Below are 57,198 nucleotides of genomic sequence, written 5' to 3'. Positions count from 1 at the left end.
TCCTTCTCGGAATAGGCAAGGCGCATACCCTTGCCGCCGCCGCCGGCCGAGGCCTTCATCATCACCGGGTAGCCGATCTCGTTCGAGATGCGCACCGCGTGCTCGGTATCGTCGATCTCGCCGACGTAGCCGGGCACGACGTTGACGCCGGCTTCCTTGGCGAGCTTCTTGGACTCGATCTTGTCCCCCATAGCGGCGATCGCGTTCACGGGTGGGCCGATGAACTCGATGCCCTCTGCCGCCAGCGCCTCGGCGAACGAGGTGCGCTCGGACAAGAAGCCGTAGCCCGGATGAACCGCTTCGGCGCCGGTCTGCTTGCAGGCGGCGATGATCTTGTCGGCGATCAGGTAGGACTGCGCGGCGGGCGCCGGGCCAATGTGGACGGCTTCATCGGCCATCTGCACGAAAGGCGCGCGCGCATCGGCATCCGAATAGACGGCCACCGTCTGGATGCCCATGCGGCGGGCAGTCTTGATCACGCGGCAGGCAATCTCGCCCCGGTTTGCGATGAGGATTTTTTTGAACATTCAACCTTACCCTAAGATGCTCTGCCACCAAGGCAGTCGATAGGTTTCAACGGTTATGCCCGTCGATTGTCCTTCGTTGCCTTGATCATTGACGTCCATGTGAAACTTCTTCGCCCCTGACTTCCACCACCATTCGGGTGCGGAGCCGGACGTTTGACCTGCGATATCTGACAGTGCAGACTTGATCACCGTAATCGGGGGAGCAAACTGCCGATGAATCATGACAGTGCACACGAAGACGTTATCTTCGACGACCTGCCCTCTCAACACATCAGCGACCGGCGACACCCACATGTCCAAGGACAATGGATCTGCGGGATCGGCGGTTTGCACCCTCTTGAACCCCCATCCGGTGGCGCTCAAACCTGCATCGAAACGAATTGGATCGTCCGAGCTTTCCAAACATTGCTGCTTCAACAGTGTTGCGATACTGGAAGCAGAAGCCTTCGGATCGCTCGAAGTCAATGCGGCGACCTTTCCAAAGTCCGATGGCTGCGACGGATTGCAGGCGCCCAACAGCATTAGCGCAAAGAGGCCCCCCGCAACTCGCATTACTCGGCCGCTTCCATCTTCACGCAGCCCTTGGGCATGCGCGAGGCGTCCATCTGAGCCTGCGTTTCGCTGATGGCCATGGCTTTCAGGCCGAGCCGTGCGAACATCGCCGCGTCGGTGTCGTCGCCGGCGTTGGGTGCGGTCAGCAGCTTGTCGCCGGTGAAGATCGAGTTCGCACCGGCCATGAAGCACATCGCCTGCGTCATCTCGGACATGGACTCGCGGCCCGCCGAGAGGCGCACCATCGAGTGCGGCATGGTGATGCGTGCGACCGCCACGGTGCGCACGAATTCCACGTCGTCGATCTTGGCGAGCGGCGTATCGGCCAGCATGTCGCCCAGCACCGTGCCCTTGACCGGGACCAGCGCGTTGACCGGAACCGACTGCGGGTGATCGGGCAGCGTCGCCAGCGTGTGAACGAAGCCCACGCGGTCCTCGCGCGTCTCGCCCATGCCGACGATCCCGCCCGAGCAGACGTTGATCCCGGCGCGGCGCACTTCGGAGAGCGTGTCGAGACGGTCTTCCATCGTGCGCGTCGTGGTGATCTCACCGTAGCGTTCGGGCGAGGTGTCGATGTTGTGGTTGTAGTAGTCGAGCCCGGCTTCCTTGAGCATGTCCGCCTGTTCGGGCGTCAGCATGCCCAGCGTCATGCAGGTTTCCATGCCCATGTCGCGCACGCCCTTCACCATCTCGATGATGGCGGGCATGTCGCGGTCCTTGGGATTGCGCCAGGCGGCGCCCATGCAGAAGCGGGTGGAACCCTGATCGGCCGCCTGCGCCGCGCGCTGCAGCACCGCCTGCACGTCCATCAGCTTGGTCGCCTTGACCCCCGAATTGGCCGAAGCCGACTGCGAGCAGTAGCCGCAGTCCTCCGCGCAGCCGCCGGTCTTGATCGACAGCAGCGTGGAGAGCTGCACTTCGTTGGCCGGATGGTTCGCGCGATGGACCTCGGCGGCGCGGAAGACCAGCTCGGTGAACGGCAGGTCGAACAGCGCCGCGATTTCCTCGCGCGTCCAGTCGGTACGGGTTTCGGTCTGGGGGGCGTCAGTCATCGGTTCAGATTTGCTCCAGGGCCTGGGCGAGATCGGCCACGATATCGTCGATATGCTCGATGCCGACCGAGACGCGGATCACGTCGGGACCGGCGCCCGCCTCGATCTGCGCGCCTTCCTCAAGCTGGCGGTGCGTGGTCGAGCTGGGGTGGATGATCAGCGAGCGGGTGTCGCCGATGTTGGCGAGGTGGCTGAACAGCTTCACTTCGGACACGAGCTTGACGCCCGCATCGTAGCCGCCCTTCACGCCGAAGGTGAACACCGCGCCGCCCTTGCCGCCAAGGTACTTGCCGGCAAGCTGGTGATAGGGGTTCTCGGGAAGGCCCGCGTAGTTGACCCAGGCCACCTTGGGGTGCGCCTGCAGCCACTGCGCAAGGTGCAGCGCGTTGGCGCAGTGACGCTCCATGCGCAGCGCCAGCGTTTCCATGCCGGTCAGCGCGAGGAAGGCATTCATCGGCGCCATGGCCGGGCCGAGGTCGCGCAGGCCGAGCGTGCGGCAGGCGATGATGAAGGCGATGTTGCCGAAGGCCTCGCCCAGCTTCATGCCGTGATAGCTCGGGTTCTCTTCGCTGATGGTCGGGAATTTGTCCGAAGCCATCCAGTCGAACTTGCCGGAATCGACGATCACGCCGCCCACGGCATTGCCGTGACCGTTGAGGAACTTGGTCGCCGAGTGGACGACGACGTCAGCGCCGTATTCGATCGGGCGGCACAGCGCCGGGGTCGCCAGCGTGTTGTCGACCACCAGCGGCACGCCCGCGTCATGCGCGACCTTGGCGATAGCCTCCAGATCGGTGACGACGCCGCCGGGATTGGCAAGGCTCTCGACGAAGACCGCGCGGGTCTTGTCGGTGATGGCGGCGGCAACGTTCGCGGCATCGTCGGCATCGACGAACTTCGTCTCCCACGACATCTTGCGGAACGAGTGGCCGAGCTGGTTGAGCGAGCCGCCGTAGAGCTTCTTGGCCGCGACGATCTCGCAGCCCGGTTCCATCAGCGTGTGGAACACCACGAGCTGCGCGGCATGGCCCGAGGCCACGCCCAGCGCCGCGACACCGCCTTCGAGCGCGGCAATCTTGCCTTCGAGCGCGCCGTTGGTGGGGTTCATGATGCGGGAATAGATGTTCCCGAATTCTTCCAGGTTGAACAGGCGCGCGGCATGATCGACATCGTCGAATACGTAGCTGGCGGTCTGATAGATCGGGGTGATCCGCGCCTTGGTGGTCGGATCGGGCTCACAGCCCGCATGGACCGACATGGTTTCAAGTTTGTGCGTCATGATCCCTCCTGTTCAGGCCGCTCGCCGGTTTCGGGCGCGCATGGTCGCATAGTCCTGCAAGGCAGCCCCATAGTGCGGTCCGGCCCGACGTTCCAGTTCTCCGCCTTCCAATCCTTCCACCGACTGCGCGATGCGCGCCACGGCTGCGTCGCTCAGAGAGCCGAGCGGCACCCGGTAGATGCCGATGGTAAAGACGATCGCCCGCGATTTCGGCAAGCGGCGCAGCGCCTCGCGCTCGCAGCGCACGAAAAGCGTTTCGCCTGCATTGTCGGCAGTAACATGGGCAAAGCGTTGTTCGGGCGGCAAGGCCGGCATGTAGCGCAGATCGTCCGAGGCGACGACGAAGGCATTCGTGCGCCCGAAGATGTTGAACGACTGCAACCCGTCCATGAACTTGTCGACGCCCGACGACAGGTTCTCGGCATAGCCGTGGATCGGCTCGTGCACCTGATGCACGGCCTTTCCGATCTTGTCGGCGATGCGCCAGTCGGTCGGGAAAGCCACCGCTCCCGCGCCGAGACGGAATGGCTGGCCGGGCGCGTCCTGCACCATCACGCACAGGTCTTCCCACACCGAGCGCGCGCAGGCTTCGAGGCCGCCTTCCACGCCGAGCAGGTCCGCCAGCTCGGCGATCCCGGCTTCCGCTTCGGGCAGCACCATCACGCTTTCGGGATGGGCATCGAAGGCCGCCTCGCGCGCGGCAAGGTCCGGCGCCGGATCGATCCACTCGCTCTCGGCGAGCTTGACCAGCCCCATGCGCAGCGGGCCGGAAACCCGTGCGCTTGGGAGCAGATCCTCCACCGAGAAGCCAAGTGACATCGTGCAGGCCGCCGGCTTACTCGGCGGCTTCCAGCTCGTCGCCGACCGGCGGCATGTTGTGGCCGAGCAGGCGCAGCATGTCGGCGGCGCATTCGACCACGTTCGAGCCCGGGCCGTAGATGCCCTGGACGCCCGCCTTCTTCAGGAAGTCATAGTCCTGCGGCGGGATGACGCCACCGGCGACGACCTTGATGTCGGCGCGGCCGGCATCCTTGAGGTGGCCGATCAGCTCGGGGATGAGCGTCTTGTGCCCGGCCGCCAGCGAGCTGGCGCCGACGGCATCGACGTTGTTGTCGAGCGCCATCTTGCAGGCCTCTTCCGGGGTCTGGAACAGCGGGCCGGACACGACATCGAAGCCCATGTCCGAGAAAGCCGAGGCGATCACGTTGGCGCCGCGGTCGTGGCCGTCCTGGCCCATCTTGGCGACGAAGAGCTTGGGCGCGCGGCCGAGGCGGTTGGTCACGGCTTCGACGCCGCTCACAACCTGCTGGTAGCGGCTGTCGCCGGCATAGGCGCCACCATAGACGCCCTTCACCGGGGTCGGCGTGGTGCCGTAGCGGCCGAACGCGGCTTCCATTGCGTCCGAGATCTCGCCCAGCGTCGCACGCTCGCGGGCGGCATCGACAGCAAGGCCCAGCAGATTGCCGCTCGCCCTGGCACCTTCGGCCAGCGCCTTGAGCGCGGCCTGGCACTTGGCCTCGTCACGGTTTTCGCGGGTACGCTTGATGCGGGCGATCTGCGCTTCGCGGACGACATGATTGTCGACTTCGAGCGTTTCGAGCGCATCTTCCTGCGCCAGGCGGTACTTGTTGACGCCAACGATGACATCGTCGCCCTTGTCGACGCGAGCCTGACGGCCGGCGGCGGCTTCCTCGATCATCGCCTTGGGCCAGCCAGCGGCAACCGCCTTGGCCATGCCGCCTTCACTCTCGACGCGCTCGATGATCTCCCAGGCCTTGTCGACCAGTTCGCTCGTCAGCGCCTCGATGTAGTAGGAGCCGCCCAGCGGATCGACGACATTGCACATGCCGGTCTCTTCCTGGATGACGATCTGGGTGTTACGCGCGATGCGGGCCGAGAAGTCGGTCGGCAGCGCGATTGCCTCGTCGAGCGCGTTGGTGTGCAGCGACTGGGTGCCGCCCAGCATCGCCGCCATCGCCTCGATCGTGGTGCGCATGACGTTGTTGTAGGGGTCCTGCTCCTGCAGCGAGACGCCCGAGGTCTGGCAGTGGGTGCGCAGCATCTTCGAACGCTCGGACTGGGCGCCGAGCTGAGTCATGGCGCGGTACCACAGCGTGCGCGCGGCGCGCAGCTTGGCGATTTCCATGAAGAAGTTCATGCCGATGGCGAAGAAGAACGACAGGCGGCCCGCGAACTTGTCGATGTCGAGGCCCGAGGCAACGCCGTACTTCACGTATTCCATACCGTCGGCGATGGTGAAGGCCAGTTCCTGCACCTGCGTCGCGCCGGCTTCCTGCATGTGGTAGCCGGAGATCGAAATGCTGTTGAATTTCGGCATGTTGTCCGCGGTATATGCGAAGATGTCCGAAATGATCCGCATCGAGGGCTCGGGCGGATAGATGTAGGTGTTGCGGACCATGAACTCCTTGAGGATGTCGTTCTGGATGGTCCCGGTCAGCTGGTCGGGGCTGACGCCCTGTTCCTCGGCGGCGATGATGTAGAACGCGAGGCACGGGATCACTGCGCCGTTCATGGTCATCGAGACGGACATTTCGCCAAGCGGAATACCGTCGAAGAGGATCTTCATGTCCTCGACCGAGTCGATGGCGACGCCCGCCTTGCCGACGTCACCCGTGACGCGCGGGTGATCGGAATCGTAGCCGCGGTGCGTGGCAAGGTCGAAAGCGACCGACAGGCCCTTCTGACCCGCGGCAAGGTTGCGGCGGTAGAACGCGTTCGATTCCTCGGCGGTCGAGAAACCGGCATACTGGCGGATGGTCCAGGGACGACCGGCATACATCGAGGCCTTCACACCGCGCGTGAACGGGGCGAAGCCGGGCAGCCCCGGATCGGCCTGCACATCCTCGGCGGTGTAGAGCGGCTTGACCGCGATGCCCTCGGGGGTGTTCCAGGTCAGGTCCCTGCCCTTGACTTCCTTGTCGGCGAGGGCCTTCCAGTCGTTGATGTCTGCCATGTTTTCCTACCTTACTGCCCGCTCCCCTTCAGGGGAGAGGATACGAAGGCTTGCCCGCATGCGGGCCTAGCCGAAGTTGGAGAGGAGGCTCCCCTCTCCGCTGCGACTAACCCCCGCAAATGCGAGGGCAAGTCTCGCTCCTCTCCCCCGGAGGGGAGAGGACAGGTCAAACCTCAATGCGCCTCTTTCGGCGTTTCCATGATCTCGGTCAGCTGACCGCCCATGTCCTTGGGGTGGACGAAGAAGATCAGGGTACCGTGGGCGCCGATGCGGGGCTCACCCAGCACGCGCTTGCCCTTGCTTTCGAACCACGCCTTGGCGGCGTGAATGTCAGGCACTTCGTAGCAAACGTGGTGCTGGCCACCGAGCGGGTTCTTCTCCAGCCATTTGCCGACCGCCGAGTCTGCCTCGGTGGGCTGCAGCAGTTCGACTTGCGTGCCCGCCGTTCCGTTCTCGCCCGGCGTGTTGACGAAGCAGACGCGCACCTTCTGGCTGTCAAGCACGAAGGGCTCGGTGATGTCAGTCGCGCCCATCACATCGCGGTAGAACGCGATGGAAGCGTCGAGATCGGGCGTAGCAACGCCGATGTGGTTCATGCGTCCGAGTTTCATGGGTTTCTACTCCACATTCTCGATGATCATGGCGATGCCCTGACCACCACCGATGCACATGGTGATGAGGCCGTACTTGCCGCCGATCCGCTTCAGCTCGTACATCGCCTTGATGGTGAGGATCACGCCGGTCGCGCCGACCGCGTGGCCCAGGCTGACGCCCGAACCGTTGGGGTTCACCTTGTCGGGATGAAAGCCGAGTGCCTTGGCGCAAGCCACGGCCTGGGCGGCAAACGCCTCGTTGCTTTCGATCACGTCCATCTGATCGAGCGTCATGCCGGCACGCTCCAGCGCGATCGGCACCGCCTTGATCGGGCCTTCGCCCATGTATTCGGGCTCGACGCCGGCATGGCCCCAGGCGATGATCTTGGCCATCGGCTTGAGACCGCGCTTCTCGACTTCGCTGCCGGTCGCAAGGACAACGGCGGCGGCCGCGTCGTTGATGCCCGAGGCATTGCCCGCGGTGACCGAACCGTCCTTCTTGAAGGCAGGCTTCATCTTGGCAAGCACTTCAACCGTGGTCTCAGCCTTCACGTGCTCGTCGGTGTCGAACACGGTCACGCCCTTGCGGGTCTTCACCTCGACGGGAAGGATCTGCTCCTTGAAGCGGCCTTCCTCGATGGCGCGGGCGGCACGCTGGTGGCTGGTCGTGGCCAGCACGTCCATTTCCTCGCGCGTCACCTGATGGCGCTCGGCGACGTTCTCGGCGGTGATACCCATGTGGTTTCCGCTGATCGCATCGGATAGGCCAAGCGTCAGCGCGTCTTCCTGAACGTTGGGGCCCATCTTCTTGCCCCAGCGCACGCCGTGGTCATGATAAGGCACGTTCGACATCGATTCAGCACCGCCCGCCAGCGTGATCTTCGCTTCGCCGAGCATCATCATCTGTGCCGACGAAACGATCGCCTGCACGCCCGAACCGCACAGGCGGTTGAGCGTGAGTGCCGGGGTCGAAAGTGGCACGCCGGCATTGATGCCGATCACGCGGCTGAGCATCTCGTCACGCGCGCTGGTGGGCATGACCTGGCCGATAACGACATGTTCCACTGCCTCGGGCTCGACGCCGGCACGCTTGAGCGCTTCGGTGGCGACCATGCCGCCCAGATCCGAAGGCATGAAGCTCTTCAGCGATCCGCCGAAGTCTCCGATGGCCGTACGCACGCCGCTGACAATGTAGACATCTTCCATGATCGGACTTCCTATCCCTTGTTCGGTTTCAAAAGGAGACCCCTTTCGCAGCTGTCTCCCCAATGCGGTACTCGCAAAAGAGACACCTGCCGGCCCCGGGCCGCCAGAGTGCCCCGATCACGTTACAGCGGAATGTTGTCGTGCTTCTTCCAGGGATTCTCGAGCGCCTTGTTGCGCAGCTTGCGAAGTCCCAGGGCAATGCGGCGACGCGTGGAGTGCGGGTAGATCACTTCGTCGATATAGCCGCGGCTTGCAGCCACGAACGGGTTGGCGAAGCGGTCTTCGTACTCCTTGGTCTTGGCGGCGATGCCCTCTGCATCCTGGCCGCGGAAGATGATCTCCACCGCGCCCTTGGCCCCCATCACCGCGATTTCGGCGGTCGGCCATGCATAGTTGAGATCGCCGCGCAGGTGCTTGGAGCTCATGACGTCGTAGGCGCCGCCATAGGCCTTGCGGGTAATCACGGTGATCTTCGGCACAGTCGCCTCGGCATAGGCGAACAGCAGTTTGGCGCCGTGCTTGATGATGCCGTTGTGCTCCTGATCGGTGCCGGGAAGGAAGCCCGGAACGTCGACGAAGGTCAGAATCGGGATGTTGAAGGCATCGCAGAAGCGCACGAAACGCGCGGCCTTCTTCGAAGAGTTGATGTCGAGCACGCCCGCCAGCACCATCGGCTGGTTGGCTACGATGCCCACGGTCTTGCCTTCGACACGGCCGAAACCGCACAGGATATTGCCCGCGTGGAGCGGCTGGATCTCGAAGAACTCGCCTTCGTCGAGCGTCTTGCGGATCACTTCGTGCATGTCATAGGGCTGGTTGGCCGAGGGCGGAATGATCGTGTCGAGGCTCTGTTCCTCGCGATCCCAAGGATCGGCGCAAGGACGCTCGGGCGCTTCGTCGCGGTTCGACGAGGGCAGGAAATCGACGAAATCACGCGCGGCCAGCAGCGCCTCGATGTCGTTTTCGAGAGCGAGGTCGGAAACCGAGGTCTTGCTGGAGTGGGTGATCGCGCCGCCCAGCTCTTCCTGCGTGACGACTTCGTTGGTGACGGTCTTCACGACGTCGGGACCGGTCACGAACATGTACGAGCTATCCTTCACCATGAAGATGAAGTCGGTCATCGCCGGCGAATAGACCGCGCCGCCCGCGCAGGGGCCCATGATCAGCGAAAGCTGCGGCACGACGCCCGAGGCTGTGACGTTGCGCTGGAACACGTCGGCATAACCGCCGAGCGAGGCGACACCTTCCTGAATGCGCGCGCCGCCGGAGTCGTTGAGGCCAATCACCGGCGCGCCGACCTTCATGGCCGAGTCCATCACCTTGCAGATCTTCTGCGCGTGACGGGCCGAAAGCGAGCCGCCGAACACGGTGAAGTCCTGCGAGAAGACATAGACCAGACGGCCGTTGATCGTGCCCGATCCGGTGACGACGCCGTCGCCGGGAATCTTCTGGTCCTGCATGCCGAAATCGACGCAATCGTGCTCGACGTAGAGGTCCATTTCCTCGAAGCTGTCCTCGTCGAGCAGAACTTCCAGACGCTCGCGCGCGGTAAGCTTGCCCTTGGCGTGCTGTGCGTCGATGCGCCTTTGCCCGCCGCCCATCTTGGCGGCTGCGCGGCGCTTTTCCATTTCGGCGATATTGGCTGTCATCCGGCTTCCCTTGTCCGAGGTGGTTCCAGCGTAGAATGCTCGGCCCGCTAAAGGCAGGTCAAAGCGTTTAGGTCAATAGTTTTAATCGCACGATTAATGCAAATCGCAGCCCCGATTCAGCCATTTTTGTCCAGCCGTGGGCTGTAACGGGCCTGTTTGTGACTAACCGGGAATTTGTCCCGACAGCCCGAAGTCGCGCGCCCGGCCGTGCGGGTGGTCGATGACCGACACGAGACTGAACACGATCGCCAGCATCAGCAGCGCAAAACCCGCAAGGCCGAACGCCAACGTACGGTTGGCACCCGCGCTCGCGGCGGTCATTTCCCGTCCGGTGCGCAGGCGGCGCGAGACGACGCGCTCTTCCTCGCTGCCCCAGCGATGGATGACGAGAATTGCGCTGAGCGCGAACATCATCGTGCCCGGAATCCACATGATGATCCCGCCTGTCTGTTCATCGGTCAGCATCGAGACGTGCCACATGTGCCCGAGCGTGATGTAGGCATCGTAGAGCGGCACCGTCTTGAACGTGAGGAAGGCCCCCAGCACGATATTGCCCAGCGCCGCGAAGACGAACATGCCAAGGCGGGTGCCCAGCCCCGGCCCCTGCGGCGCGGTGCGGCGGTCGAAGATGACCGAGAAGAAGATGAGCCCCGTCACCAGCAGGCTGATGTGCCACATGTAGTGGATCGGCTCGTCGAGGATGGCGAGGTCGTGAAACTGCGGCAGCATCCAGAAATAGCTGGCGAGCAGGAACAGCACTGTCGCCACGACCGGATGCCGCAGGAAATCGACGAGACAGCGTAGCCAGCCGGTTCCGGCAAAGACCTTGCTCACCCCGTTGGGCAGGCCGCGCACCAGCGCCGCCTGCGGTCGCGAAAGGAACAGCAGCATCGGCGCGACGGTGCGCAGCAGCATGTGCTCGACCTGATGGACCGCGAAAATATGGTCCGCCAGCCGCTCGACCGGCGAAATCAGCGCCACGAAGAGCGCCACAAGACCGCCGAAGAACGCCGCTACGCGCCAGCGCTCGTCGACCAGCCCGTGGCGGCTTCCGCGCCAGTAGATCAGCCCCGCGATGACGAGACCGAGCAGGATCTCCGGAGAAAGCTGCCAGAGGGTCCAGGGACTGGCATCGGCGTGCACGTGTCCGCCATGCGCCAGCGCGGGCGTCGAAAGCACCGCAAGCAGACTCGCGGGCAACCATCGTAGGAAACGCATGGCCCGGGCATAGCCCCCTCGCCCGATCATGCAACCCCGCGATGGCGTCCGCGCTATTCCGGTCACTTGAGCAGGACGAGTTCCTCGGACATCGTCGGGTGGACGGCGACGGTCGCGTCGAAATCGGCCTTGGTGAGCCCGGCCTTCACCGCGATCGCGGCTGCCTGCATGATCTCCGGCGCTTCCGGACCGATCATGTGCAGGCCCACGACGCGGTCGGTCTCGGCATCGCAGATCATCTTGTAGAGCGAACGCTCGTCGCGGTGTGCCACGACGTTCTTCATCGGTCGGAAATCGCTGGTGTAGACCTTGATCGAACCCAGCTTTCCGGCGGCTTCGTCTTCGGTCATGCCGACACTGGCGATCGGCGGGTGACTGAACACGGCCGAGGGGATGCAGTGATAGTCCACCGTGGTCGGCTTGCCACCGAACACGGTATCGGCAAAGGCCTGCCCTTCGCGGATCGCTACGGGGGTGAGCTGGACGCGGTCGGTCACGTCGCCCACGGCGTAGATATGATCGACGCTGCTCTTCGAATGCTCGTCGACGAGGATCGCGCCCCTGTCGCTCATCGCGACGCCCACGCCCTCAAGGCCGAGCCCTTCTACATTGGGCACGCGGCCGGTCGCGAACATGACGCAATCGACCTCGATGGGATCATGGCTGGTCATGAAGACCGTAAGCGAACCATCCGCGTTCTTCTCGATCTTCTCGAATTCGGCATTGAAGCGGAAATCGATCCCCTTGGTGATCGAGATCTGCAGAAGGCGATCGCGCAACGCCTCGTCGTAGCCGCGCAGCAGCTGGTCCGAGCGGTTCATCAAAGTGACCTTCGCGCCGAACTCGTTGAAGATGCCCGCGAACTCGTTGGCGATATAGCCCGCACCCGCGATCAGCACGCGGCGCGGGATCGCATCGAGGTGGAAGGCCTCGTTCGACGTGATGCCCAGCTCGTGCCCGGGGCACGACGGCACATGCGGCCGGGCGCCGGTGGCGACGAGAATGTATTTCGCGGTCTTCTTCTCGCCGCTCGACAAGGTGACCTCGTGCGGGCCGGTGATCGTGGCCCGTTCATGGAAGATCTCGACCTCATGGTTGGTCAGCGTCTGCGTATAAAGGCCGTTGAGCCGGTCCACGTCGTTCAGCACGTTGTCGCGCAGTTTTACCCAGTCGAACCGCGCCTCGGGAATATCCCAGCCGAAATGCCGTGCGTCCTCGAGGTCCTCGGCGAAATGGGCACCGTAGACGAGCATCTTCTTGGGCACGCAGCCCCGGATCACGCATGTCCCCCCGACCCTGAATTCCTCGGCAACCGCGACGCGCGCGCCATGGGCGGCAGCCACACGGCTGGCACGAACGCCGCCCGAACCGGCGCCGATGGTGAAAAGGTCGTAATCGTATTCGGACATGCGCGTGCTCCCGGCCTTGGCCTCAGCGTAAATCGGGGCGCATATGGGGCATGATGCCCGCGATTGCCAACCACCTGGCGGCAATCAATTGAGCGAAATCAGGTCCGCAGCCGGGTTACTGCAGGAGCAGTCGCCAGGTCCCGAGCGCCCGCAGATCGCGGCCGTCGGTGGTGCTGGCCATGCCCAGACGCACTTGCGACCGGGCGCTCCGCTTTTCGAAACCGAGAGTCAGCAACGGATCGAAGCCGCCCGAGAAATCGACGCGGCGATCGGTGAAGAGCAGCGAGCGACTGGCCAGATCATACCCCGAGCCGACCGTATAGGTGCCCTGCCCCGATACCACCGTCAGGGGCTGGGCCACGCCGAAGCGCAGCACGCCGCCCAGCAGTGCCCGGCTCGCCGTAACGCCGAAGCGGTTCGTGACGAACGTGCCGGCATCGGTGAGCAGCATGTCGTCCGTCAGCTTGAGCCGAGTCGCGCCCAGGCTCGCGTAGCCGTCAAGCCGCCACCGGCCCAGCGGGATCGCCTGTGCCACCTCGACGAACGCGGTGCGCGCGCCGTCGCCGAAGCGTAGTGCGCCCGAACCGGTCGGCGTGCCGAAAACGGTGCCGCTCTCGTCGAGCAACCCGGCCTTGATGGCGGTGCGCGCCTTACGCCAGGAAAGCACCGCCCCGCTGGCGGCCCCATAAGCCTCCCGTCCGCCGACGAACGTCGCACCGAACCTGCCACCGGCCAGTGGATGCTCCGCACCGACGGACAGATCCGCGACGGGCGCATAGGCCAGCACCGCGTCCGAACTGGGTGCGAGGCCCATGAACTCGTTGGAAACGCCGTCGTTCGAATGAAGCGCTGCCGTCAGCCAGGTCCGGCCCGTACGTACCGAGACCTGCCCGTTGGTCAGCATCGTGCGCACTTCGTCCTCGCCCGGACCGACGCGCAGAGAGGTAAAGCCCGCGCTCGCGCTGAGGTCCCGCGTGGCGAAATGCGTGCTTCCGGCATTGGCCTGCAGGCGCATCCGGCGCTCAATCGAGTAGCGGTCCACCACGGGGCGGGCGACAAGACCCGAAAGGTCGCCCCTGAAATCGCGGCCATAGGCATCGAGCACCGTGACATCGCCCAGCGCCGCGGTCGTGACCCCGGTGGTGCTCACCGCCGCCGGCGCTGCCATCACCGACGACCCGACAGCCGTCTGCACAACCCCGTTCGACAGTGTCGGATCGATCGGCGATAGCGCGGCCTGCACGTCGATCAGCCCATGGCCGAAGACCGGGTCGACGCCCGGCGCACCGATGTCGCGCGCGGTATTGACGATGACCTGCCCAGCTTCGACCCCGGACAACTGCGGCCACTTGCTCAGGATCAGCGCGGCCAGCCCGCTCACCTGCGGCGTCGCGGAACTGGTGCCGCTGAACAGGACGATCTGGCCGTCCACGTCCTGCGTGGCATTGGTCCCCATCGCCGCGACGCAACTGTTCATTGCCGTCGCGCCGCACTGGTTCGAATAGTCGGCCAGTTCGTAACTGGTCTGCGTTCCCGCAAGCGCCACCACGAACAGCCAGCTTTGCGAATTGCTGGAATTGAGATCGAGGTAACCGTCGGCGTTGGCGGCACTGTCGTTGCCCGCGGCATTGACGAACAGCCCACCGGCGGTCTGGTAGCCGGCAACCGCCTGCGCCCAGGCCGGCTCGGGCTGCGTGGGATCGACCTTGGAGATCGAGGCATTGATCACCTTGATGCCCTGACTGCCCGCATAGGCGATGGCTTCGGTCAGGCCGATGCCCAGCGTTTCCGTATCGTCCGGGTTGGTCGCGTCGAGATTGATCTCGCTAATGCGCAAGGCGACGATTTCGGCACCGGGCGCGATACCCTGAACGCCGACGCCGTTGTTGGCCGCCGCGATCACGCCCGCGACCATGGTTCCATGGTCCGAATATTCATCGCCGATGACATCGCGCTGGGTGGTCGCACCATTCTGGGTCACCGTCCCGTAGTCCCGGCTCAGGCTGGATATTTTGCCCTGAAGCTCGGGCACTTCCTTGACGCCGTCATCGAGGACGGCGACCTGCACGCCCTGCCCGGTCCAGCCATTGTCGAGCGCGTAGAGCGCATTGACGTATTCGAACGAGACATAGTTGCGCCGGTATTCGGCATCGTCCTCGGCCGACCGCGTGGGCTGCTGGTTCTGCGGCGTGATGACGTAGGATGACGTCGGCGTGGGGGTGGGCGTGGGAGTTGGGGCAGGTGTTGGCGTCGGGGTTGGCGCAGGCGCAGGCGTGGAACTCACCGTCCCCCCGCCTCCGCCGCAGCCTGCCAGAGCCATTGCCAGCGCGCTCGCCATCGCCGCGCCGCGTATCATCGTAAAAGGCCTTGCCATGGCCACCACCCCGTTTCGACCCGATCCGCCTGCTGCCGGGAGAACGCCTCGGGCAGAGCGACCGATGCGATTGTGTCCTGGAGTTCCTTCCAAGTCACTAATGCCACAGTCCTTTCGCCACTGGCGCGGCACGGCACATGGGAACGTCAGGCGATACCGGCGCGTTTCAGCAGCGCCTCGGTCGAGGGGTCGAACGTCGTGCCTCCCTGCTCGATCTGCTTGGCGATTGCCTTGCCCAGTTCCACGCCGAACTGGTCGAACGGATTGATGCCCATCAGCACGGCATTCGCGAAAGTGCGGTGTTCGTGGAAGGCGATCAGGGCGCCGAACGTCACCGGGCTGACCTCGTCGAGCAGGATCGTCGCCGAGGGGCGGTCACCCGGATAGGCGCGGGCCGGATCGTCGCTCTCCTTACCCGCCATCAGTGCCGCGCCCTGCGCGAAGCAGTTGGACAGCAGGATGCGATGGTGGTCCAGCGCGAGATCGTGCCCTGGGACAATCGCTGCGATGAAATCGACCGGCACCAGATTGGTACCCTGATGGAGCAGCTGGAACACGGCGTGCTGGGCATCCGTGCCGACCCCGCCCCAGGTGATCGGCGCGGTCGGTCCGTCGACCGGCGAACCGTCTGCCTTCACGCTCTTGCCGTTCGACTCCATCTCCAACTGCTGGAGATAGTCGGGCAGCAGCGCGAGACGCTCGTCATAAGCGAAGACCGCGCGCGTCTGGCAGCCGCGCAGTCGGGTGTAGTACTGGTCGGCGAAGGCAGCGCGCAGCGGCAGGTTGGCCATGCCGTCGGAATCGCGGAAATGCACGTCCATGGCGGCGGCCCCGGCCAGCAACTCGGCAAAGTCGGGCCAGCCCAGCGCCATCGCGACCGGAAAGCCGATCGAGGACCACAGCGAGTAGCGGCCACCCACGCTTTCGGAGAATGGCAGGATGCGCGTCTCGTCCACGCCCCATTCCATGGCCTTTTCGGGCGAGGCCGTCAGCGCGACGACCCTGCCGAAAGGATCGTCGACCCCGCCTTCGCGCAGCCATGCCAGAGCGCTCTCGGCATTGGTCATGGTCTCGATGGTGGTAAAGGTCTTGGACGCGACCGCCAACATCGTCGTGGCCGGATCGCAAGCCGCGAACGCCTGTTCGAGCGCACAGCCATCAATGTTGGAAACCACGTGGACATCGACCATCGCCCCTTCGCGGGCAAGGGCATCGACCGCCAGTGCCGGCCCCAGCGCCGATCCGCCGATGCCGATGTGGATCAGGTGCTTCACCTCGCCCATGGCCCCGCGATGGATGGCCTCGACGATCGCCGCCATGCGGTGATGGCATTCGGCCGCGAGCGCTACGCTCTCTTCCTTGCCGACTCCGCGCTGCGCGGTATGCTCGGCGGCGCGCCCTTCGGTCGGGTTGACGATCTCGCCGGCGAAAAGGGCTGTACGGCGACCGGAAAAGTCCATGGCCTCCGCCAGTTCCTCGAACGCGGCCACATGCGCGGCATCGAGGTGGGTCTTCGACCAGTCGAAGAGGATCGCGCAGGAATTGTCCTCCTCGCCCAGTTCGAAACCGGTCGCATAGGTGTCCAGACGATCGGGATCGGCCGCGAAGATCTGCGCCAGGCTCGGCTTTTCCAGTTCCTTCAGCTTGTTCCAGACCGCTGCACTCATACACAAGACTCCCTGTTCGCCACTTGCGATGCCTTATGCTTACTGCAACCGCGAAAACCAAGTACGAGTTGCCTAAATGTCGATCACTCTCGCACGCTCGTCGGGATCGCACTTGACGCGGGGCGCTGCTGGCAACAAGGGTTCACCCCATGAGCGAAACCCCGAGCGCCACCGAAGCCGAAACCGCGCAGCCCGCATTCCCGCAGGGCACCGGTGAACCCACCACCGCAAAGAAAGACGAAGGTTTCTTCGGCTTCCTGATATGGCTGGTGCTTGCCGTGGCGATCCTGCGCAGCTTCATCATCTCGCCCTTCAACATCCCGAGCGAATCCATGCTGCCCCGGCTGCTCGATGGCGATTACCTATTCGCCACCAAGTGGTCGTACGGCTATTCGAAATATTCGCTGCCCTTCAGCCTGCCGCTGATCCCGGGCCGGATCTTCGCAAGCCAGCCCGAGCGTGGCGACGTGGTGATCTTCAAGGCCCCTCCGGGCAACGACGTCGATTACATCAAGCGCGTCATCGGGCTTCCGGGAGACGAAGTGCAGGTCAGGGGCGGACAGGTCTGGCTCAACGGCAAGGCCGTCCCCAAGAAGCCCATCGCCGATTTCGTCGTCCCCGTTTCTCCCAACACGCACTGCTACGCGCCCGAATTCCAGCGGACGGAAAAGGACGGCAGGATGGCCTGCCATTACCCGCAGTTCCGTGAAACGCTGCCGGGTGGCAAGAGCTACAACGTCCTCGACCTCGGCCGCACGCCGCAGGACGATACGGGCGTGTTCATCGTTCCCGAAGGCCACATGTTCCTGATGGGCGACAACCGTGACAATTCGCTCGACAGCCGCTTTCCCGCCGTCGAGGGCGAAGGTATCGGCATGGTTCCGCAAGGCAATCTCGTGGGCAAGGCCGCGGTGATGATGTTCTCCACCGACGGTTCGTCCGAGTGGCTCAAGCCGTGGACCTGGTTCACCGCCGCCCGCTGGAGCCGCATCGGCGGCACGTTCTGAGCACCTGACGCGCATGCTTGATCCCCGGGTCCGCGCCTTTCTTGTCCAGCACACCGGCCACGAGCCCGAAGACGAAGCCCTCTGGCTCGCCGCGCTCACCCACGGTTCGACGGGCGAGAAGCGCAACTACGAGCGGCTTGAATTCCTCGGCGACCGCGTGCTCGGGCTGGCCGTCGCGGAATGGCTCTACCAGAACAGCGACGAGCCCGAAGGACGGCTGTCGCAGCGCCTCAACGCGTTGGTCAGCCGCGCGACCTGCGCCAGCATCGCCCGCGACATCGGTCTCGGACCGCACATGCGCCTGGGCAAGCAGGCGCGCGACGACGGCGGCGAGGATTCCGACAATATCCTGGGTGACGTGATGGAGGCGATCATCGGCGCCTGTTTCACCGAGCGGGGATTTGAGCCGGCGCGCGACATGGTGCGCCTGCTCTGGGCCGATACGTTGGCCGGCAAGACCGGCAAGCGCAAGCACCCCAAGTCGGCGCTGCAGGAATGGGCCGCCGGCAACCGCCGCCGCATGCCCGAGTACCGCCTGATCGACCGCTCCGGGCCCGATCATGCCCTGCGCTTCACCGTCGAGGTTTCCGTCCACAAGGTCGGCTCGGCGCAGGCCACTGCCAATTCCAAGCAGGACGCCGAAACCCTTGCCGCCGAAGAATTCATGAAGAAGTTCGCTTGAGTTTCAGCATCGGCGCGAGCATGCTCCGCAGCGTTCGGGAAACGCGGAGTCCCGGCACCATGCAAGGGCCGCTATTGCCGCACCGTTCGAAACACATCACCTGCAATTACCAACCGAAAGTACACCAAGGATGACCGAAAAATGCGGCCTCGTCGCCGTCATCGGCGCGCCCAACGCAGGCAAGTCGACTCTGGTCAATGCACTGGTCGGGCAGAAAGTGGCGATCACTTCCGCCAAGGCCCAGACCACGCGCGCGCGGCTGATGGGCATTGCGCTGGAAGGCGATGTGCAGATCATCCTTGCCGACACGCCCGGCATCTTCGCGCCGCGCCGCCGCCTGGACCGCGCGATGGTGGCCGCCGCCTGGGAAGGCGCGCAGGAAGCCGATGCGATCCTGCTGGTGGTCGATGCCGTCAAACAGCGCCGGCATGAGCTGGAGCCCCTGCTCGAAACGCTGAAGGACCGCTCGGAACGCAAGATCCTCGTGCTCAACAAGGTGGATGCCAGCGCCAAGGAACCGCTGCTCGCACTGGCCGAGGATCTGACCGGCAAGATCGGCTTCGACGAGGTATTCTTCGTCTCGGCACTTTCGGGCGACGGCGTGCCGGAACTCAAGGCCAGGCTCGCCGCGTTGATGCCCGAAGGCCCCTGGCACTATCCGGAAGATCAGGTCTCCGACGCCTCGGAGCGGCTGCTCGCATGCGAGATCACCCGCGAGCAGCTCTATCAGCAGCTCCACGACGAACTGCCCTACGATGCTGCCGTGCGCCCCGAAAGCTATACGCAGCGGCGCGACGGGTCCGTTGAAATCCGCCAGCAGATCGTCGTCGCGCGCGACAGCCAGAAGCCGATCGTACTGGGCAAGCGCGGCGCAAAGATCCGCGCCATCGGCGAAGCCGCGCGCAAGGAATTGTCTGAGGTGCTCGGTCAGAAGGTCCATCTCTTTCTCCACGTCAAGGTGGACGAGAACTGGGCCGATGCCCGCGACATCTACGAGGAGATCGGATTGGACTGGGTCAAGTGATGCGCTTTTCTGCAATTTCCGCCGTGTCCGCCATCGCGCTGCTGATCGGCGGCTGCGCCACGCCGCGTCTCTCGGCACAGGACAAGACCGCCGCAGTCGAGGAAAGCCTGGAAGGTGCACGCTATGTGGCCATCGGGTCCTCCTACGCGGCGGGTCCGCTGTTGCCGCCGTCCAAGCCCGGTGCCCCGGCGCGCTGCGGACAGAGCCTCAACAACTACCCGACTCTGCTGGCCGAGCGCTTCGGCATGGTACTGGTGGATCGTTCCTGCTCGGGCGCCACGACGGACCATGTGCTCGGTCCCTGGGGTGACATTCCGCCGCAGATCGAGAGCGTGACGCCCGAAACGAGGCTGGTGACCGTCACCATTGGCGGCAACGACCTGTCCTATGTCGGCAACCTGTTTTCCGCGACCTGCGCCTTCAACGCAAAGGCGCTCGCGGCATCGGGGGCCAAGCCCAAGCCGTGCAAGGCCGTGAGGGTGCCAACCGAGGCGGACTATCAGCGCGACGAGAAGCAGCTCAACGAAATCGCGCGCCGCGTTCGCAACGTTGCTCCCAAGGCCCGGTTGATCTTCGTCCAGTATCTCACACCGTTGCCAGCAGCCGGCGCGCTGTGCGCGGTAACGCCGGTGAGCCCTGAGGACGCCGCGATCATCCGCGAGATCGGGCGGCGCCTGGCCGAGATCACCGACCGCGTCGCGCTGGGGAACGGCGCGCTGGTCATCGAGATGAATGCGGCCTCCAGCACGCATACCCCCTGCGATCCCGAGCCCTGGATGATCGGCGCGCCGCAAGGCTACGACGGCAAGCAGGGCCTGCAGTGGCACCTCAACAAGGCCGGCATGCAGGCCACGGCCGATGGTATCGCCTACTGGCTCATCCACGCCGGCGTGAAGCCTGGCAAGCCAGTGCCGCAGGTCAGTGTCCCCGCGCCCGTCGAGACACAAGCCCCGGCCGAAACCACACCCGCGCCCGAAGCAAGCGAACCGCCGAAGAAACCCGAGGTTACGCCAGAGGGCGACGCGCCCTGATCGCCTGGGCGAGCGTGCCCTCGTCGAGGTAGTCCAGCTCGCCGCCGACCGGCAGGCCATGCGCGAGCTGGGTTACGCGCACCGGATAGGCTTCGAGCCGTTCGGCGATGTAGTGCGCCGTGGTCTGGCCTTCGAGCGTCGCGTTCATGGCGAGCAGCACTTCGTCGATGTCGCCCTCTTCGATGCGTTGGAGCAGCTTGTCGATCGTGAGATCCTCGGGCCGCACGCCATCGAGCGCGGAGAGCCTGCCGCCGAGAACGTGATAACGCCCGGTGAACAGCTTGGCGCGGTCTAGCGCCCAGAGGTCGGCCACTTCCTCGACGACGCAGATGGAACGCGGATCGCGGCGCGGGTCGGTACAGATGCCGCAGGGGTCGGACGTGTCGACATTGCCGCACGTCCCGCACTCGACCAGCGTCTCGCGCACTGCGGCCAGGGCGTCGAGCAACTGCACCAGCGCCGTCTCGCGCCGCTTGATAAGCCAGAGCACCGCACGCCGCGCCGAACGCGGGCCGAGGCCGGGCAGGCGCGACAGGGCGGCAGTAAGGGTCTCGATCTCTTGCGATGCCATGTTTCGGCAGATAGGGCCTTGCAGCCACAAGCGAAAGCCATTCGGAGACTTCCCCACATATGCGCATCATCTTCATGGGAACCCCGGATTTCGCGGTGCCGGCCCTCGTCGCGCTGGTGGAGGCGGGGCACGAGGTCGTGGCCGCCTATACCCAGCCCCCGCGTCCCGGCGGTCGGAGGGGCAAGGAACTGACCCCCTCCCCCGTCCACAAGGAAGCCGAGGCGCGCGGGATCGAGGTGCGCCATCCGGTCTCGCTCAAGGGAGCCGATGAACAGACCGCGTTCGCCGCGCTGGAGGCGGATGTGGCGGTGGTCGCCGCCTACGGGCTGATCCTGCCGCAGGCGATCCTCGATGCGCCGCGCCTCGGCTGCCTCAACATCCACGCCTCGATCCTGCCGCGCTGGCGCGGGGCAGCGCCGATCCAGAGGGCCATTCTCGCCGGCGATCCAACCACCGGCGTCACCATCATGCAGATGGAAGCCGGGCTCGATACCGGCCCCATGCTCGCCACCTTGCGCACAACGATCGACCGCAAGACCGCCGGCGAGCTGACCGCCGAACTCGCGGACAAGGGCGCCGGGCTCCTCATCGCCACCCTGCGCGACCTCAAGGTCCACCGCCCGGTCACCCAGCCCGAGGACGGCGTGACCTACGCCAGGAAGATCGACAAGGCCGAGGCCCGGATCGACTTCACGCAGGATGCCGGTCAGGTCGAACGGCAGGTCCGCGCCTTCATGCCCGCGCCTGGCGCCTTCTTCGAACTCGACGGCGAGCGCTACAAGGTCCTCGCCGCCGATCCGGCCGAGGGCAGCGGCGCGCCCGGCACCGCGCTCGACGACGGCCTCACTGTCGCTTGCGGCTCGGGCGCGATCCGCGTCACCCGCATCCAGCGCGCCGGCAAGCCCGCCATGGATACTGCCGACCTGCTACGCGGGCGGCCCATCGCGGCGAGGACGAAGCTCGGCTGAGCGATCCCGAGCAGGCGCAAAACCTTCCCGTTCGCCTCGCGCGAAGAAAGCATAGTCCGCTCTTCCTCGTCATTGCGAGGCCCATAGGGCCCAGCAATCCAGAGCGCCAGGCGCCGCCCTGGATTGCCTCGCTTCGCTTGCAATGACGAAGTGTCCGATCACGCCTTCTCCGGCATCTTGCGCACTGGCGGAGGCTCGTCGGCCCAGCGGCTGCTGGCCTCGCGCATGACCTCGACGGTCTTTTCCCAGGCCGCCATCGGCTTGTCCTTCACCTTGATATTGAAGGTGTCGGCATTGCGGAATTCGAGGATTTCCACGCCTTCCGGCCCGGCGGTGTAAGTATAGGGCACGTCAGTTCCGACGAAGAAGCCGTCGCCCGCGCCCAGCGTCTCGCTGCCGATCTGCACCGAGCCCGCGACGATGTAGTACAGGCAGTCGCAATCGTGCGAGTGCAGCGGCAGCGGAAAGCCGCTCTTGAACCACAGCCGCGCCAGACTCATGTTCGGGCGGCGATAGGGCACTTCGGCCTGTTCGCCCCGCGCCTGCGTTGCCGCGGCGAACTTCGGCTGCATCGCCGCGAGGTTCGGCGCCTCGCCCTCGTAGGTCATGCAGCCGCATTCCTCGAGGCTGGGTGCATCGGCGCCGCGGAAGATCTCGAAGCGCGGTGCCTGGGTGTCGCTCTTACTCATCCAGCATCCTTTCCCGGTAGTGCCGGCATGGTGCCATCGCGGCGCGGCGCGGCCAAGCCGTTTGCACCGGCGCGCCAGTCCTGTATCGGCTGAGCGAAATGACCCGTTTCGCCCTCACTCTCGAATTCGACGGCAGCCCGTTCATGGGCCTGCAGCGTCAGGCGCATGGCCCCTCGGTACAGCAGACGGTCGAGGATGCCGCCCATGCCGTGACCGGAGAGGACGTGCGCATGCACGCTGCCGGTCGCACCGACACCGGCGTCCACGCCCTCGCCATGCGCGCCCATATCGACGTCGAGAAGAGCTTCTCCCCCTTCCGCCTGATGGAAGCGCTCAATGCCCGGATGCGCCCGCACCCGGTGGCGGTGACTGCCTGCGAGGAAGTGCCGGACGACTGGCATGCCCGCTTTTCCTGCGTCGGCCGCGCCTATATCTACCGCATCGTCAACCGCCGCGCACCGCTGACGCTGGAACACGGCAAGGCCTGGCAAGTCGCCAAGCCGCTCGACGAAGCGGCCATGCACCGCGCCGCACAGTTCCTCGTCGGGCGGCACGACTTCACCACCTTCCGCTCGGTCCACTGCCAGGCGCAGAGCCCCTTGAAGACGCTCGACCGGCTCGACGTGCGCCGCGAGGGCGAACACGTGTTGATCGAGACCGAGGCGCGCAGCTACCTCCACCATCAGGTCCGCTCGATGACCGGCTGCCTTGCCATGGTGGGCATGGGCCGCTGGCGTGAGGAGCAGGTGCGCGAGGCGCTGGAAGCGCGCGACCGGCAGGCCCTTGGCCTCAACGCCCCGCCCGACGGGCTCTATTTCGTGCGGGCGGTCTATCCGACAGGCTGAAATCGCCCCCATTTCGCTCGGCACGAACGGGGTTGGGGTCTTCCGGTAATTCTTCGTCATTGCGAGCGGCGAAGCCGCGCGGCAATCAAGAGCGTGCGTAACCGCCCTGGATTGCCCTTCGGCTGGCTGCTTGCAGCAGCCGCTCAGGACAGGCTTCACCCTGCGGCCTCGCGATGACGAAGCGGAAGGGTAAAGTGCCCCCTCACAAGGTGACACCCGGTTGACACAGGTGACACGGTCCAGAGGAGAAACCTGTCACCTTGGGGCTCGCAGTGTCACCTTGCCTAGAAAATGTGTCACTTTGCGCAGGCTGCCTGTCACCTTGCGGCACCCAAGTGTCACCTTGCGCGTCGTAGCGTAGCCCGGCCTGCCGCATCTCCGCGCCGATCTGCAGCCCCTCCTCCCACACCGCGGCGAAGTCCGGCCCGAGGCGGCGGCGCAGGCGATAGGCCGACTGTCGGCTCACCCCCACCACCCGCGCTGCCGCCGCGACCGACCCGCCGGCCGCCAGCGCGCGCAGGAACAGGTGGATGCGGGGCCGGCTCCAGCGGTACTCTGCGTTGGAACGGCGGGGCGGACGGGTGCTGCTGGTGTGGGGCATGCCGGAAGGATAGCGGAGTCCCGGGTCTGTAGGAAAATGAGAAATCCGTACTTCGACACTTCCTCCTTGAAACAAGAGATCAAGGATCGGCGAGCTTTCTTGCAGTAACCGATGTCAAATTTTTAACTGCCAAAATTTGCCCGTGGAAAATACCTGAGCTTACTCCCCCGAAAACTCAGGACAAAACAACCAGTGCCCGAAGAGCGGAAAGCTCACTTGGACATTCCCTTCCGTTGGCTTGCGTTCTGGCTGCTACTGCCCAACCTGACAGTCATGCTGATGTGGGGCATCCTTGGCATCCCTATGCAGGCGAGCTGGATGTTGTCGGGCATGCTGGCCCTGACAATATCGCACCTGCCATGGCGCGCGGCACGTGCCATCGGCGCTGCGGGGATCGTCGTGTTCGTAACCGTGCTCTACGTGTGCCAGCTCTTTTCCATCCCGCCGCTCAACTTCAGCCTCATACGGCAGTTCCTGCTCGACGTGCGCCCCCTGCAATCACCCGTATACGCACTGGCGGGCGTTGTCGTTCTGGCAAACATATTGGCGGCCATGTACTTCGCCCCGCGCGTACCGCGCTTCACGGGCAAGAGCCAGTTCCTCTATGCGGCCGTGGCGATCGGGCTCTTCATCAATCTGGATGGCGCCTTTGCCTTCGATGCCCGCAAATCGCATCGCACGCTGCCGGACGACGAGATTCCGGTCCATTCCGCGGCATGGCAAGTCGGCCTGTCTCCTGACATCAAGCATCCGCACAATGTCCTGCTGATTGTCGTGGAGTCTCTGGGGGCACCGGCGATGCCCGAGGGCAAGGCACTGTTCGCCGCTGACTGGGACCGCCCTGAATGGCGTGAAAGATACGATGTCAGCCATGGAAAGACCGAATACTTCGGCTCCACGACTAACGGCACACTGCGTGAGTTATGCACCATCTGGGCGCATTACAGCAGTTTCGACTTCGCGAAGGCCGATTGCCTTCCGGGGCGCTTTCGGGATGCCGGGTACGAAACCACGGCCATGCACAGCTTCACCAGCGAAATGTTCGAGCGAAACACGTGGTATCCGAAGATCGGCTTCGAGCACATGATCTTTGCCGACGAACTGCTTCGCGCCGGTGCCCGGTCCTGTCCCGGTGTGTTTCCGGGCGCCTGCGATGCCGACATACCGCCGATGATTGTCCAAAAGCTCGCCAGGGCCAAAAAGCCGCAGTTTGTCTACTGGCTGACGCTCAACACCCATTTGCCCATCGTGGAGAACGGGGCGCTCGGCACCGATCACTGTTCCATCGGAACGGCACAGTGGCGGAGCGATTATCCCATGCTGTGCCGCCTGTTCCAGTTGCACCACGTCCTTGCGGACAAGATTTCCCGCCTGGCCATGTCACCGGACCTGCCGCCAACCGACATCCTTATCGTCGGCGACCACAAGCCACCGCTGTTCGATCGCACCCTCAACGGGCGCTTCGATCAAGGGCACGTCCCCTGGATTTACCTCAAGGCAAGAACGGACGCGCAGTCCTGAACAGGGGGCAGTCGGCGCCCCTTCAAGCCTTGCCGACAACGCTCTCCGGCAGGTCCGTCCCAAACACGCGCTGATAGTATTCGGCCACCAGCATGCGCTCGGTCTCGTCGCACTTGTTGAGGAACGAAAGGCGGAAGGCGAAGCCCACGTCCTTGAAGATCGCGGCGTTCTGCGCCCAGGTGATCACCGTGCGCGGGCTCATCACGGTCGAGATGTCGCCGTTCATGAAGCCCTGGCGCGAGAAGTCGGCGACCTGCACCATCTGGGTGATGGTGGCTTCGTCGATCTGAGGCACCTTCGCGGTGACGATGGCCACCTCGGTCTCGGCCGGCAGGTAGTTGAGGCCGACGACCAAGTTCCAGCGGTCCATCTGGCCCTGGTTGATCTGCTGGGTGCCGTGATAGAGGCCCGAGGTATCGCCGAGGCCCACCGTGTTGGCGGTGGCGAAGAGGCGGAAGTTCTTGTCCGGGCGAATCACGCGGTTCTGGTCGAGCAGGGTCAGCTTGCCCTCGGTCTCCAGAATGCGCTGGATCACGAACATCACGTCCGGGCGGCCGGCGTCGTATTCGTCGAACACCAGGGCAACCGGGTGCTGCAGCGCCCAGGGCAGCAGGCCTTCGCGGAATTCGGTGACCTGCAGTCCGTCGCGCAGCACGATCGCGTCGCGCCCGATCAGGTCGATGCGGCTGATGTGCGCGTCGAGGTTGATGCGGATGCACGGCCATTTCAAGCGGGCGGCGACCTGCTCGATGTGGGTCGACTTGCCGGTGCCGTGATAGCCCTGCACCATCACGCGGCGGTTGTAGGCAAAGCCCGCAAGGATCGCCAGCGTGGTGTCGGGATCGAAAACATAGGTCTCGTCGAGATCGGGCACGCGCTCGTCGGCCACCGAGAAGGCGGGCACCTTCATGTCGATGTCGATCCCGAAGGTCTCGCGCACGTCGAGTTCGATGTCGGGCGCGGCCAGCACGGTGGCGTCGCGGTTTTCGGCCTTGGTGTTCACAGAGTCAGTCATCGCGGATACCGCCTAAAGGACGCGGCGCTGCACCGCAATAAGCTTTGCGGTCACGAACCCCACTTGGGCGGAAGGACGAAGAGATCGATGAAGCGCTGTGCCAGCGCGGGATCACCCTCGATCTTCAGGCGCCCTCCGGCCTCTTCCGGGCTCCGTTTTCCGTAGAAAACCGGCAGGAAGTCCGACGCGCCGGGCGCGCTGAAGCGCAAGTCGGGAGACATTACCCCATCGCCGGCGGGATGGATCGACAGCTCGCCCCGCCGCAGACGCCCGGCGAAGTGCTCATCGCCCACGTCGAGCGCAACCCACAGCTCCAGATCGCCGATTCTTGAAGGATCAAGCATGGTGCGCAGCGACAGCATCAGCGAAACGGGCGTGAGCAACAGCCCCGGATCGTGCAGCGGGGAGCGCAGTGCCCAGCGGCCGAGTTCCTGCAGCGCCGGCTCCAGCCCCCTGCCCCATTCGGTAAGCTGATAGACCTGCGCCGAAACCGGCGGCGGTAGGTAAGCGCGCTCGACGATGCCCAGGTCCTGCAGGGTTTCCAGCCGTTCGGTAAGCGTCTTGGCACTGAGGCCGGGCAGGCTGGCGCGAATATCGCTGAAACGCCGCCCGCCCAGCATAAGCTCTCGAATGACCAGCAGCGTCCAGCGCTCACCGATCAGTTCCATGCCGAACGCCACGGCGCAGGCATCGCCATACCACTTGCCGTGCACGGCCCGACCCGACCTAGTTTCTTTTTTAAACTTCATGGTTGTTTTTTGTAACTCGCATGGCACCGTCAGGCAAGATCGATTCGCGGCGAAGGTGAAAGGGAGAAGCGACATGAGTCGAATGATTTTCGCAAACCTGCCGGTTGCCGATCTAGCCCGGGCCAAGGCCTTCTGCATGGCGCTGGGTCTCGTGAACAATCCGCAGTTCAGCGATGGCACCACCGCCTCTGGCGAGCCCCCCGCCGAAGCAGCAGCCTGAAGGAGATACCCCATGCCGATCAACGAAACCGCAGCCACCGTCATTACGGCTTTCGACAATATTCCCGCGCCGGCGCACGGCCTGGTACGGGACTTGCGGGTGCGCTGGGCGCTGGAGGAAATCGGGCGCGACTATTGCCCGCAATACCTGGACGCCATGAAGCCGAAGTCGGATGGATACCGGGACTGGCAACCCTATGGGCAGGTCCCCGCCTTCACCGACGGCGATCAGCGCCTGTTCGAAAGCGGCGCGATCCTGCTCTACCTGGGCGAGCAGGACGAGCGGCTGCTCCCGCGCGATCCGGCCGGACGCTGGGCGGCGACGACCTGGCTGATCGCGGCGCTCAACAGCGTGGAACCCAAGCTGATGCAGATCATCAACCTCGATTTCTTTCAGGCCGGCAAGCCGTGGGCGAAGGATGCCCGCCCCTCGGCGGTGAAGATGGCGCGGATGTCGCTTGCGAGCACCGAGAAGGCACTGGGCCAGCAGGACTGGTTCGCAGGGCCATTTTCCATCGCCGACATCATGATGACCACTGTTCTGCGCAACCTGAATCACACCGACATCCTGGATAATTTCCCCACCCTCACGGCCTACAAGTCCCGCGCGGAAGCCCGCCCAGCCTTCCAGCGCGCGCTTGCCGACCAGCTTTCCGCATACCGCAAGCCGGCCCCCGCCGAGGAAGGCTGACACAGCCGCCGGAAGAGGCGCGCGCGGCTGACGCAGGCGATGTTCAGCGGCCGCGCGATGCGGCATGAACTGCCCATGGCGAATCGTTGACGCCCATTGCCGTTCCCAATACGTTCCACATTTCTGCGAGAGCCCCGGCCATGGCTGACTACACGTTCTACACAAATCCGATGTCGCGCGGGCAGATCGCCCGCTGGGCTCTCCATGAAGCCGGCGCCCGTTACGAACAGGCGCTGGTCGACTGGACGAACAAGTCCGCCGCGCTGCTTGCCGCCAATCCGATGGGCAAGGTGCCCACGCTTGTCCACCACGCCGACGGCGGAGACAGGGTGGTGACCGAGGCTGCGGCAATCTGCCTCTACCTCGCCGAGATGCACCCCGAGGCCGAGCTTCTGCCCTGCGATGCGGAAATGGCCGACTACTACCGCTGGACATTCTTCGCCGCAGGCCCGGTCGAACAGGCGATCACCTCGCGCAACCTCAAGTTCGAACCGAGCCCCGAGCAGGAAGGCATGGCGGGCTGGGGCAGCTTCGACCGGACGATGGCGACGCTCGACAGCCACCTTGCCGGCAACGACTGGGTCTGCGGAAGCCGGTTCACCATGGCCGACGTCTATGTCGGCAGTGCGGTCGACTGGGGACTGAACTTCGGCGTCATGCCGCCCCTGCCCTCCTTCGTCGGCTATGCCGAACGCTGCCAGGCACGCGCGGCCTACAAGTCCGCCAAGGCGGTCGACAACGCCCTGATCGCCGAGATGCGGAAATAGCGCCTTCCGGCACGCGCCGGCGGCAACGACAATAACGGACATGGCCGCCATCGAGGCGGCACGATGCGGAGAGACCGTTTGAGCCTGGAACTGTTCGGCCACCCCTTCTCGTCCTATACGTGGAAGGCCCTGATCGCGCTCTACGCGGCCGAAGTGGATTTCGAATTCCGCATCGTCGATGCCGATCATCCCGAGAACGTCGCGGTCGTCCAGTCCGCCGGCCCGCTGGGCAAGTTCCCGGTGCTGCGCGACGGCGAGAACCTGCTGTTCGAGGCGACCACGATCATCGACTACGTATCGAACCATCACACCACGTCGGAAATGCTGATCCCGGCAGACGCGGACGCGGCGACCGGCATGCGCATGCTCGACCGGGTGTTCGACAACTACGTCATGGCCCCGATGCAGAACGTGGTGGACGAATACCTGCGCGCGCCCGAAAATCCCGACATGGCCCGCATCGGGGAAGCGCGCGACCGGCTGGAACGGGTCTATGCCTGGCTGGAAGGCTGGCTGCAGTTCTACCCGCCGCTCGATCACGTGACGCTGATCGAATGTTCCGCGGCGCCCGCGCTGTTCTATGCCGACTGGGTTCACCCGATCGCCGCGACCTTCCCCCGCCTGCGCCGCTGGCGCACGCACCTGCTGCGCCTTCCTCCGGTAGCGCAATGCGTGGAAGACGCGCGGCCCTATCGGCAGAATTTCCCGCCCGGAGCCCCCGACCGCGATTGAGGAGACGACAATGACCGACACCCAGCCCGAAAGACCGCAAGGCGGCTGCGCCTGCGGCAAGGTCCGCTACCGCCTGCTGGCCGATCCGGTCGTGGTGCATTGCTGCCATTGCCGCTCGTGCCAGCGCGAAACCGGCTCGGCCTTCGCGCTCAACGCCCTGATCGAGACGGTCCACGTCGAACTTCTGGGCGAGGCGCCGGAACGGATCGACACGCCCTCGGACAGCGGCAAGGGACAGGCCATCATGCGCTGCCCCACCTGCAAGGTCGCGGTCTGGAGCCACTACGGCGCCGCAGGCGAGGCCGCCAGTTTCGTGCGCGCCGGCACGCTCGACGCCCCCAGCGCCGTGCGGCCGGGCGTGCACATCTACATGCAGAGCAAACTGCCCTGGGTCACCGTGACCGACGGCGCGGAGCAGTTCGAGCAGTTCTATTCGGGCAAGGACGTGGTGCGCCTCTACGGCGAAGAAGGCGCGGCGCGCTGGAAGGCCCTGCGCAGCGCCTGACGCGGGAACGCGTGGGTAGAGCAAACCTCGTCCTCCCCGGCACGGGGAGGGGGACCGCGACGCGTAGCGGCGTGGTGGAGGGGCTTCGCCTCCCCACGCGAGGTTTCGTCTGGGCGAGAGTCCCCTCCACCATGCTACGCATGGTCCCCCTCCCCGTGCCGGGGAGGATTAGCCGGACGCCTGCCGTTTTTCCGCTGCGGCCGCCAGCGCGGCGGCTTTTCTGAGCACCTGATAGGCCTCCACCACAGCCTGCAACCGCGCCGAATGGCCGTGGTCGCCGCCATTGTGGTCGGGATGATACTGGCGCAGCAGCCGCGTGTAGCGCATGCGCAGGGTCTTGCGGTCGATGTCGACTTCGAGGCCCAGCACTTCGAGCGCGCGGCGTTCCTGCGGGGTAAAGCGCGCGTTCTCGGGCTTCATGTCGGCGCGGCGGCGCTGCACATGCGCGCGGGCGCGGCCGCTGATTGCTTCGAGCGGGTCGGCAAAGTCCGCCCAGCGCGGCACACCGTCGACGCCGGCATCGGGTCGGAAGGCGCGGCTCTGCCCTTCCCAGCCGTGTAGCGGCGACTGCGCGCGGAAGATCTCGTCCGCCTCCATGCCTTCGAAATAGTCGTAGCCGGCATTGAATTCGCGCACGTGGTCGAGACAGAACCAGCGATAGTCGCCCGGCCCGTCGAAACCGGACGGACGCACGCCCGGAGCGCGGAACTCGCCCGCCTCTTCACACCCCGGCCAGCTGCATTCGCGTCCGCCGGATTCGTACCTGCCATGAAATCTTTGATGTCTCACCGGCTTCAAGATGGGGCATCGTGCCCCTAAATGGAACCCATGACCGGACCACTCGCGCAGGAAATGCAGCAGCTGCTCACCGCCGCCCTCGAGCCGACTGAGCTGCAGATCATCAACGATTCCGCCAGCCACAGCGGCCACATGGGAGACGACGGCACGGGCGAATCGCACTTCACGATCGTGATCGAAAGCGCGAAATTCGCGGGCGCCTCGCGCCTGCAACGCCAGCGCATGGTCAATGCCGCGCTGGGCGACATTCCCGGAAACCGCGTTCACGCCATCGCGATCAAGGCCCGCGCACCCGGCGAATGACGCCGCGCCACAAGGCGCGCTGGCCCCGTTGTCCATCGCATGTTGCCCTTTCGGCACTTGCACCCTAAATGCGCGCACCATGCCGAAACCGCTGACATTCGCCGTGCCCAAGGGCCGAATCCTCGACGAGGCGCTGCCGCTGATGGCGCGCGCCGGCGTGGTGCCCGATGCGGAATTCCACGACAAGAAGTCCCGCGCGCTGTCTTTCGCGTGCGAGAACAGCGACATGCGCCTGATCCGCGTGCGCGCTTTCGACGTCGCGACCTTCGTGGCCCATGGCGCCGCGCAGGTGGGAATCGTTGGTTCGGACGTGGTCGAGGAATTCGCCTATCCGGACCTCTATGCCCCGGTCGATCTCGATATCGGGCATTGCCGTCTCTCGGTGGCCGAACCCGTGGGCGAACAGGGCGGCCCCCTGCCCTCGCACTTGCGCATCGCCAGCAAGTATCCGAACCTCACCCGCCGCCACTTCGAGAAGCTGGGCGTGCAGGCCGAGGTGGTGAAGCTCAACGGCGCAATGGAACTGGCGCCCTCGCTGGGCCTGTCGAGCCGGATTGTCGATCTCGTCTCCACCGGGCGTACGCTCAAGGAAAACGGCCTCGTCGAAACGAGCCGCATCCTCGACATTTCCGCGCGCCTCATCGTCAACCGCGCCGCGCTCAAGACCGACGAACGCGTGGCTGCGCTGGTCGAGGCATTCCGCGCGCTGGTGAGCGAGAAGGCTGCGGCGTAATGTTGCGGCTTTCTTCCAATGATCCCGGCTTTGCCGAGGCCTTTGCCCGTGTCGTCGCCGACCGGCGCGAGAGCGCGGTCGATGTCGCCGCGGATGTCGCCGCGATCCTCAAGGACGTGCGCGAACGCGGCGATGCGGCCCTTGCCGAACTGACCGCGAAGTTCGACGGTCACGATCTCGACCAGAGCGGCTGGCAGGTCGATGCCGAGACCTGCCGCAAGGCCTTCGACAACCTCGATCCCACCTTGCGCGCCGCGCTGGAACTCGCCGCGGAACGCATCCGTGCCTACCACGAGGCGCAGCTTCCTGAGGACCGCGACTATACCGACAGCGCCGGCGTGCGCCTCGGCGCGACCTGGCGCGCGGTCGATGCCGCCGGGCTCTACGTGCCAGGTGGTCGCGCGGCCTATCCCTCATCCATGCTGATGAACGCGATTCCCGCCAGGGTCGCGGGCGTCGAGCGTCTCGTCGTCGTCACTCCGACCCCAAAGGGCGAAGTGAACCCGCTGGTGCTGGCCGCCGCGCATCTTGCCGGTGTCGACGAGGTCTGGCGCGTGGGCGGTGCCCATGCCGTGGGCGCGCTCGCCTATGGCACGCAGCGGATTTCCCCGGTGGACGTCATCACCGGCCCGGGCAATGCCTGGGTCGCCGAAGCCAAGCGCCAGCTCTACGGCGTCGTCGGCATCGACATGGTCGCCGGCCCCAGCGAGATTCTGGTGATCGCCGATGCGCAGAACGATGCGCGCCGTATCGCCGCCGACCTGCTCAGCCAGGCCGAGCACGATCCCACCTCGCAATCGATCCTGATTACCGACGACAAGACCTTTGCCGACGCCGTCGCCGAGGCCGTGGAAGTCGAACTCTCCGCCCTGCACACACAGGCGACGGCGCGCGCGAGTTGGGAAACCAACGGCGTCATCATCGACGTTGCCGGCTTCGACGAGGCCCCCTCCCTCGCCAATGCTCTGGCGGCCGAACACGTCGAGATCGCCACCGACGATCCCGAAGCGCTGATGCGCCAGATCCGCCATGCCGGCTCGGTGTTCCTCGGCCGCATGACGCCCGAGGCGGTCGGCGATTACGTCGCCGGCCCCAACCACGTTCTGCCCACCGGGCGCCGCGCACGCTTCTCCTCGGGGCTGTCGGTTCTCGATTTCATGAAGCGCACCAGCTTTATCCAGCTCGACGAAGCGGCACTGGACGCCATCGGCCCTGCCGCCGTGGCCCTCGCCGACGCCGAAGGGCTTCCCGCGCATGCGCGCTCCATTTCCGTAAGGCTCGGCCAATGACCAGTTCCAAGAAAGCCCGCGCGGCGGCCCGCCTCGCGGCGGTTCAGGCGCTCTACCAGTTCGAGATGGAAGCGACCCCGCTCGCCTCGCTGCTCGACGAATTCCACCGCCACCGCCTCGGCATGGAAATCGACGAGGACCAGTATGCCAAGGCCGAGGTCGCATTCTTCGACGACGTGGTGAAGGGCGCCGTCGCCCGCCGCGAGGAGATCGACGAACTGCTGACGAGCAAGCTCGCGCAAGGCTGGTCGCTGGCGCGCCTCGACAAGACCATGCTGCAGATCCTGCGCGCGGGTGCCTACGAGTTGATGGCGCGTGCGGACGTGCCGACCGGCGCAGCGATCAGCGAATATGTCGATGTCGCCCACGCCTTCTTCGACCAGCGCGAGGCGAAGTTCGTCAACGGCGTGCTGGACGCGGTCGGCAAGGCCGTCCGCTAAGAGCCCTCGACTCGCGCCATCGCTGACGCCAGAGTCGGGCCGTGACCAGCGAACTTTCCCTGATCGAGGCCCTGCGCGGCATTGCCGGTTCGCCTGCCGCGCGCGGGCTGATGGACGATGCCGCCGTACTCGAGTTCGGCGGCGAGAAGCTGGTGCTCACGCTCGATACGCTTGTCGAGAGCGTGCATTTCCTGCCCGACGATCCGCCCAGTTCGATCGCGTGGAAGCTCGTCGCGGTCAACGCCTCGGACCTTTCGGCCAAGGGCGCCGAGCCGGTGGGCTGCCTCTATTCGCACGCGCTGGGCGACGATGCCTGGGATCGCGCCTTTCTCGACGGCCTTGCCGAAGCCTGCGCGCATTTCCGCCTGCCACTGCTCGGTGGCGATACGGTGCGGATGCCCGAAGGCGCACCGCGCAGTTTCTCGCTGACGGCGCTGGGCCGCGCGGCTGCGCGGGCGCCCTCGCGCACCGATGCGAAACCCGGCGAACGGGTCTGGGTCAGTGGCACGATCGGCGATTCTGGCCTAGGGCTCGCCGTGCTTTCGGGCCGCGAGGCCGCGCCCGAACATGCCGAATGGCTGACAACGCGCTATCGCTGCCCCTGCCCCGAAACGCGGCTCGGCCCGGCGCTTGCACCATGGGTATCGGCGATGATGGACGTTTCGGACGGGTTGCTGATCGATGCCCAGCGCATGGCCGATGCCAGCGGGGCAGCGCTGACGATCAGCGCCGAGTCAGTGCCCCTGTCCGCCGCCTTCCGCGCCACGACCGGTGATGATCTGGACGCGCGGCTCATGGCGATGACGGCGGGTGACGACTACGGCCTGCTGTTCACCGCCGCGCCCGAACATACCATGCGCATCCGCGAGATCGCGGCGGCACTCGATTGCGAGGTCAGTGCGATCGGAACGGTAGGCGCGGGTAGCGGCCTTTCGCTGCACTACCGGGACCAGCCCGTGCCGCTTCCCGCCACGCTGGGGTACCGGCACTGAATTTACCGCCACCGGCGCGCGATTGATCTCGCGCAACGCCGTGACGTGCAAATCCAGGGATAAGCCGCTTGCCAGTCCTCCGGCTTGTCTATAGCCCTTTCGCCTTCGAGCGGGAAAACCCGTCGAAATAGCGAAAACACATTGGGAAGGGGGCGTTACGTGAACCTAGTCACGATCGCAATTGTCCTGGGACTTCTGGCCATAGTCTATGGCTTCGTCACCAGTCGCCAGGTGCTGGGCTCTCCAGCCGGCAACGAGAAAATGCAGGAAATCGCCGGAGCCATTCAGGAAGGCGCGCAAGCCTATCTGAAGCGGCAATATACCACGATCGCCATGGTCGGCGTGGTCGTGGCCGTGATCCTCGCGATCACGCTCGACACGATATCGGCCGTCGGCTTCGTGATCGGTGCCATTCTGTCCGGCGTTGCCGGTTTCATCGGCATGAACATCTCGGTGCGCTCCAACGTGCGCACGGCGGCGGCGGCCCAGACGGGGCTGCAAGCAGGCCTCACGCTGGCGTTTCGCGCAGGCGCTATCACCGGCATGCTGGTGGCCGGCCTCGCGCTGCTCGCGATCGCGATCTTCTACGGCTATCTCACCGGCCCGGCGGGACACACTGTCGGCGGCGATGACCGCACCGTGGTCCAGGCGCTCACCGCGCTCGCCTTCGGCGCCTCGCTGATCTCGATCTTCGCGCGACTGGGCGGCGGCATCTTCACCAAGGCCGCCGACGTTGGCGCCGACCTCGTCGGCAAGGTCGAGGCGGGCATTCCCGAGGACGATCCGCGCAATCCCGCCGTGATCGCCGACAACGTGGGCGACAATGTGGGCGACTGCGCCGGCATGGCCGCCGACCTGTTCGAAACCTATGTCGTGACCGTGGGCGCCACCATGGTGCTGACCGCCCTGCTCCTGAGCGGCGCGGACAACCTGAAGGACATGATGGCCCTGCCGCTGCTGATCGGCGGCGCCTGCATCGTGACCTCGATCATCGGCACCTACTTCGTACGCCTGGGCAGCCTGAACAACATCATGGGCGCCATGTACAAGGGCTTCCTGGTGACCGCGGTGCTTTCCATCCCGGCCATCTGGTTCGCCATGCAATATGCCCTCGGCGACATGGAAGCGCCTATCGCCGGGCAGCCCTTCAGCGGCAGGATCCTGTTCTACTGCGCGCTGCTCGGCCTTGCCATCACCGGCCTGATCATCTGGATCACCGAGTACTACACGGGCACCGAGTTCCGGCCGGTCAAGTCGATCGCCAAGGCTTCCGTCACCGGTCACGGCACCAACGTGATCCAGGGCCTTGCGATCTCTCTTGAATCGACCGCGCTGCCCACGCTCGTCATCGTCTCGGGCATCGTCATTGCCTACCAGCTCGCCGGACTGCTGGGCATCGCCTACGCGGCGACCGCCATGCTGGCGCTGGCCGGCATGGTCGTGGCGCTCGACGCCTATGGCCCCGTCACCGACAACGCCGGCGGCATTGCCGAAATGGCGGGTCTCGACGACTCGGTCCGTGAAAAGACCGACGCGCTCGATGCCGTGGGCAACACCACCAAGGCCGTCACCAAGGGCTATGCGATCGGTTCCGCCGGTCTCGCCGCGCTGGTGCTGTTCGCGGCCTATACCACCGACCTTCGCGAGTTCTTCCCGAGCCTGACCGTCAATTTCAGTCTCGAGAACCCCTACGTGATCGTCGGCCTGCTACTCGGGGCGCTGCTCCCGTACCTGTTCGGTGCGATGGGCATGACCGCGGTCGGCCGCGCCGCCGGCGACGTCGTCGTCGACGTGCGCGACCAGTTCGCCGCCGATCCCGGCATCATGGCGGGCACGTCGAAGCCCAACTATGCCAAGACGGTCGACCTCGTCACCAAGGCGGCGATCAAGGAGATGATCCTGCCCTCGCTGCTGCCGGTGCTCGCACCGATCGTGGTCTATTTCGTGATCAGCTGGGTGGCGGGTCCCGCAAACGGCTTCGCCGCGCTCGGCGCCCTGCTGCTCGGCGTCATCGTCGGCGGCCTGTTCGTCGCGATCTCGATGACTTCGGGCGGCGGCGCATGGGACAATGCCAAGAAGTACATCGAGGACGGCAATTACGGCGGCAAGGGTTCCGAAGCCCACAAGGCCGCGGTGACGGGCGATACCGTGGGCGATCCCTACAAGGATACCGCGGGCCCGGCCGTGAACCCGATGATCAAGATCACCAACATCGTCGCGCTGCTGCTGCTCGCCGCTCTCGCGGCCGGCTGACGAAAGCCCGACAACAGACCATTTCAAGGCCTCGCCGGCAGATGCCGGCGGGGCCTTTTCATGTCCGTCATTTGCCGCGCGGGCCCGCTCCATCTCCCAGCGTAAGATGCCAATGCAACCCACGGATATTTAAATAAATTCATCAGATGTGCTGGATATAAATCAATTGTTTGAAAATACGATACAAATCCAAAGACACTAAATGTAAAAAAGGGAAGGTTGTTCATTTTTATATAACGGACTACGCCTTGCTTATCTGAAGGATATACGGGCATTTTCGGATCATCGTTATTGTCGTCCTTTGGTGCGGTTCGAACGCGCCGCCGATCGCGTTCGGTGGAGAGGGAGCGAATCTATGCGATACGGCAAACTCATGGTCATGGCTCTGAGCCTGATGGCAGCCCCGGCAATGGCCGCGGACCAAGGGCCGTCCTACGATAAGGGCCCGGTCTGGGATTTCGGCCAGATCAAGACCGTCGACGGTCACTTCGACGACTATATGTCGTGGCTTGCCGGGCCCTGGAAGGAACAGCAGGAAGCCCTGAAGAAGGAAGGCTACATCCTCGACTACAAGGTTCTGCTGGTCGCCGATCCGCGCAAGGGCGAGCCCGACATCATCCTCGCCACCAAATATGCGAACATGGCCGCCTTCGACCATTCGACCGCCGAGGAATACGCCGTCGGCCAGAAGATCTGGGGCTCCATGAGCACGGCCAACAAGGAACAGGCCGCCCGCAGCTCGATCCGCACGGTGCTGGGAGACATGGTGCTCCGCGAGGCCGTCCTGAAATAACCCGACGGCACGAAGCCGGGCGGCGCAGACCCGACCCCGGCGGCGCCCCGCTTCGTGTCCCTCACCCGCTCGGGTGGTAGAAATCGTATATGGTCTGGGCCACCGCCGCGCTTACGCCCGGCGCACGCTGCAAGTCCTCCAGACTGGCGGCGCGAACCTTGCCCGCCGTTCCGAAATGCAGCAGCAGCGCGCGCTTGCGCGCGGGCCCGATACCGGGAATCTCGTCCAGCGGGCTGGCGGTAATCGCGCGGCTGCGCTTGGCCCGGTGCGCGCCGATGGCGAAGCGGTGCACCTCGTCGCGCAGCCGCTGGAGGTGGAACAGCACCGGTGAATTGACCGGCAGCATCTTCTCGCGCCCGTCGGGGAAGTGGAACACCTCGCGCCCCTCGCGCCCGTGGTGCGGGCCCTTGGCGATGGCGATGAGGTTGACATCCTCGATGCCGAGTTCCTCGAGCGCGTCCTTCACCGCGCTCATCTGCCCCTTGCCGCCGTCGATCAGGACAAGATCGGGCCATGTCCCGCTCTCGCGCTCGGGATCTTCCTCCTGCGCGCGCCCGAAGCGGCGCGTCATGACCTCGCGCATCATCGCGAAATCGTCGTTGGTCTGGGCGGTCTTGATGTTGAACTTGCGGTACTGGTTCCTGACGAACCCTTCCGGGCCGGCCACGACCATCGCCCCGAGCGCCTTGGTGCCCTGGATATGCGAGTTGTCGTAGATCTCGATCCGCTGCGGCACTTCGGGCAGTTCGAGAAACTCGGTCATTTCGCGCATGATCTTCGCCTGCGTGCCCCGCTCGGCCAGACGCCGGTCGAGCGCTTCCACGGCATTGCGCGTGGCCTGTTCGACCAGCCTGCGCCGGGCGCCGCGCTGGGGAACCGAGATTTCCACCTTGGCGCCCGCCACTTCGCGAAAGGCCTCGCACAGCAGGTCGCTTTCGGGAATTTCGCGGTCGACGAGGATCAGGCGCGCGGGCGGCACCTCCTCGTAGAACTGGGTAAGGAAGCTCTGCAGCACCTCTTCCTCGCTCAGTCCTTCGGTGTGCGTCGGGAAGAAAGCGCGGTGCCCCCAGTTCTGGCCGCCGCGGATGAAGAAGGCCTGCACACCGATCTGCCCGTTCTTCGCCGCCATCGCGAAGATGTCGGCGCTGTCGAGACCCTCGGCATTGATCGCCTGGCTGCCCTGGATGAACGTAGCCGCGCGCAGCCGGTCACGCAGCATGGCCGCGCGTTCGAAATCGAGCGCTTCGGCGGCCTCGGCCATCTGGCTTTCGATCTTGCGCTGGACGGCGTTGGACTTGCCCCCGAGGAAGTCCTTCGCCTCCTGCACCAGTTCGGCATAGCCCGCCTCGTCGATGCGCCCCACGCAAGGGGCCGAGCAGCGCTTGATCTGGTAGAGCAGGCAGGGCCGGTCGCGCCGCGAAAAGAAGCTGTCGGTGCAGCTTCTCAGCAGGAACAGCTTCTGCAGCGCGTTGATCGTGGTGTTGACCGAACCCGCGCTGGCGAAGGGGCCATAGTAGTTGCCCTTGGCCTTGCGCGCGCCGCGATGCTTCGTGATGCGCGGGAAGGCATGGTCGGCGCGCAGCAGGATGAAGGGGAACGACTTGTCGTCGCGCAGCAGCACGTTGTACGGCGGCCGGAAACGCTTGATCAGCTGCGCTTCGAGCAGCAGCGCCTCGGCCTCCGAATTGGTCGTGACGATCGTCATCGAGCGCGTCTGGCTGACCATGCGCTGCAGCCGGATCGGCAGCTTGTCCCACTGCACGTAGTTGGCCACGCGGTTCCTCAGCACCCGCGCCTTGCCGACATAGAGCACATCGCCGCGCGCATCCTGCATGCGGTAGACCCCGGGCCGGGTCGGCAGCGTGCGCACGGTGTCGCGGATCACTTCGGCACCGGCCTGCAGGTCGGGTTGTTCCGAGCCGCGCACGGTCGAGGTCGCCCGCTCCTCGTTGAAGCGTTCGAGCCCCTTGGGGTAGTCTGGAGTTCCGGCAGGTGTACGCGCCATGCCAGTGCAGATAGGACATGAGGCGCGGGACCGGTAGCCCCGCACCTTCAGTCATCCTCAGAACATCTTGCGGAAGTCGATGCCGATCACGCGCCCCTGCGGCTCGCGGAAGGCGGCTTGATAGGCAATCGGCACCTCGCCGTTCTCGTCGGTGACCTTCTGGCGCGAATCCAGCAGGTTGTCGACGGTGAACGCCAGGCGCGATCCCTTCAGGAACGGAACTTTCTCAACGAGGTTCTCGTTGCTGCCGAGATCGGCGAAAAGGCGCATGTCGATCCTGAAGGTGCTGCCGAAGCGCAGGTCCGAACTGCCGGGCAGGCCGGTGCCGTTGACCCGTGCCGGGGCGTCCCATTCGGCATTGAAACGCAGGCCGTAGCCATTCTTGAACACCCCGCCCTCGGCCTCGATCGCGTGACGCGGCACGCCTCCGGAGGTAATGGCATCGCCCGCCAGCTGGTTGAGCACGGGCACGCCCTCGGCGATGCGCACGCGATCGGTGAAGCGCCAGGTGTGATAGATCGCCATGTGCCAGCGTCCGCCGCGCGGGCGGCGCATGCCCCCGGTCGGAGAGGGACCACCCGCGCCCGGACCCGACGAGGCCCGCCGTTCGCCGGGAGCGGCACCCTCGGGTGCTCCCCGTTCCGGCCTTGCTCCTGGCGGCGGCGGCACGCCGTCGGCAGTGCACATGCGCGCACGCGCGGCGGCAAGGCGCTCGGGATCGATCTTGCCGTCCGCCCCGCGCAGGCGCTCGGCCATCCGTTCGGGCAGCGATGCAAGATCGGGCGTCCCTTCGCCGCAGAGCGCCTCGCGCATCCGCGCGAACCGTTCCGGGTCGAACCGTCGCTGCGAAGGCGCATCCGCTCCGGGGCGCGGCGAAGCCGCCGGCGCCGGTGCCGGTGCCGCTCCGCCCGGTCCCGGGCGCGCGGCATCCGAACTGCTGCCCAGATTGCCCGAAAGGTTGATCCCCCAGCGCACGCGCGAACTGGACACCTCGTCGTACGTGACCGCCCGCCGGTCGATGGCGACGAGGTTGCCGTCGCCATCGCGGGTGATGCGATCGGGAAACGCAGCCTCGATCGCGGGCGTCAGCAGCGGGAACGACTGCGTCACGTTGCTCGAACGGTTGCGGAAATATTCGACGACGAGGTTCGAGCGGTCGAGGAACGGGAGGTTCCACGTCGCGGACAGCTTGATGTCGCGCTGCTTTTCCTTGACCAGATCGGGATTGCCCCCGCTGGTGACGGTGACCAGCGCCGTCGTCGCATTGGCGAAGTCGTAGACCGGGACGTTGTAGGTCAGGATCGTCGGCGCCCCCAGTTGCGAGAGCGACGGCGCCGCCTGATTGACAAGATAGCTGGCCTGGAACGTAAGCGTTTCGACCGGAGACCATGTGACCCCCGCGCTCCAGTCGGTCAGCGTACCGAAATCGGAAAGGCGATCGAGACCCCCGCTGAGATTGAGCGTGAGATCGCCCACCGCGCCGAGGAAGTCCTCGCCTCTGCTGGTCAGCGGCAGCGCCAGGTTGAGGCCGCCCTGCAGATCGCCGCGCTTCAGCTTGACGGTGCCGAGCGTGTTGCGGGTATCCTCGCTGCGGGTCCGGTCGAAATTGTAGCCCGCGTTCAGCGTCAGGCTGGCATCGCCGGCCGGCATGCGGAACGGCGCGCCCGATAGCGTTGCCAGACTGGTCATCGAAAGCGCGCGGTTGCGTGCCTCGTCCACGCCCGCGCCGGGAACGACCGGCAGCGCGCCGTCTATCGCCAGCTCCCCGGCCGCGGCGGCATCCTCCAGCGCGGACACGTCCCTGCGCCTGTCGACGCGCGTCAGCGTCTTCGTATAGCTGCCATCGAAGGTCGTGCTGAGCTGCCAGTCGCCCAGCATCTTGTTGTATCCCAACCCCGCCTCGAACGCGTCGGTGGTGATGCGCGTTGTCAGCGGATCGGGCAAGGAGCGCAGCGCGCTTTGCCCGTCGTAGCTGAGCGTGACCATGTCGAGCCCGGACAGCGACCTGCTCCGCGTATGCGTGTAGCCGCCACTCGCGGTCAGCGAACCGGCAAGCCCGTTATCGCCCAGCCCCTGCGTCATGGTGCCTTCGAGCGAGACTTCGCGTTCGGCATCGGCGAGGCTGCGGTAGCGGGCGGGATCGGGATCGCCGGCCACGTCCGGAATGTTGCCGTCCTGCTGCCGCACGTTGCGTTCGGCCTCGGTCAGCATCGTCGTCTCGTCGACCTTGGCCGTGACGTTGTAGCGCCGCGGGCCGGCAATCTTGAACAGCCCGGCTTCCAGTTCGTAGTTGTCGTAGCCACCGCGCGTGGGGCGATTGTACTCGCCGGCGCCGGTCATAGCCGCGAACTGGTCCTTGAGGATGATGTTCACCACGCGCTGGTTCGCCGGATAGCCGAAACGCAGCGCCACTTCCTCGGGCAGCACCTCCATGCGCCGGATCGCTTCGGGGGGAATGCGGCGCATCTCGCGAAAGCTGGTGATGCGCTGGCCGTTGAGCAACATGACCGGCCTGCCGTCGCCACGCCCGCGGCCGCTGTTCGTCTGGGGCGAAATCGCCTCGAGCAGCTCCTCGATCGAATTGGCGCCGTACGAGGCGATGTCTTCTTCGTCGAAGACTTCTATCGGCTGCTGGGGGATGTCGAGCTGCCCCAGCACGCGCGGGGCCAGAACCAGGATTTCGTTGCCATGAACTTCCAGTTCTTCACCGGCTTCACTGTCGTCGAGGATCGGAATGGAACCGTCCTGCGCCATCACCGGTACCGGGGCGCAAAGGCAGGTTGCAAGACTGATGAACGGCAAGGAACGCAAACTGAATCTCCAGCGTGATCAAGCAGCTCCCGTCCCGATTGCGCTGATGCCGTTCTCCGGTTTTTCGGGCAAGCGGGGCCCGGGTAACATTTTGTCGCAGGGATCTTGCGCAACGATGAACCGCCGAGTCTTCCATTTTCGTCCCGCGGTGGCTATGGCGCGCCGCTATGACACAGCTGAACAACGGATATTGATCGCCGATGGCGAAAGAAGAACTCCTCGAAATGCGCGGACGGGTGGTTGAACTGCTGCCCAACGCGATGTTCCGCGTAGAGCTGGAAAACGGCCACGAGATCCTCGGTCACACCGCCGGCAAGATGCGCAAGAACCGCATCCGCGTGCTGGTGGGTGACGAAGTGCTCGTCGAACTGACGCCCTACGACCTCACCAAGGGGCGCATCACCTACCGCTTCATGCCCGGCCGCGGTGGCCCCGGTCAGTACTGAGGCCCTGCCCCCGCCAGGGGACGCTATCGCCTGCAGCTCCGAGCCCCGGCTGGTGCTGGCTTCGGCCAGCCCGCGCCGCCGCGAACTGCTTTCGCGCCTGGGACTGAGCCCGGCCGCCATCCAGGCCGCCGACATCGACGAGACACCGGCTCCGCGCGAACTTCCGCGCGACTATGCCCGCCGCATGGCGCGTGAAAAGGCGCTCGCCGTCTGCGTGAACGATGCCTTCGTGCTGGCGGGGGACACCGTCGTCGCCTGCGGCCGGCGCATCCTGCCCAAGGCCGAGGACGAGACGACGGCGCGCGCCTGTCTCAGTCTGCTTTCCGGCCGGCGCCACCGCGTCCTGTCTGCCATTGCCCTGCGTGCACCCGACGGATCGCTGCGAGAGCGCCTGTCCGAAACCGTGGTGCGCTTCAAGCCGCTGTCCGGCGAAGAAATCGAAGCCTACATCGCCGGCGGCGAGTGGGACGGCAAGGCAGGCGGCTATGCCATCCAGGGCAGCGCCGAAGGCCTGATCGCCTGGATATCGGGCAGCCATTCGGGCGTCGTCGGGCTGCCCTTGTTCGAAACCCGCGCCCTGCTCAAGGCAGCAGGCTTCGCGATTGCCTGAGCGGCCCATGGCGGAATGGCTCGTCGAGGAAGGCATCGGCGAGAGCCGCGCCGTGCTGGTCGAGAACGGAGAAGTCCTCGCCGCCCGCATCGACTGGCCCGGCCGCCTGGCCGCCGGCCAGATCTCGGATGCCGTGCTCGTATCCCGCCGGGCCGGTTCATCGCGCGGCACGGCACGCTTCGCATCGGGCGAGGAAGCGCTGGTGGATGGCCTGCCCGCCTCGGCCAGCGAAGGCGCGGCGGTGCGCGTCGAGGTCTCCCGCGCCGCTATGGCCGAGACCGGGCGCTACAAGCGCGCGCAGGCCCGTGCCTGCGACCGCCCCGTCCGCCCTGCGCCCTCCCTCGCAGAGGCCCTCAGGCGCGAAGGCGCGCCGGTCCGGATCGTGCGGCGCTTTGCCGACGATCCCTGGCCTGAAATCGCCGCGGAAGCGCTCGACGGCGTGCTTGCGTTCGATGGCGGCGCCCTCGTCGTCACGCCGACCCCGGCAATGACGCTCATCGACATCGACGGTGCCCTGCCCCCGCGCGCGCTGGCGCTGGCCGCGGTTCCCGCAATCGGCAGGGCTGTCGGCCTGTTCGACCTCGCCGGCTCGATCGGCATCGATTTCCCCACGCTGGAGCGCAAGGACGACCGGCGCGCGGTTGACGAAGCCCTCGCCGCCGTCCTCGCCCACTGGCCGCACCAGCGTACCGCCATGAACGGATTCGGCTTCGTCCAGCTCGTCACGCGCCTTGAGCGCCCCTCGATTCTCCAGCGCTTGCGCAGCGACCCTGCCGGCGGCGCTGCGCGCCTGCTGCTGCGCCAGGCGGAAAATGTTGCCGAGCCCGGCGTGCTGCTGCTTACCGCGCATCCGGCGGTGCATGCGGCCGTGACCCCGCAATGGGCCGACGAGCTTGCGCGCCGGACGGGCCGCACGCTGCGCTGGCAGGAAGATCGCACGCTTGCACTCGCCGGCGGATTCGCGCAGGCCGTCGCGTCATGACCCGCTCTCCTCGAAAATGCCCCATCTGCGGCAAGCCGCGCAGTAACGAACACACGCCGTTCTGCTCCAAACGCTGCCGCGACCGCGACCTGCTGAAATGGCTCGACGACGGATATGCCCTGCCCGGCCCGCCGAGCTTTCCCGACATTTCACAGGAGGATTGAATTTCCTCTCGATTAGGGGGTTGCCAAGCCGGCCGCGCTTCGCCATAGGCCCGCAACCAGCCGCTCGCCGGTCCCTACGGACTGCAGCACGAAGCGATGCCCGGGTAGCTCAGTTGGTAGAGCACATGACTGAAAATCATGGTGTCGGTGGTTCGATTCCGCCCCCGGGCACCACTCTTTCCTCTCCGGAAAAGAGTGGTTTGAAGCCAGACTTGCCCACCGAGATGTCCAAAAGCGCGTAGGCATGCATTAGCATGTGCTCGCACAATGAGCGCGACCACCGGTTCGTCCCGGATAGCGAGGGGCGTTGTTCGCAAAAGCAGCATAATCGGCACGGACACGGCAGCGCCGGCTTGCCATCCGGCGCGAAGCATGCCTCTATGCGATCATGCTGCAAACACGGAAAAAACCCCTGCGCCGCCTGTTCTTGCTTGTCGGCGTCACGGCGTTGGCGCTTGTCGCAACGGGTGGTGGCGGGCCGGGCGCGGCGCCGGTGCGGGCGGAAGCAACTGCCCCGCAGACCGTCGATCAGTCGGGCTATGCGCGCCACGCGATGGTCGCTGCGGCCAATCCGCTGGCAACGCAGGTCGGCGTCGATGTGCTCAAGGCGGGCGGATCGGCCGTCGATGCGGCGGTGGCGATCCAGGCCGTGCTGGGTCTGGTGGAGCCGCAAAGCTCAGGGCTCGGTGGCGGCGCCTTCATGGTCTACTACGATGCAGCCTCCCGCAAGGTCACGGCCTACGACGGACGCGAGAAGGCGCCGATGGGAGCGACCGGACGCCTGTTCATGGGCGATGACGGCAAGCCCCTGCCTTTCTTCGATGCCGTGCTGGGCGGCATTTCCACCGGGGTCCCGGGCGCCGTGGCGATGCTCGACATGGCCCATCGCGATCACGGGAAGCTGCCCTGGGCCGGCCTGCTCAAGCCGGCCGAGAAGCTGGCCGAAGACGGTTTCATCGTCAGCCCGCGCCTGGCCGGGATGATCGCGCTGAAACAGGTACCGCAGCCATCGGCACCCGATGCGAAGCGTTATTTCACCAAGGCCGACGGCACGCCCTATGTCGCTGGCGACAGGCTGAAGAATCCCGCCTATGCGCGCACGCTGCAGCGCATCGCCAAGTTCGGGGCCTCGGGCCTGCTGACCGGCCCGGTGGCGCAGGACATCGTCGATCGCGTGCACGAGGGGCCGCGCCCCTCCACGCTGACGCTGGCCGATCTCGCGGCCTACCGCCCGATCCGGCAATCGGCCCTGTGCAGGCCCTACCGCATCTATGTCGTGTGCACGCCGCAGGCACCGTCGGGCGGGCCGGGGCTGCAGATCGCGCTCGGCGTGCTGAACCAGACCGACATCGGCACGCGCGGCCCGGACGACGCAAAAGCCTGGTTCGAGTTCGCGCAGGCAAGCCGCCTGGCCTATGCCGACCGCGACCGTTACGTCGGTGATCCTGCCCAGGTACAGGTTCCGGTCGAGGGCCTGCTCGATCCCGCCTACCTGAAGAAGCGCGCGGAACTGATCGGCGAAAAGGCCGGGCCGGTGACCTTCGGCATGCCCGAGGGCGCCCCCGCGTTCGGCCCCGACGCGACGGCGGAACCCGGCGGCACCAGCCACTTCGTGATCGTCGATGCGCAAGGCAACGTCGTCTCGATGACGACGACGGTCGAGAGCATCTTCGGATCGGGGCGCATGGTCGACGGGTTCTTCCTCAACAACCAGCTCACCGACTTCTCGTTTTCCCCGAACGACAGCGACGGTGCGCCCGCCGCCAATGCGCCGGCCCCCGGCAAGCGCCCGCGATCGAGCATGGCGCCCGCGATCGTGCTGACGCCGGACGGGCGTTTCGTCGCGGCGGCAGGCTCGCCGGGCGGCAGCTCTATCCAGGCCTACAACCTCAAGGTGCTGGTCGCGCTGCTCGACTGGAAGATGAGCCCGCAGGACTCCGTGGCGCTGCCCAATCTCGTGGCCCGTGGCGATCGCTACAGCGCCGACCCCTTCCCGCAGCCGATCATGCAGGCACTGGCCGAGCGCGCCATGCCGCTTTCTACCGCACGCGGCGAGAATTCGGGACTTCAGGCCATCATCGTCAAGGACGGTGGTTACGAAGGTGGTGCCGACCCCCGGCGCGAGGGGCGCGCGCGCGGGTTCTGAAGGAGAACGTCGCCGCAGCCGTCAGTGCGGCTCGGCGATCTCCATCGCACCGTCCGCACGCTTCGACACCCTCACACCGAAACCCGACTGGAGCGCGTCGAGGAACTGTTCCGATTCGGACAACCCGAAGCGTCCCCCCACGCGCAATGATGCAATCCGGGGATCCGCGATCACGATGGGCGTCTGGCGATAGCGGTTGAACTCGGCCACGGCCTCGCCGATCGTCAGTCCGTCGAATTCCAGCATCCGCTCCCGCCAGGCGGTGCGCCGCGCGATCGTGCGGCTGTCCAGCACCGAAGCGTCGATCGCGCCCGGCTTGATCTGAGCGCCGTGACCGGCGGCTATGCGCGCTTCCTGTCCGGTGCCGTCACGCACCGAGACGATGCCTTCGGTCACCGTCAGTTCGACCTCGTGCGCGCGGCGGCGAACGGTGAACTGGGTGCCGACGGCGCGGGTAACGGTCCCGTCCGCCTCAACGTCGAACGGGCGCGCCTTGTCATGGGCCACGTCGAAGGATGCCTCGCCTTCCAGCAGACGCACAAGCCGGCGCTTGTCGGAGAAGGCCACTTCCACTTTGGAATCGGTGTTGATGCGCAGCGTGCTGCCGTCGGCCAGACGCACTTCGCGCACTTCGCCGCGCTGTGTCGAAAAGTCCTGCGTCTCCGGGCCGAGCATGCGCACCGCCGGCACCGCGGCGGCAATGGCGAGGGCCGCGATGCCCGAGAGAATGACCCCCCGGCGTGACAGACCCTTCCCCGTCTCCACCGGCACGGAAACCTCGTCGATCCCGTCGTCTTCCTCGGGCAAGTCGAAACCCAGCGCCTTCAGGCGTTCGCAGTCTTTCCAGGCGCTCTCGGCGCGCGCGAAGGCAACCGCGTGTGCGGGGTTCTGCGCCACCCATGCCATGATTTCGGCGCGTTCGGTCTCGCCGGCGTCAGGAAGACGTACAGCGAGGCTCGCAGCTTTCGCCTCGATTGCCTCTGTCATCTTTCGATCCGGCTTCCGTTCGCTCAAGAACGCCTTCCTCGCGCTGCCACCGCGCTCGCATAACCAAGAGAACCGCTTTGGCCAAATGTTTCTCGACTGTAGAAACGGACAGCGACAATTCTTCCGCTATTTCGCGCATCGATTTTTCCTGCACGCGGCGCATGTGAAATACACGCCGGCACTGGCGCGGCATTTGCGGAAGGAAATCCTGCAGCCATCGCAGCTCCGCCCGCGCATCCAGTTGCGATTCGAGGCTTGTGTGCGCCTGCAGCAATTCGAGGTCTGCAATCTGTTCGAAAGAGACGATTTTGTCGCGCCTGGCCTCGTCGATGATGAGGTTCCGGGCAATGTTGAACAGATAGGCGCGGCCATGATCGATGCGCCCCCAGTCCGCCGTCGACCATGCTCTGGTCAATACTTCGGAGACGGTATCGTCGAGATCCTGGCTGGAACGCAGAATACGGCTCAAACGGCTGCGCAGCGCGGCCTGATGAGGCAGTACGACGGCCTCGAACCAGTCCAGCTTCGCACGGATTTCGTCCAACCCCACCCCCTTGGTTGCGTCTGCCCAGCCTCTCCATGACGTTTTTATTGCTGCATTGCATCACGTCACCGCTCGCCTGTCCAGCTAAATTGCCACATAGTGACGCGCATGCCGCACCCGATCGCTGCATTGCGAAAAAAATTGAACCGCGCATGGCGGACTTGCCTCCGCGCTTCGTTCTGGGGGGATAAGGGAACACGGCCCCCACGGAGGCGCGGGTTGCAGCGGTCGGAACAGTCTTTGCTCCTTCTTCTGCTATCGCCGCTGGTGATGGCCGAGGCGCCCGACGCCGCGCATCAGGCGCAGGTCCATGACTTCGGAATAGAGGCTCAGGCGATGCAGACGGCGCTCAACCGTTTTTCCGAGCAATCGGACATGCGCATCCTGTTTCCCTATCGCGATGTGAAGGGGCTGCGTTCGAACGCGGTGAAGGGGCGCATGTCCACGCGCCATGCGCTGGAATGCATGATTGCCGGCACGCGGCTGCGGATCACCAGCATGCGCGACAATGTCGTGGTGCTGCGTCTGGCCGATCTGGATGTCGCCAACACCCGGGAAGCGACGCCGACCGACGGGAGCGTGCCGGCCGGCCCCATTCTCGTCACCGGGCGGCGCATATCCAGGGCCGACGAGGCGATCGGCGAGGGGCATGCCCGGCATTCGGCCGGCGTGACGCGCAAAGCGCTGCTGTCGGCGCCTCCGGGGATCTCCGGCCTCAAGATGCTGGAGTACCTTCCCGGGTTCAACGTCCAGACCGACGGACCGCTCGGGCTCTACGAATTCGGCAACAGCGTGCAAACACGGGCTTTCAACCTCAACCAGATAGGCTTCGTGGTGGACGGCATTCCCCTCGGCCGCTCCGATGCCTTCGGCGGCAGCCCGGTCTTCCGCTACGTCGACAACGAAAATCTTGCCGCCGTCGAAGCATCGCCCGGCGCAGGCGATGTCGGCACGCCCAGCTATTCGTCGCTGGGCCCGATGATCTCGTACCGCTCGATCGAACCGGATCGCAAGGCCGGGGTCTTCGTCGCGCAGTCGTTCGGGTCTGATGCGTTGCGCCGCACTTTCGTGCGGCTGAGCAGCGGAGACATCGGACCACTGCGCGGATACGTCAGCCATACCCGGCTTTCCAGCGACTTGTGGCGCGGTGCCGGCACCATCGACCGCAAGCACTGGGAGGGACAGATCCTTGCCGATCTGACCGCGCATTCCTGGCTTCGCTTCAAGTTCGCGGCAAACGACTTCTTCGACTACGATTCCCCGTTCCTCTACCGGGACGATTACCTCTCCGCCACGCCCGACCTGGGAGGCCGGACGGGGCGTGATCGGGGCTACATCGGCTTCGTTCCCGACCTGCCGGAAACCGTCGCCGGGGTGCGCTATTCCAACCCGGACCACGCCTACTACTATGGCAACGCGATCAACGCCCGGAACGACAAGCTCTACGGCGCCACGCTCCATGTCGAAGGAGAAGCGCCGGCATTTGCCGAGGTCACGCTCTACCGGGAAGACAAGCACGGCTTCGGCGTCTCTCCCGACACCTACGAGAATTCCCTGCTCTACCATGATCGGCAGGCCGCGGCGGGGCTGTCCGTCACGGCCCCGCGCGGATTGCAGTGGGGCTACTCGGGTGTCGACGGCCAACGACAGGGCGTGGTCCTTCATGCAGAAGCGACGCGCGGCGATCACCGGTTCGATGCCGGGGTGTGGGTCGAGAACGACCGCTATCACCGCAGCCAATACCGGCTCAACAAGACAGACGGCGCCCCCGACGGAGCCGTGCTGGCGGACGAGATCGTCTACTATCGGCGCAACTACCGCTCGCACCGCGACGCCGTGCAGTTCTGGGCGCGCGACCGCTGGACGCCGGGACAAGGCCCGCTGACGCTCGAGCTGGGCTTCAAGGGGCTGGACATCTCCTATCGCCTCGATGGCTATCGCGACTTCGACGATTACGCCCACGCGGACGGCTCCGCGGGGTGGGGGGCGGCGAAAGGCCGGGCGCACTATTTCGACGGGTTCGAACCGAGCGCGGGCATCGTCTATCGCATGCCGGACACGCGCACCGAGCTGTTCGCCTCCTATGCCGAGACCATGGCCCTGCCCAAGGCGATGGACACGATCGCATCGACCGCCTTTGCCGCTTCCGCCGCTTTCGCGCCGAAGCCGCAAGCGGAGCGGGCACGCAATATGGAAATCGGCTTGCGCACCAGCCAGCCGCGCTTCTTTGCCGTGGCCACGCTCTACCACACGCGCTTCGCCAATCTGATCAGCCCGGTCTCCGGGCCGGTGCCGGGGACCACGGGCGCGATGGAAACCTATTTCCGCAACGTCGGCGCGGTCGAAGCGCACGGGCTGGAAATGTCGGCCTCGGTCAAGCCCGCGCTACTGGACGACAAGGTCTATTTCACGACCAACCTCACGTACAACGACGCGACCTTCCAGAACGACCTGCCCGACGGCACGGCAATTGCTTCCAACCGCATTCCCGACAGCGCGCTATGGATAGCCTCGGGCACGGTGACGGTGGAACCCACGCCTTGGGCGCTCACCAGCATCACGGCCAAGTATACCTCCAGGCGCTATGCCGACTATCTCAATACCCAGTCCGTCGGCGGCCAGTGGATTGTCGATGCCTACGTGGAACTGGGGCGCGAGACGGAGCTGGGACCGCTGCGCAATGCCCATGCCCGCATCAATATCGACAACCTGTTCGATGCCGACACGCTCTCCTTCATTTTTCCGACAGTCTCGGGAGAAGCGGCGTTTCGCCCGCTCTCGCCCCGTACCGTGCAACTCACCTTTACCGGGGAATTCTGAACCCATGCCCATGCGTGCATGCCTTTTTATACCCGCCCTCTCCCGCAGGACCTTTGCGGCATGAGCGCGTTCCTGATGACCTGGGCCTTTCCCATCGCACTGATGCTGGTGGCAGGGCTGGTTTCCGGCTTCGCGGCCGGCCTGTTCGGCATCGGCGGCGGCTTCGTCGTCGTGCCCGTGCTCTTCGTGATGCTGCCGTTGCTGGGCGGCAGCACCGATGCCATCGCCCATGTCGCGATCGGCACCTCGCTGGCGACGATCATGATCACGTCGTTGCGCTCGGTGCAGGCCCATGCCCGGCGCGATGCGGTGGATTTCGACCTGCTCAAGGCCTGGGCTCCGTGGATCGTGATCGGGGTCGGCGCCGGCGTGCTGCTGGCCTCGCGCATTACCGGCAGCGTGCTGGCGCTGATCTTCGGCGTTGGCGTGGCGCTCATGGCGCTGCACTTCCTGTTCCCCGTGCTGCGCGACAAGCACCTGCGCGACGAAGTGCCGGGCGGCTATGTCCGTGCCGGGATCGCCGGCGGCCTCGGCGCCTTTTCCTCGCTGCTGGGCATCGGCGGCGGCACCATCGCGATCATCGTCATGACCTTGTGCGGCAAGACCATCCACCGTTCGATCGCGACGGCTTCGGGTGTCGGCTTCATCATCGCGGTGCCCGGCACGATCGGCTTCATGGCGATCGGCCTGTCCGCTCCCGACCTGCCGCTGGGCTCGATCGGCTACGTCAACCTGATCGCAGCGCTTGCGATCGTCAGCACCTCGGTCATCTCGGCCCCGCTGGGCGCGGCCACCGCACACAAGCTTCCGGCAGGCGTGCTGAGCCCGATCTTCGGCATCTACCTTCTCTTCGTGGCAACGATGATGATCCGCCATGGCCTCGTGTGAACGGAACGCCCCCCTCGCCCCGAACAGGAAAGGACCCGCGCAATGACCATCGAGATTTCCCGCCGCCTCATGCTGGCAGGTGCCGGTGCCGGAAGCGCCCTGGCCTTCGCCGGAACCGGCCGCACCGCCTTTGCCGCTACCGGCTCCACCCCAGACTTCGGCCCCGAGGCCGCCGACGTCTTCGGCCCGCCCGCGGGCATCGCCCAACTCAGCCGCAACGAGAATCCCTTCGGACCCGCACCCTCCGCGATACAGGCCATTGCCCAGAACGCCTCCAAAGGCGCGTACTATGCCGATCGCGGCCTCAGAAAGATGCTCGACATGGTTGCGGAGCGCTATTCGCTCGGTGTCGAGAATGTCGTGCTCAGTTCGGGCTCGACCGAAGTCCTGATCTGCGCCGCCATGGCCCTGCCCGAGGACAAGGCCATTCTCTGCCCGGACCTGTTCTGGGACACCACGGTCAAGTACGCCGCGCGCAAGGGCGCCAAGGTCAAGCGCGTGCCGCTGGGCGCGGACATGGCAGTGGACCTTACCGCAATGAAGGCCGCGATCGGACCCGACGTCGGGCTGGTGCACATCTGCAACCCCAACAACCCCACGGCCATGTCGCTCGATGGCGATGCACTGCGCGCCTTCATCCGCTCGATCGATCCCGCGATCCCCGTGCTCATCGACGAAGCCTACATGGAATTGACCGCAAGGCCCGAGTATACCTCGATGGTGGACCTTCTCGCCGAGCGCGAGAACCTTATCATCACCCGTACCTTTTCGAAGATCTACGGCATGGCGGGGCTGCGCCTGGGCTATGCCCTCACCTCGCCGGCCATCGCCGAGACCCTGCGCGGCTATCTGATGAGCTTCGGCGGCAATACCGCGGGCCTGGCCGCCGGTATCGCCTCCTATAACGACGCGGCTTTCCTCAGGTATTCGAAAAGCCACATCGTCGAGGCCCGCGAAGCCATCATGGAAGCGATCACAAGCTGCGGGCTCACCGCGCTGCCGTCCGACACCAACTTCGTCTACGTCAAGGTCCCGGACGCCGACGCGCTGTTCAGCGCCATGGCCGAGGCCAGGGTCGATATTCGCCCCGCCTACGGAAAATGGAAACAATGGTCCCGGGTCAGCACCGGAAAGATGGAGGACGTACAGCGCTATGCCAAAGTCCTGCGCGCATTCTACGGCGCGTAAGTAACTGAGAAAAAAGACTAGTTCAGGGGAGCCGGCAAGCGGGGGTGCTTGCCGGGATGCCGGAGGCTTGCCTGCGCCCAAGAGCGCTCAACAGGGAGTCCTGCATATGATTGCGATGTTCAAAACGACAATGCGGTCCGTTTCGGCCCTCGCCATGGCACAGGCCATGGTGCTCGGCGCCACGCCTGCCATGGCAGATGAAGCCGCAGCGGACAGCGCCGCCGATGCCGATGCCATCATGGTCACCGGCCGGCGCGTTTCGCAAGCCGATGAAGCGATCGGCGAAGGCCAGGTGACGAATACCGTCGCCGTCACGCGCGAGGCCCTGCTTTCCGCGCCCTCGGGCGTCTCCGGCCTCAAGATGCTCGAGCAATTGCCCGGCTTCAACGTCCAGACGGACGGCGCGCTGGGCCTCTACGAGTTCGGCAACAGCGTGCAGGTGCGCGCTTTTGGCCTGTCGCAGATCGGTTTTCTGGTCGACGGTATTCCGCTCGGTCGCTCCGATGCATTCGGCGGGAGCCCGGTGTTCCGCTATGTCGACAACGAAAACCTCGGCGTCGTGCAGGCGTCTCCCGGTGCCGGCGATGTCAGCCAGCCAAGCTACGCCTCGCTGGGGCCGATCGTCTCCTACAGCTCGATTGAACCGCAGGACGACCTTGGGCTGTTCGTCTCGCAGAGCTTCGGCGATGACGACATGAAGCGCACCTTCATCCGCCTGAGCACCGGCCGGGTGGGGCCCTTCAAGGCCTATATCAGCCGGACCAAGCTCGATAGCGACTTGTGGCGCGGTTACGGCACGATCGACCGCGAGCACTGGGAAGCGCAGATCCATGCCGATCTGGGCGGGGACAGCTGGGCACGCTTCAAGTTCGTCGCGAACGATTTCTTCGACTACGATTCGCCGTTCCTCGGCCTGTCGACCTATCTTTCGGACGTTCCTGACCTTGGCGGCAAGACCGGCCGCTATCGTGGCTACATCGACGTGCCCGAACCCGGCACACCCGGCTTCGAGCCGACGGTTCCGGGGATCGCCTATTCCAACTCGAATTATTCGTACACCTATGCCCAGGCCATCAACGTGCGAAAGGACAAGCTCTACGGCCTGACCGTCCATGGCGGCATCGCCGACAACTTCTGGGCGGACACCACCGCCTATTGGGAGGACAAGAACGGCTACGGCGTATCGCCGGACAACTATGCCAACAGCCTCGGGCTCTATACCGCCCAGCTTGCCGCCGGCCTGCCGGTCACCGCGCCCAAGGGCATGCAGTACGGCAAGTCCGGCGTCGGCGGGGACCGCTACGGGTTCACCGCAAGCCTCCACTGGGAAATGGAGAACAACACGCTGGAAGCCGGCATCTGGGCGGAAGTCGACAAGTACCATCGTACCCAGGCGCGCCTGAACACGACCGACGGCTCGCCGCTCAGTCCGCCGACCGGCGAGACTGTCTATTTCCGCCGCGACTACCACTCGCAGCGCGATACGACGCAGCTCTTCATCAAGGACACGCTGTCGCTGCTCGACGATACGCTCGAGCTGACTGCAGGGGTCAAGGCGCTCGACGTGCATTATCGCCTGTCGGGCTATCGCGACTATGCCGACTACTACATCGGGACCGGACCGGGTTACGGCCCGCAGACTGGCAGCGCCGACTACACCGATGGCTTCCTGCCAATGCTCGGCATGCTCTACAAGCTGGACGGACGCTCGCAGATCTTCGCATCCTATGCGGAGAACATGGCCTTCCCGCGGGGCATGGACGACATCTTCTCGACCACGCTGGCCAGCTCTGCCGGGTTCGTGCCCGCGCCCAAGCCGGAGACCGCCAAGAACTTCGAGTTCGGTGTCCGCACCAACCAGCCCGAGTTCTATGCCTCGCTGGCCGGGTATTACACGAAGTTCGACGACCGCATCCAGCAGCTCTCGACCCTGCTGCCCGGTTCCGCCGGTGCGACCGAGAGTTACTACCAGAGCGTTGGCAGCGTCGAAGCCTACGGCGTGGAATTCACCGGCACCTACAAGCCTGCGTTCCTGGACGGCCTTGCCTACGCGAACCTCAACGTCACCTACAATATCGCCAAGTACCAGGACAACCTGCCCACGGGGACGGCGATCAAGGACAACTACCTTCCGGATAGTCCGAAGTGGCTGGTTACAGGCGGCGTGACGCTTGAGCCGGCCAGCTGGCTCGTGGCCAACATCTCGGGCAAGTACACCAGCAAGCGCTATGCCGACATGGAGAATACGGGGGCGCTCGCGGTGAAGGACTACGCCGTGTTCAGCGGGTACGTCGATCTCGGCGACGGCATCGACGTGGGGCCGCTCAAGACGGTGAAGCTGCGCCTCAACGTCGACAACATCTTCGACAAGGACGTGCTGTCGTTCATCTATCCGATCGGCACCAATTATGCGGTGTACCGTCCGCTTTCTCCCCGTACATTCCAGCTGACGATTTCCGCGGAGTACTGAACACATGAAGACACGTGCCCTTCGATTGCTGGCTGGAGCGGCTCTGCTGCTCCCGATGCAGGCCGTGCACGCATCCGACAACGCTTCGGGGGACCCCGCGTCCCCCGAGGTCGTCGCGATGCAGCACGCGATGATCACGCTCGACACGCATCTCGACACGCCGGAATCGGTCGACCGCCCAGGCTGGTCGATCATGGACTGGCATGACGTGCGCCAGGACTATTCCCAGGTCGACCTGCCCCGCATGAAGGCGGGCCAGTTCGACGGCGGGTTCTGGGCGATCTTCACGCCGCAGGGGCCCATCGATACGGCAAGCTATGCCAAGGTTCGCGATTTCGCGGTAATGCGCGGCATGTCGATCCGGCTGATGGTGGCGTCGCACCCCGATCAGTTCGAACTCGCGCTCAAGGCGGATGACGCCGCCCGCATCCATGCCAAGGGCAAGCGCATCGTCTACATGAGCATCGAGAACGCCTATCCGCTGGGCGAGGACGTCTCGATGCTCAAGCTGTTCTACAAGATGGGCGTGCGCGAAACCGGCTTTGCCCACTTCATGAACAACCAGTTCGCGGACAGCTCTACCGATCCCAATGGCCCCAAGTGGCACGGTCTCAGCCCGCTGGGCGAAAAGCTGCTGGCAGAGGCCAACAAGCTCGGCATGATCATCGACGGTTCGCACTCCAGCGACGAGGTGCTCGATCAGCTCATCGCGAAATCGACCACGCCGGTGGTGCTGTCGCACTCGGGCTGCAAGGCGATCTACGACCATCCCCGCAATGTCGATGATGACCGTCTGCGCGCGCTGGCGGCGAAGGGCGGGGTCATCCAGATCAACAGCTACGGCGGCTACCTGCGCGCGAGCAAGCCCAACCCGGAACGCCTGAAAGCGATGCGCGCGCTCTATTCCGATATGCGCGACAATGCGGACATGACGGCCGCGCAGCAGGAGGCCCTGAACGCCAGGCGCCGCGAGATCGACATCAAGTATCCCGAGACCGACAAACCCACCTTCGACGACTTCATGAAACACCTGCTCCACGCCTTGAAAGTGGTCGGCCCGGACCATGTCGGCATCGGCATGGACTGGGACGGTGGCGGCGGCGTGGTGGGCCTGGAAGACGTGAGCGGGTTGCCGAAAATCACCGCTGCCCTGCTCAAGGCCGGTTACACCAGAGAGGACGTCACCAAGATCTGGGGCAGCAACATCCTGCGCGTCATGCGCCAGGTCGAAGCCGCCGCAGCACCTGAAGCCAGTGACTGAAGGCAGCGCAGACGGCGGCGATCAAGCCGTCGTCTGCGGCCTGTTGGCGATGAGGTTATCGACGACGGAGGGATCCGCAAGTGTGGAAGTGTCACCGAGGTTGGAGAAATCGTTCTCGCCGATCTTCCTGAGGATGCGGCGCATGATCTTGCCCGAGC

Annotated in this window: 52 protein-coding genes and 1 tRNA gene (1 of these 53 only partly in view); 30 read left to right on the top strand and 23 right to left on the bottom strand. The window is 65.3% G+C overall.

All coding sequences use genetic code 11. The features are described from left to right. From NZK81_RS15635 to pgi, 13 genes are all read right to left on the bottom strand, one after another. Nucleotides 1-527: the beginning of an acetyl-CoA carboxylase biotin carboxylase subunit gene (locus tag NZK81_RS15635; protein WP_260047009.1), read on the bottom strand. The gene continues 1,495 nt to the left of window position 1, outside the view; only the first 527 of its 2,022 coding nucleotides appear in the window; its start codon is at nucleotides 525-527; its stop codon lies beyond the left edge, outside the window. Between the two features lie 6 nt (nucleotides 528-533). Continuing rightward, nucleotides 534-992, bottom strand: a complete 459-nt coding sequence (locus NZK81_RS15630; RefSeq protein ID WP_260047008.1) for a hypothetical protein — start codon at nucleotides 990-992, stop codon at nucleotides 534-536. A gap of 86 nt (nucleotides 993-1,078) precedes the next feature. Beyond that, a complete protein-coding gene (bioB, locus tag NZK81_RS15625) occupies nucleotides 1,079-2,131 on the bottom strand; it encodes a biotin synthase BioB (RefSeq protein ID WP_260047007.1) in 1,053 nt (350 codons plus the stop codon). Between the two features lie 4 nt (nucleotides 2,132-2,135). Next, a complete protein-coding gene (locus NZK81_RS15620) occupies nucleotides 2,136-3,410 on the bottom strand; it encodes an O-acetylhomoserine aminocarboxypropyltransferase (RefSeq protein ID WP_260047006.1) in 1,275 nt (424 codons plus the stop codon). A gap of 12 nt (nucleotides 3,411-3,422) precedes the next feature. Next, nucleotides 3,423-4,229 (bottom strand): DUF3445 domain-containing protein, encoded by an 807-nt coding sequence (locus NZK81_RS15615; RefSeq protein WP_260047005.1) that lies wholly within the window; start codon nucleotides 4,227-4,229, stop codon nucleotides 3,423-3,425. A 16-nt stretch (nucleotides 4,230-4,245) separates the two neighbouring features. Then, entirely contained in the window at nucleotides 4,246-6,384 is a 2,139-nt protein-coding gene (scpA, locus tag NZK81_RS15610) for a methylmalonyl-CoA mutase (RefSeq protein WP_260047004.1), read from the bottom strand. A gap of 173 nt (nucleotides 6,385-6,557) precedes the next feature. After that, entirely contained in the window at nucleotides 6,558-6,995 is a 438-nt protein-coding gene (mce, locus tag NZK81_RS15605; RefSeq protein WP_039283584.1) for a methylmalonyl-CoA epimerase, read from the bottom strand. Nucleotides 6,996-7,001: 6 nt separating this feature from the next. Continuing rightward, nucleotides 7,002-8,183 carry a beta-ketothiolase BktB gene (gene bktB, locus NZK81_RS15600; RefSeq protein WP_260047003.1) on the bottom strand — a complete coding sequence of 394 codons (1,182 nt, stop codon included), beginning with the start codon at nucleotides 8,181-8,183 and terminating at the stop codon, nucleotides 7,002-7,004. A gap of 122 nt (nucleotides 8,184-8,305) precedes the next feature. Next, nucleotides 8,306-9,832 carry an acyl-CoA carboxylase subunit beta gene (locus NZK81_RS15595; protein ID WP_260047002.1) on the bottom strand — a complete coding sequence of 509 codons (1,527 nt, stop codon included), beginning with the start codon at nucleotides 9,830-9,832 and terminating at the stop codon, nucleotides 8,306-8,308. 162 nt (nucleotides 9,833-9,994) lie between these two features. Next, the gene (locus NZK81_RS15590) at nucleotides 9,995-11,011 is read right to left on the bottom strand and encodes a cytochrome c oxidase assembly protein (RefSeq protein WP_260047001.1); all 1,017 of its coding nucleotides are present in this window, start codon (nucleotides 11,009-11,011) and stop codon (nucleotides 9,995-9,997) included. A 101-nt stretch (nucleotides 11,012-11,112) separates the two neighbouring features. Next, nucleotides 11,113-12,459 carry a glutathione-disulfide reductase gene (gene gor / locus NZK81_RS15585; protein WP_260047000.1) on the bottom strand — a complete coding sequence of 449 codons (1,347 nt, stop codon included), beginning with the start codon at nucleotides 12,457-12,459 and terminating at the stop codon, nucleotides 11,113-11,115. A 115-nt stretch (nucleotides 12,460-12,574) separates the two neighbouring features. Next, complete coding sequence (locus tag NZK81_RS15580; protein WP_260046999.1) at nucleotides 12,575-14,833, bottom strand: S8 family peptidase; 2,259 nt, start codon at nucleotides 14,831-14,833, stop codon at nucleotides 12,575-12,577. A gap of 146 nt (nucleotides 14,834-14,979) precedes the next feature. Next, a complete protein-coding gene (gene pgi / locus NZK81_RS15575; protein WP_260046998.1) occupies nucleotides 14,980-16,500 on the bottom strand; it encodes a glucose-6-phosphate isomerase in 1,521 nt (506 codons plus the stop codon). A gap of 149 nt (nucleotides 16,501-16,649) precedes the next feature. On the opposite strand from pgi, the gene lepB reads away from it, so the two are divergent. The 4 genes from lepB (at nucleotide 16,650) to NZK81_RS15555 (ending at nucleotide 20,244) form a co-directional block, all read left to right on the top strand. Beyond that, on the top strand, nucleotides 16,650-17,507 hold the full coding sequence (gene lepB / locus NZK81_RS15570) for a signal peptidase I (protein WP_260046997.1): 858 nt from the start codon (nucleotides 16,650-16,652) through the stop codon (nucleotides 17,505-17,507). Between the two features lie 13 nt (nucleotides 17,508-17,520). Continuing rightward, a complete protein-coding gene (gene rnc, locus NZK81_RS15565) occupies nucleotides 17,521-18,189 on the top strand; it encodes a ribonuclease III (protein WP_260046996.1) in 669 nt (222 codons plus the stop codon). Between the two features lie 130 nt (nucleotides 18,190-18,319). Then, entirely contained in the window at nucleotides 18,320-19,213 is an 894-nt protein-coding gene (gene era, locus NZK81_RS15560) for a GTPase Era (RefSeq protein ID WP_260046995.1), read from the top strand. Beyond that, entirely contained in the window at nucleotides 19,213-20,244 is a 1,032-nt protein-coding gene (locus tag NZK81_RS15555; RefSeq protein WP_260046994.1) for an SGNH/GDSL hydrolase family protein, read from the top strand. Before era ends, NZK81_RS15555 begins: the two co-directional genes overlap by 1 nt. Here the strand turns inward: NZK81_RS15555 and recR are convergent. Beyond that, nucleotides 20,219-20,815, bottom strand: a complete 597-nt coding sequence (gene recR, locus NZK81_RS15550) for a recombination mediator RecR (protein ID WP_260046993.1) — start codon at nucleotides 20,813-20,815, stop codon at nucleotides 20,219-20,221. The two genes, NZK81_RS15555 and recR, sit on opposite strands and share 26 nt — an antisense overlap. Nucleotides 20,816-20,874: 59 nt before the next feature. Here recR and fmt point away from each other — a divergent pair, with 59 nt between their 5' ends. Further along, a complete protein-coding gene (gene fmt / locus NZK81_RS15545) occupies nucleotides 20,875-21,783 on the top strand; it encodes a methionyl-tRNA formyltransferase (protein WP_260046992.1) in 909 nt (302 codons plus the stop codon). 158 nt (nucleotides 21,784-21,941) lie between these two features. On the opposite strand, the gene NZK81_RS15540 is transcribed toward fmt, so the two are convergent. After that, entirely contained in the window at nucleotides 21,942-22,472 is a 531-nt protein-coding gene (locus NZK81_RS15540) for a cupin domain-containing protein (protein WP_260046991.1), read from the bottom strand. A 98-nt stretch (nucleotides 22,473-22,570) separates the two neighbouring features. On the opposite strand from NZK81_RS15540, the gene truA reads away from it, so the two are divergent. Beyond that, nucleotides 22,571-23,317 (top strand): tRNA pseudouridine(38-40) synthase TruA, encoded by a 747-nt coding sequence (truA, locus tag NZK81_RS15535; protein ID WP_260046990.1) that lies wholly within the window; start codon nucleotides 22,571-22,573, stop codon nucleotides 23,315-23,317. 202 nt (nucleotides 23,318-23,519) lie between these two features. Here the strand turns inward: truA and NZK81_RS21670 are convergent, their stop codons facing one another. Next, nucleotides 23,520-23,918, bottom strand: coding sequence for a helix-turn-helix domain-containing protein (locus NZK81_RS21670; RefSeq protein ID WP_328517074.1), 399 nt, complete (start codon nucleotides 23,916-23,918; stop codon nucleotides 23,520-23,522). Between the two features lie 216 nt (nucleotides 23,919-24,134). Here NZK81_RS21670 and NZK81_RS15530 point away from each other — a divergent pair, with 216 nt between their 5' ends. After that, entirely contained in the window at nucleotides 24,135-25,439 is a 1,305-nt protein-coding gene (locus NZK81_RS15530; RefSeq protein ID WP_260046989.1) for a sulfatase-like hydrolase/transferase, read from the top strand. A gap of 22 nt (nucleotides 25,440-25,461) precedes the next feature. On the opposite strand, the gene cobS is transcribed toward NZK81_RS15530, so the two are convergent. Continuing rightward, entirely contained in the window at nucleotides 25,462-26,454 is a 993-nt protein-coding gene (gene cobS, locus NZK81_RS15525; protein ID WP_260046988.1) for a cobaltochelatase subunit CobS, read from the bottom strand. A 50-nt stretch (nucleotides 26,455-26,504) separates the two neighbouring features. Then, entirely contained in the window at nucleotides 26,505-27,203 is a 699-nt protein-coding gene (locus NZK81_RS15520) for a winged helix-turn-helix transcriptional regulator (RefSeq protein WP_260046987.1), read from the bottom strand. Between the two features lie 73 nt (nucleotides 27,204-27,276). Here NZK81_RS15520 and NZK81_RS15515 point away from each other — a divergent pair, with 73 nt between their 5' ends. The 5 genes from NZK81_RS15515 to NZK81_RS15495 all read left to right on the top strand — a co-directional run bounded on the left by NZK81_RS15515 (nucleotide 27,277) and on the right by NZK81_RS15495 (nucleotide 30,117). Further along, nucleotides 27,277-27,423 (top strand): hypothetical protein, encoded by a 147-nt coding sequence (locus NZK81_RS15515; RefSeq protein WP_260046986.1) that lies wholly within the window; start codon nucleotides 27,277-27,279, stop codon nucleotides 27,421-27,423. Nucleotides 27,424-27,435: 12 nt separating this feature from the next. Then, the gene (locus tag NZK81_RS15510) at nucleotides 27,436-28,113 is read left to right on the top strand and encodes a glutathione S-transferase family protein (protein ID WP_260046985.1); all 678 of its coding nucleotides are present in this window, start codon (nucleotides 27,436-27,438) and stop codon (nucleotides 28,111-28,113) included. A gap of 140 nt (nucleotides 28,114-28,253) precedes the next feature. Next, nucleotides 28,254-28,880, top strand: a complete 627-nt coding sequence (locus NZK81_RS15505) for a glutathione S-transferase family protein (protein WP_260046984.1) — start codon at nucleotides 28,254-28,256, stop codon at nucleotides 28,878-28,880. Nucleotides 28,881-28,958: 78 nt separating this feature from the next. Further along, nucleotides 28,959-29,612, top strand: coding sequence for a glutathione S-transferase family protein (locus tag NZK81_RS15500; protein ID WP_260046983.1), 654 nt, complete (start codon nucleotides 28,959-28,961; stop codon nucleotides 29,610-29,612). A gap of 10 nt (nucleotides 29,613-29,622) precedes the next feature. After that, nucleotides 29,623-30,117, top strand: coding sequence for a GFA family protein (locus tag NZK81_RS15495; protein WP_260046982.1), 495 nt, complete (start codon nucleotides 29,623-29,625; stop codon nucleotides 30,115-30,117). A gap of 168 nt (nucleotides 30,118-30,285) precedes the next feature. Here the strand turns inward: NZK81_RS15495 and NZK81_RS15490 are convergent, their stop codons facing one another. Further along, a complete protein-coding gene (locus NZK81_RS15490; RefSeq protein ID WP_260047100.1) occupies nucleotides 30,286-30,906 on the bottom strand; it encodes a J domain-containing protein in 621 nt (206 codons plus the stop codon). Between the two features lie 39 nt (nucleotides 30,907-30,945). Here NZK81_RS15490 and NZK81_RS15485 point away from each other — a divergent pair, with 39 nt between their 5' ends. From NZK81_RS15485 to NZK81_RS15455, 7 genes are all read left to right on the top strand, one after another. Then, nucleotides 30,946-31,218: a BolA family protein gene (locus tag NZK81_RS15485; RefSeq protein WP_260046981.1), complete on the top strand. Its 273-nt coding sequence runs from the start codon at nucleotides 30,946-30,948 to the stop codon at nucleotides 31,216-31,218. Between the two features lie 79 nt (nucleotides 31,219-31,297). Beyond that, nucleotides 31,298-31,951: an ATP phosphoribosyltransferase gene (gene hisG, locus NZK81_RS15480; RefSeq protein WP_260046980.1), complete on the top strand. Its 654-nt coding sequence runs from the start codon at nucleotides 31,298-31,300 to the stop codon at nucleotides 31,949-31,951. Further along, on the top strand, nucleotides 31,951-33,240 hold the full coding sequence (gene hisD, locus NZK81_RS15475) for a histidinol dehydrogenase (RefSeq protein ID WP_260046979.1): 1,290 nt from the start codon (nucleotides 31,951-31,953) through the stop codon (nucleotides 33,238-33,240). The genes hisG and hisD overlap by 1 nt, the downstream gene beginning before the upstream one ends. Then, on the top strand, nucleotides 33,237-33,680 hold the full coding sequence (gene nusB, locus NZK81_RS15470) for a transcription antitermination factor NusB (RefSeq protein ID WP_260046978.1): 444 nt from the start codon (nucleotides 33,237-33,239) through the stop codon (nucleotides 33,678-33,680). The genes hisD and nusB overlap by 4 nt, the downstream gene beginning before the upstream one ends. Nucleotides 33,681-33,721: 41 nt before the next feature. Continuing rightward, entirely contained in the window at nucleotides 33,722-34,672 is a 951-nt protein-coding gene (gene thiL, locus NZK81_RS15465; RefSeq protein ID WP_260046977.1) for a thiamine-phosphate kinase, read from the top strand. 159 nt (nucleotides 34,673-34,831) lie between these two features. Next, a complete protein-coding gene (locus NZK81_RS15460) occupies nucleotides 34,832-36,925 on the top strand; it encodes a sodium-translocating pyrophosphatase (RefSeq protein ID WP_260046976.1) in 2,094 nt (697 codons plus the stop codon). Between the two features lie 355 nt (nucleotides 36,926-37,280). Next, nucleotides 37,281-37,718 carry a hypothetical protein gene (locus tag NZK81_RS15455; protein WP_260046975.1) on the top strand — a complete coding sequence of 146 codons (438 nt, stop codon included), beginning with the start codon at nucleotides 37,281-37,283 and terminating at the stop codon, nucleotides 37,716-37,718. Nucleotides 37,719-37,779: 61 nt separating this feature from the next. Here NZK81_RS15455 and uvrC read toward each other — a convergent pair whose 3' ends face one another. After that, nucleotides 37,780-39,723, bottom strand: coding sequence for an excinuclease ABC subunit UvrC (gene uvrC, locus NZK81_RS15450; RefSeq protein WP_260046974.1), 1,944 nt, complete (start codon nucleotides 39,721-39,723; stop codon nucleotides 37,780-37,782). A 57-nt stretch (nucleotides 39,724-39,780) separates the two neighbouring features. Beyond that, nucleotides 39,781-42,534, bottom strand: a complete 2,754-nt coding sequence (locus tag NZK81_RS15445) for a TonB-dependent receptor plug domain-containing protein (protein ID WP_260046973.1) — start codon at nucleotides 42,532-42,534, stop codon at nucleotides 39,781-39,783. A 200-nt stretch (nucleotides 42,535-42,734) separates the two neighbouring features. On the opposite strand from NZK81_RS15445, the gene infA reads away from it, so the two are divergent. The 6 genes from infA (at nucleotide 42,735) to ggt (ending at nucleotide 46,882) form a co-directional block, all read left to right on the top strand. Continuing rightward, entirely contained in the window at nucleotides 42,735-42,980 is a 246-nt protein-coding gene (gene infA / locus NZK81_RS15440; RefSeq protein ID WP_007014967.1) for a translation initiation factor IF-1, read from the top strand. A 55-nt stretch (nucleotides 42,981-43,035) separates the two neighbouring features. Beyond that, nucleotides 43,036-43,590 (top strand): Maf family protein, encoded by a 555-nt coding sequence (locus NZK81_RS15435; protein ID WP_260047099.1) that lies wholly within the window; start codon nucleotides 43,036-43,038, stop codon nucleotides 43,588-43,590. A 7-nt stretch (nucleotides 43,591-43,597) separates the two neighbouring features. After that, nucleotides 43,598-44,572, top strand: a complete 975-nt coding sequence (locus NZK81_RS15430; protein WP_260047098.1) for a ribonuclease E/G family protein — start codon at nucleotides 43,598-43,600, stop codon at nucleotides 44,570-44,572. After that, a complete protein-coding gene (gene yacG, locus NZK81_RS15425) occupies nucleotides 44,569-44,736 on the top strand; it encodes a DNA gyrase inhibitor YacG (protein WP_260046972.1) in 168 nt (55 codons plus the stop codon). Before NZK81_RS15430 ends, yacG begins: the two co-directional genes overlap by 4 nt. A gap of 98 nt (nucleotides 44,737-44,834) precedes the next feature. After that, a tRNA-Phe gene (locus tag NZK81_RS15420) sits at nucleotides 44,835-44,910 on the top strand. A 214-nt stretch (nucleotides 44,911-45,124) separates the two neighbouring features. Beyond that, entirely contained in the window at nucleotides 45,125-46,882 is a 1,758-nt protein-coding gene (ggt, locus tag NZK81_RS15415; RefSeq protein ID WP_419181694.1) for a gamma-glutamyltransferase, read from the top strand. A gap of 21 nt (nucleotides 46,883-46,903) precedes the next feature. Here ggt and NZK81_RS15410 read toward each other — a convergent pair whose 3' ends face one another. After that, nucleotides 46,904-47,869 carry a FecR family protein gene (locus NZK81_RS15410; protein ID WP_260046971.1) on the bottom strand — a complete coding sequence of 322 codons (966 nt, stop codon included), beginning with the start codon at nucleotides 47,867-47,869 and terminating at the stop codon, nucleotides 46,904-46,906. After that, nucleotides 47,817-48,419, bottom strand: a complete 603-nt coding sequence (locus NZK81_RS15405; RefSeq protein WP_419181693.1) for an RNA polymerase sigma factor — start codon at nucleotides 48,417-48,419, stop codon at nucleotides 47,817-47,819. Before NZK81_RS15405 ends, NZK81_RS15410 begins: the two co-directional genes overlap by 53 nt. A 234-nt stretch (nucleotides 48,420-48,653) precedes the next feature. Between NZK81_RS15405 and NZK81_RS15400 the strand changes: the two genes are divergently transcribed. The 5 genes from NZK81_RS15400 (at nucleotide 48,654) to NZK81_RS15380 (ending at nucleotide 57,040) form a co-directional block, all read left to right on the top strand. Then, nucleotides 48,654-51,233 carry a TonB-dependent receptor gene (locus NZK81_RS15400; protein WP_260046969.1) on the top strand — a complete coding sequence of 860 codons (2,580 nt, stop codon included), beginning with the start codon at nucleotides 48,654-48,656 and terminating at the stop codon, nucleotides 51,231-51,233. Between the two features lie 60 nt (nucleotides 51,234-51,293). Further along, complete coding sequence (locus NZK81_RS15395; RefSeq protein WP_260046968.1) at nucleotides 51,294-52,121, top strand: sulfite exporter TauE/SafE family protein; 828 nt, start codon at nucleotides 51,294-51,296, stop codon at nucleotides 52,119-52,121. Between the two features lie 42 nt (nucleotides 52,122-52,163). Further along, nucleotides 52,164-53,309, top strand: a complete 1,146-nt coding sequence (locus NZK81_RS15390) for a pyridoxal phosphate-dependent aminotransferase (protein ID WP_260046967.1) — start codon at nucleotides 52,164-52,166, stop codon at nucleotides 53,307-53,309. A 130-nt stretch (nucleotides 53,310-53,439) separates the two neighbouring features. Then, the gene (locus NZK81_RS15385) at nucleotides 53,440-55,779 is read left to right on the top strand and encodes a TonB-dependent receptor (protein WP_419181699.1); all 2,340 of its coding nucleotides are present in this window, start codon (nucleotides 53,440-53,442) and stop codon (nucleotides 55,777-55,779) included. 4 nt (nucleotides 55,780-55,783) lie between these two features. After that, entirely contained in the window at nucleotides 55,784-57,040 is a 1,257-nt protein-coding gene (locus NZK81_RS15380) for a dipeptidase (protein WP_260046965.1), read from the top strand. Nucleotides 57,041-57,198 lie beyond the last annotated feature (158 nt).

The organism is Novosphingobium mangrovisedimenti (genome assembly GCF_025153475.1).
Classification (GTDB): domain Bacteria; phylum Pseudomonadota; class Alphaproteobacteria; order Sphingomonadales; family Sphingomonadaceae; genus Novosphingobium; species Novosphingobium mangrovi_A.
This window is presented reverse-complemented; position numbering and strand designations above follow the sequence as displayed.

Excerpts from the sequence above, each read along its gene's own strand:
- bioB (WP_260047007.1), bottom strand. The coding sequence starts at position 2,131 with ATGACTGACGCCCCCCAGACCGAAACCCGTACCGACTGGACGCGCGAG.
- NZK81_RS15620 (WP_260047006.1), bottom strand. The coding sequence starts at position 3,410 with ATGACGCACAAACTTGAAACCATGTCGGTCCATGCGGGCTGTGAGCCC.
- NZK81_RS15615 (WP_260047005.1), bottom strand. The coding sequence starts at position 4,229 with ATGTCACTTGGCTTCTCGGTGGAGGATCTGCTCCCAAGCGCACGGGTT.
- scpA (WP_260047004.1), bottom strand. The coding sequence starts at position 6,384 with ATGGCAGACATCAACGACTGGAAGGCCCTCGCCGACAAGGAAGTCAAG.
- mce (WP_039283584.1), bottom strand. The coding sequence starts at position 6,995 with ATGAAACTCGGACGCATGAACCACATCGGCGTTGCTACGCCCGATCTC.
- bktB (WP_260047003.1), bottom strand. The coding sequence starts at position 8,183 with ATGGAAGATGTCTACATTGTCAGCGGCGTGCGTACGGCCATCGGAGAC.
- NZK81_RS15595 (WP_260047002.1), bottom strand. The coding sequence starts at position 9,832 with ATGACAGCCAATATCGCCGAAATGGAAAAGCGCCGCGCAGCCGCCAAG.
- gor (WP_260047000.1), bottom strand. The coding sequence starts at position 12,459 with ATGTCCGAATACGATTACGACCTTTTCACCATCGGCGCCGGTTCGGGC.
- NZK81_RS15580 (WP_260046999.1), bottom strand. The coding sequence starts at position 14,833 with ATGGCAAGGCCTTTTACGATGATACGCGGCGCGGCGATGGCGAGCGCG.
- pgi (WP_260046998.1), bottom strand. The coding sequence starts at position 16,500 with ATGAGTGCAGCGGTCTGGAACAAGCTGAAGGAACTGGAAAAGCCGAGC.
- lepB (WP_260046997.1), top strand. The coding sequence starts at position 16,650 with ATGAGCGAAACCCCGAGCGCCACCGAAGCCGAAACCGCGCAGCCCGCA.
- rnc (WP_260046996.1), top strand. The coding sequence starts at position 17,521 with ATGCTTGATCCCCGGGTCCGCGCCTTTCTTGTCCAGCACACCGGCCAC.
- era (WP_260046995.1), top strand. The coding sequence starts at position 18,320 with ATGACCGAAAAATGCGGCCTCGTCGCCGTCATCGGCGCGCCCAACGCA.
- NZK81_RS15555 (WP_260046994.1), top strand. The coding sequence starts at position 19,213 with ATGCGCTTTTCTGCAATTTCCGCCGTGTCCGCCATCGCGCTGCTGATC.
- recR (WP_260046993.1), bottom strand. The coding sequence starts at position 20,815 with ATGGCATCGCAAGAGATCGAGACCCTTACTGCCGCCCTGTCGCGCCTG.
- fmt (WP_260046992.1), top strand. The coding sequence starts at position 20,875 with ATGCGCATCATCTTCATGGGAACCCCGGATTTCGCGGTGCCGGCCCTC.
- NZK81_RS15540 (WP_260046991.1), bottom strand. The coding sequence starts at position 22,472 with ATGAGTAAGAGCGACACCCAGGCACCGCGCTTCGAGATCTTCCGCGGC.
- truA (WP_260046990.1), top strand. The coding sequence starts at position 22,571 with ATGACCCGTTTCGCCCTCACTCTCGAATTCGACGGCAGCCCGTTCATG.
- NZK81_RS21670 (WP_328517074.1), bottom strand. The coding sequence starts at position 23,918 with ATGCCCCACACCAGCAGCACCCGTCCGCCCCGCCGTTCCAACGCAGAG.
- cobS (WP_260046988.1), bottom strand. The coding sequence starts at position 26,454 with ATGACTGACTCTGTGAACACCAAGGCCGAAAACCGCGACGCCACCGTG.
- NZK81_RS15520 (WP_260046987.1), bottom strand. The coding sequence starts at position 27,203 with ATGAAGTTTAAAAAAGAAACTAGGTCGGGTCGGGCCGTGCACGGCAAG.
- NZK81_RS15515 (WP_260046986.1), top strand. The coding sequence starts at position 27,277 with ATGAGTCGAATGATTTTCGCAAACCTGCCGGTTGCCGATCTAGCCCGG.
- NZK81_RS15510 (WP_260046985.1), top strand. The coding sequence starts at position 27,436 with ATGCCGATCAACGAAACCGCAGCCACCGTCATTACGGCTTTCGACAAT.
- NZK81_RS15505 (WP_260046984.1), top strand. The coding sequence starts at position 28,254 with ATGGCTGACTACACGTTCTACACAAATCCGATGTCGCGCGGGCAGATC.
- NZK81_RS15495 (WP_260046982.1), top strand. The coding sequence starts at position 29,623 with ATGACCGACACCCAGCCCGAAAGACCGCAAGGCGGCTGCGCCTGCGGC.
- NZK81_RS15485 (WP_260046981.1), top strand. The coding sequence starts at position 30,946 with ATGACCGGACCACTCGCGCAGGAAATGCAGCAGCTGCTCACCGCCGCC.
- hisG (WP_260046980.1), top strand. The coding sequence starts at position 31,298 with ATGCCGAAACCGCTGACATTCGCCGTGCCCAAGGGCCGAATCCTCGAC.
- hisD (WP_260046979.1), top strand. The coding sequence starts at position 31,951 with ATGTTGCGGCTTTCTTCCAATGATCCCGGCTTTGCCGAGGCCTTTGCC.
- nusB (WP_260046978.1), top strand. The coding sequence starts at position 33,237 with ATGACCAGTTCCAAGAAAGCCCGCGCGGCGGCCCGCCTCGCGGCGGTT.
- NZK81_RS15455 (WP_260046975.1), top strand. The coding sequence starts at position 37,281 with ATGCGATACGGCAAACTCATGGTCATGGCTCTGAGCCTGATGGCAGCC.
- uvrC (WP_260046974.1), bottom strand. The coding sequence starts at position 39,723 with ATGGCGCGTACACCTGCCGGAACTCCAGACTACCCCAAGGGGCTCGAA.
- infA (WP_007014967.1), top strand. The coding sequence starts at position 42,735 with ATGGCGAAAGAAGAACTCCTCGAAATGCGCGGACGGGTGGTTGAACTG.
- NZK81_RS15430 (WP_260047098.1), top strand. The coding sequence starts at position 43,598 with ATGGCGGAATGGCTCGTCGAGGAAGGCATCGGCGAGAGCCGCGCCGTG.
- yacG (WP_260046972.1), top strand. The coding sequence starts at position 44,569 with ATGACCCGCTCTCCTCGAAAATGCCCCATCTGCGGCAAGCCGCGCAGT.
- ggt (WP_419181694.1), top strand. The coding sequence starts at position 45,125 with ATGCTGCAAACACGGAAAAAACCCCTGCGCCGCCTGTTCTTGCTTGTC.
- NZK81_RS15410 (WP_260046971.1), bottom strand. The coding sequence starts at position 47,869 with ATGACAGAGGCAATCGAGGCGAAAGCTGCGAGCCTCGCTGTACGTCTT.
- NZK81_RS15395 (WP_260046968.1), top strand. The coding sequence starts at position 51,294 with ATGAGCGCGTTCCTGATGACCTGGGCCTTTCCCATCGCACTGATGCTG.
- NZK81_RS15390 (WP_260046967.1), top strand. The coding sequence starts at position 52,164 with ATGACCATCGAGATTTCCCGCCGCCTCATGCTGGCAGGTGCCGGTGCC.
- NZK81_RS15385 (WP_419181699.1), top strand. The coding sequence starts at position 53,440 with ATGCGGTCCGTTTCGGCCCTCGCCATGGCACAGGCCATGGTGCTCGGC.
- NZK81_RS15380 (WP_260046965.1), top strand. The coding sequence starts at position 55,784 with ATGAAGACACGTGCCCTTCGATTGCTGGCTGGAGCGGCTCTGCTGCTC.